This window comes from Saccharopolyspora phatthalungensis, assembly GCF_014203395.1.
In the GTDB taxonomy this organism is placed as follows: Bacteria; Actinomycetota; Actinomycetes; order Mycobacteriales; family Pseudonocardiaceae; genus Saccharopolyspora; species Saccharopolyspora phatthalungensis.
The window spans coordinates 1720475-1777840 of sequence record NZ_JACHIW010000002.1 but is presented as its reverse complement, the minus strand read 5'-3'; the positions used below and the strand labels follow the sequence as shown (position 1 = coordinate 1777840).

Sequence of the window (57366 nt, the reverse complement as noted above, 5' to 3'; positions counted from 1 at the left end):
GTTCTCTCGTGTTCGGGTTGTAGGAATCCGAAAGGTCCGCCTCCGGCCCTTCGTAGTTCAGGGCGCCCCATCCGATCTCCGGGTCGGCGGACACCCGCAGTCGACCGGAGTCGGGGAACGCTGGCCCGGCCTCATCGCGGAACGACAGGCACGGGCGGTCCCACACGTAGACCTCGCAGACCGGCTCCGGTGGCTGCTCCACGATCACGCGGGTCAGTTCCGTGATCTCGTCGGCGGTGCGTGCGTACCGAAAGATGTGGTGAAACACCGCCGTGACCACGGTCCGCTCCTGCTCGATCATCATGGCCTTGCCTCTCCAAGCAGCTCGATGGGTTTCGTTGCGCCCGGCTCCCATACCACCAGAACGGAGCCCTGCGGAAGAATGGCGCGCACCGCGGCGCCGCAACCGCGACGCAAGTCGCAAATCGCCTTGTTCAGCACCACAACGCCGTAAGTCTGTCCGGCGCGGCGCATCATAAGTGCATATTTCACCTCAACGTGCAGTACGACGGTCGGCGCCCCGCGGTGGTCGGTCAGGAACCGTGGGGAATTGTGCAGGATCAACCGCGCCTCTTCTGAGAAGGCCGGGTCACGCCCGCTGGTGATGTGGTGCTCGGTGCCGTCGCGGTCATAGCCGAACCCTGTTGTCTGGTCGCCCTTCTTGCGCTTGGGCAGCCTGGAACGCGCATGCTCGGCCCAGTCGCGATCGTGGGCAGTGTCGGTGGGAATGCGGCCCGCGGTTGAGGGATGCGCCGCGCTGGGCGGGGTGGATTCGACCGCTTGGCGCACTTCCAGACTTCGGCGGTAGGTGCTGATCAGCTCGATCACGCGGGTTGCCGCCTGGTAGGCGTGGATCAACTCGTCCCCAGTGGGGGCGAATCCGGCGAGGACTTCCAGCGCTTCCGAGTCGGCGGTGCCCTCCAGCGCGGACCCCAGGACTTCACCGGCTTCATCGCACGCATCCTGCGCGGTGGCCAGAAGGCCGAGAGCGGCAGGTGATTCGATCAATCACCTGCGCCAATGCCTGATCGAGATCACCGAGCGCCGACACGCCGCCCCCTCATAAAGTTCGCCGCGCCGGATAGCGTGGCGGGTCCCCCGGCGCGGTGGGGCCGGTTGCGGCGAATTCCGCTCGGCCCCACCTCGTTCATCGAGTCGAGCCGTGTCATGCCCCGGCTCGGTGGGGCTTCGATTACAGCTGCGGCCCGACTGACCAATGCGGGGTCCCGGACGAGTCGTAGACGGGCTGCTCACCCTCGCCGCTTGCCGGTTCCGGCTCTGGCTCGGTTTCTGGGTTGTTGGACATGTGCACCTCCTTTCCATTGCTGTGCTGGTCTGTTGACGTGCTGGTCGGCGCGCAAGGGGCGCGCGCCGACCAGCGTCCGGCGCGGTGGGCCGGTTGCGGCGAATGCCGCTCGTCGACCCGGCGCCGGAGATCTGGGGATGGCCGGACCGCCGACTGCGCTTCCGTGGTCCGGGCATCCCGTGCCCGCGTGCCGCTGGGGTCGGCAGCGCAGGGCACATGTTGGTGAGAGCACGCGCCGGGAGTGAGCGAGTCGGCAGCGGCGCTCCCACCGGGGTCTATTCCTCGGTCGGTAATCCCTTCAGCACGCCGATCACCAGCTCGTCGGCCTTAACCTGGTGCCGCATCAGTCGAAGTCCGACGCGGCTTCCCACATCGAGGTGTGTCAGCAGGGAATGGCCTGGCTCGGTGTTCGCACCGGGTTCGTCGCACATCACCGTCGCTACCTCCTGGCGTGCCTGCTCGTAGATCCGATGCAGCTGCTCGGCGTGGGCAAGCACACCCCTTAACGCCGCGTTCACGGCCTGGAGCTTTTCCCGCGCCTCGTTCATCGATTCACCTCTGTACGGTCGAGCCCGGCCAGGATTCGCCGCAGCAGCCCCCGATTCCGGGCCAGCGCTTCACGGTCGCCGGACAGTAGGAAGGATTCGCGGTCAGTGACCGGTAGACCGGATTCGACCAGCGGCAGGATCCGGGTTTTCTCGTTCGCGAGCGCGTCGGCGAGATCGCCGCGCAGCTGGACCGTGCGCGGCTCGCGTTCGCGGAGCCGGTGCCGGCCGCCGCTGGTCTCTGACTCCACCCGCGCGATCAGATAGGAGACCGTCAATGCGCCCTCGCCGCCTCCGGCGTGCCGGGCGGGGGCGTAGTAGAACGTCGTCCACACCGCGAGCCCGCCGAAGACAAGCAGGCCGGTGGAAACGAGCGCCGCCGTCACTGGGCGGGCCGTTTCGAGTCGACCACGCGCGGCGGCACGTAGCTCTCACACTGGTCCCTGATCACGTCGACCAGATCGGACAAAAGCCGTTCGGCGTCCAGGAATTCGTCATCCGTCACTCGTCCCATGAGGACGGCAGTGGATAGGGCTTTTAGCGCGACGGCCGCTTTCGTCAACAGCTCGGCGAGTTTGACTGCGCGCTCGGCCTCTGACTTGCTCATCCCGCACTCGCCGCGGTTGGAGTCGGGGTGTTGGCGAGGCCGTCCGCCTTGTCGTTGCAGGTCCCGCAGGTGGGCCAGAGCCACGACCGACTCGTGTTTTCTGCGGCCAGCTGGTGACCGCACAGGGTGCCCACCACGAAACCGGTCGGGTAGCCCTTGGCAGGTTTCGGGTCAGTGCTGGCATGCCGTTGCCCGTCGGCAGGCACCCAGTGGAACGGATTGGGTTGGTACATCACGCCACCGCCTGTGAGGTCATGACAGGGCCGGTGCCTTTACCGGCGGGCATCGGCCCCGTCTGGCCACTCCGCGTCGACCTGAGGGCCCGTCGGCGAGTGGCCGTTTCGTGGTGGATCGACCTGAGCGACGCAGCGGGTGAGACGGCAGGTACCGAGCCGTCTCGCCGCGCTGCGTGCCCCCGGCGCTGCCGCAGTTCCGCACTGATGGAGCAACGCGGGCGCTGCGGGGCTACCGGAGATTCGTTGAGCCGAGCGTGGATTCGCTCGACCGCTGCTCGCTGCTGCCGGTCGCGCACACGATCGATGACGATCGCGGTTCCGGCAACAACGGCAATGAGGACCAGGAGCACTACGCATAGCAACACGTCGCACCCTCTCCGCAACGGGTTGTGACCCGCAGCTTGGTTCGAGACCCATGATCTTGGTTCACGAACCACTTCGGCAATAGCCCGATGGGGCGATCATCAGACCCAGATATGTGCTTACGATTGGTTCATGGCGCGATCCAAAGCAGGCAGTCCAAAAGCGCGCACGCTCGGCGCCGAACTGCGCAAAGCACGAGAAAGCAAAGGCGTTACGGTTCGAGAACTGGCGCGCCGACTGGGAATCGGGCACGCGTGGGTGGTTCGAACCGAAGCCGGATCACGGCCAGCCACCACCGAGGACGTGACCGCGATCCTGGTGGCACTCGGTATCTCCGGTGGAGAGCGCGAAAGAATAGTCGAGCTCGCGCGCGAAGCGGACGGCCCGGACTGGCTGCGCGGCGGCATCCCTGGCGTGCATCAGGAACTCGTGACGTTGATGGTGTACGAGCGCACCGCGACAGCGATCTCGCACGTGGCTCCGATGCTGTTACCGGGCATGTTGCAGACCGCCGACTATGCGCGAGCGGTCATGACCGGGCTGCCGCCGGGCGAGGTTGAGACGCGAGTCGCGATGCGCGCCACCCGCCGCGACATCCTCACCAGCCGCAAGGCGCCTCGATTCGAAGCGCTGATCGGCGAGTACGCGCTGACCTCTCCGGTGCTCGAAGGCGATCCGATGATCGACCAGCTTCGGCACCTCGCAAGGGTCGCAGAGCAGCCCAACGTCACGATCCGCGTGCTGCCTTCGTTGCCGCGCTGGACTCCAGCGCACGAGGGCCGGTTCATCATGTTCGAGTTCGCCGATGCTGAACCGCTCGTGCACCTTGAGCACTTGGGGTCCGCTGCATTCCACACGTCTCCGGGCGTCGTGGAAACCTACTCGCATGCGCTGGGTACTCTCCGCGAAGCGGCGATGACTCAAGAGGAGTCGCTGGATTTGATCGCTGCCTGTACCGCGAGATACGAGGAGAGCCCCAGATGACAGAACCAACGGGCTGGCGGAAGTCGAGCCGATCCGGCCAAAACACGGACTGTGTCGAGGTTGGTCGGGTCGGTGACGACACCGCCGTCCGCGACACGAAGGACCGGGCGGCCGGTTATTTCACCACGACCGCCGGCCAGTGGTCGGCGTTTGTCGATGCGATCAAGGGCGGCCGTTTCGGCGCCTGACAGCACGACAGCGCCCCGCATGATGCCGGTATCACCATGCGGGGCGCTGCTGTGCGTGCGGGTCGCCCTGCGCGTTGCTCCGCTGCGGAGTCTGCCAGACGAGACCTGAAGTATGGCCGTTTACCGACAGGCAGTGGGCGCTGCTGGCGCCCCTGCTCCCGCCTAGAACTGGTCGGCAGTATGACGCCGCGCCGCCTACTGGTTAGCCTGAGGCGGTGCAGGCAGCCGACCGACCGGTTCCGCAGTATCCCATCGAGTCCGTGGACCGAACGCTTCTGCTGCTCCGCTTCCTGGCCGAGCGCTCGGAGCTCAAGCTCTCCGAGGTACGCGCCCACCTCGGCGTCGGGCAGTCGACTGCGCACCGCCTGCTCGCGATGCTGGTGTACCGAGGGTTCGCGGTGCAGGATCCGGCGTCGCGGACCTACCGCGCCGGACCCGCCCTGTTCGAGATCGGACGTACCGTCGGCGACGGGTTCGACCTGGTGCGCGAGGTCCGGCCGGTGCTGGCCTGGCTGGCGGAGAAGTGCGGGGAGACCGTCCACCTCGGCGTTCTCGACGGCACGCAGGTCCGCTACCTGGATGTCATCGAGAGCCTGTCGCCGCTGCGAGTTACCGGTCGAACCGGTCAATCCCGTCCCGCGCACGCGACGAGCATCGGGAAGGCGATGCTCGCGACGGCCGACGACGACCACGTCCGCAGCCTCTATCTAGGCGGCGAGCTGCCGTCCCAGACGGCCCGCACGATCACCGATCTCGACGCGCTGATCGCCGAACTGAGCCGGACCCGAGCCCGCGGATACGGCCGTAACCGGGGCGAGATGGAGGTGGGGGTCTGCTCGATCGGGATCGGCATCGTGCATCCGGCACGGGGCTTGCTCGGCGGCCTGAGTATCGCCGCGCCCGAGGCGCGCTGGAGCGCGGCCATCGAGAAGGGACATGTCGGGGTGTTGCGCGCCGCCGCCGCGCAGGTTGTCACAGCCGTTCCCTGAAGTTGCCCCTGTCCCTTGAAGTTGCCCCTGTTTCCTGAAGGGGCCGCTGTCCCTTGAAGTGGCCGCTGTCCCGTGAAATCGCAGCCGTACTGTGAAACTCGGCGATTCTTCTGTGAAGAACAATGCTTCTCGACAAGGGACTGTGACGGCGCTTACTCTCTGACCGGCCGACTCCGAGGGAGACTCGTCGCCGACCGCCCGTCGGTGCACCCGAAACGCCAGGCGATCGAAACCGACCGGGGCCGAGCCCACGCCTGCCGAACCCTTGAGTGTCAATGAGGACATTGCATGCCACTGACCCGATCGTCCCGATTACCGGAACCGCTGGCCGGGCTTCTCGCGCACCGCTGGCGGCTGTTGATCGGCGGGGAACTCGTCGAGCCGCACGCCGGTGGCGCCTATCAGACCGTCAGCCCCGCGACGCGAGAGGTGATCGCGACGGTCCCGGACGCGAATCGGGAGGACGTCGATCTGGCGGTGCAGGCAGCCGAACACGCACGGCGCGGCTGGGCCGACACCACACCGTCGGCTCGCGCCGCGCTGGTCCGTGCGCTCGCCGACCGCATCGAGCAGCACACAGAGGAACTGGCGCTGCTCGACGCCGTCGACGGCGGTCTGCCGGTGGCCCTTGCGCGGGCCGATGTCGCGGCGGGTGCGGCGGCACTGCGGATGTTCGCCGGGCTGGCCTTGGAGCTGAAGGGCACCACGATCCCCGCCAGCGCCGACCTGCACCTGACCCTGCGTGAGCCGGTCGGGATCACCACGCGGATCGTCGCCTTCAACCACCCGTTCATGTTCGCCTGCAAGATCGCCGCGCCACTGGTCGCGGGCAACCCCGTCGCGCTCAAGCCGCCGGAGGCGGCCCCGCTGTCGTCGCTGCGTCTCGGCGAGCTGGCGGCCGACATCTTCCCGCCCGGCGTGTTGTCGGTCGTCGTGGGCGATGGCCCCGAGGTTCCCGATGCCCTGGTGCGTCACCCCCTGGTCCGCCGCATCGGCTTCATCGGCAGCGAGCCGGTCGGACGCGCCATCCAGCGCGCGGCCGCCGAGACCGGGGTCAAGGACGTCTCGCTCGAACTCGGTGGCAAGAACGCGATGGTCGTCTTCGACGACGCCGATCTCGACGCCGCGGCCGCCGGAGCGGTGGAGGGCATGAACCTGACCTGGTCCGGGCAGTCGTGCGGCTCGACCTCGCGGCTGCTGGTCCAGCGCGCGATCCTCGACCGGCTGGTCGCCCGCATCGTCGAGTTGGTCGAATCGCGGACGATCGCCGACCCGCTCGACGAGAAGTCCGAGCAGGGGCCGATGATCAACGAGAAGCAGTACCGGCGCGTCCTCGACTACCTCGACATCGGCCTCGCCGAGGGGGCGACCGCGGTTACGGGCGGCACCGCCGCGACGCCGCCGGGTCTGGAAGGCGGGTGGTACGTCGCCCCGACCGTGTTCACCGGGGTCGGGCCGACGTCCAGAGTGGCCACCGAGGAGATCTTCGGGCCGATCCTCGCGGTTCTGCCGTTCGACGACGAGGACGACGCCCTGCGCACGGCGAACTGTGTCGATTACGGCCTCACCGCAAGCATTTGGACCCGCGATATCGGCCGCGCCGTCCGCGTGGCGCGCGGCATCGAGGCCGGCTTCCTGTGGATCAACGGCACCGCACGCCATTTCCCGAATGTTCCGTACGGGGGCGTGAAGGGTTCCGGTGTCGGGCGCGAGGAAAGCATCGAAGAGCTCCTGAGCTACACCGAGATCAAGGCCATCAACATCATGGGCACCTCGTGACCGGGGCCCGCAGGTCAGAGCATCGAGGAGAAGGGCGACTTGCATTGAGTGACGAAGTACGCGAGCTGGTGTCGCTGGCGTCGAGGGTCCTCGGTAACGCCGGCCACGGCGATTACATCTGGGGCCATGCGTCGGCCAGGGACCCGCACGGTCGCGGCGTCTGGATGAAGGCCAGCGGCTTGGGCCTGGAAGAAGTCACCACCTCGCACGTTCAGCTGCTGGGCTGGGACGGCGCCATCCTGGAAGGCTCGGGTAAGGCCCACGTCGAGTACCCGATCCACACGGAGATCATGTCCGCGCGGCCCGACGTGGGCGGCGTCGTGCACACGCATTCCCCGCACGCGGTCGCGCTGGCCGCCGCGGGCCAGGAGCTTCGCCCGGTCAGCCATGCCGCGAACTTCTTCGTCCCGCCGGCGGTGCCCCGCTTCACCGAGACGGCGGGCCTGATCATCACCAGCGAGCTCGGCAAGTCGGTCGCCGAGACGCTGGGCGGCGCATCGGCGGTGTTCCTGGTCAACCACGGAATCGTCACCGTTGGCCCGGATCTCCAGACGGCCACGATCGCCACCATCCTGCTGGAAAGCGCGGCACAGCAACAACTTCTGACCGGGCAGTACGGCGGCATGCCGTCCTGGTCGCTGCCCGAGGAGTCGCTTGCCAAGCGCGCGCACATCTACCACGAGGGCGCGCTGCGCCAGCTGTGGGCGTACCTGGTTCGGCAGTTAGACGAAGCGGCCGTGGCTTCCGAGATTTCCTGAGGTGACTGACTTGAGCACATCCCATGGGCAGACCGTCAACGGCGCCGAGCTCCTTACGCGTTCGCTGGTGCGCCTCGGCGTCGAGCACGTCTTCAACATCCCCGGTCTGGGGCTCTTCCCGCTGGTGGAGGCGTTCTACCGGCACCGCGACGAGATGCGCTACATCACGGCGCTAAACGAGACGAACCTCGCGCTGATCGCCAACGGCTACGCCCGCGCGACCGGCAAGCCTGCCTTCGTGAACGTCTACCACGCCTCCGGCACGGCCCTGGCCATGATGGCCGTGACGACGGCATGGGGCGAGAACGTGCCACTCGTCCTGACCACGACGACATCGAGCAGGGCGCTGATCGGCCGGGACCAGTACGCGGGCGTTCCGCGGGCGGTCACCGAGATGAGCGAGCAGTTCGTGAAGTGGTCGGCGGAGGTCCCGTCGGTCGACCGCATCCCGGAGTTCCTTGAGCGGGCCTTCCAGATCGCCGGCACGGCACCGTACGGGCCGGTGCACCTGGCGTTCCCCATGGACCTGTGGGCGGAGGAGACGACCCTGCCCGCCGAGCAGGCCGAGGCGGCGCGACCGATGGTGTTCGCCGCCGCCGCGGACGCCGAGGGGATCGAACGCGTCGAGTCGCTGCTGGCAGCCAGCGAGCGCCCCATTCTCGTCGCGGGCGGGGAGGTCGTTCGCTACGGCGCCATCGATCAGCTCGTCGCCCTGGCCGAGGCGCTGGGCTGCCCGGTGCTGAGCGAGCCCTACATCGCCGACCTCGGATTCCCGACCACCCACCCGCAATACGTCGGCAAATTAAGCGCGAACCGTGACCTCGTGGACAAGGCCGACGTCGCCTTACTCGTCGGCGTGGAGCTGACCGAGTCCGGCCTCGGCCCGGCCTTCGGCTTTGCCGACGGCACGGTGGTGGTGAACACGACGACCGACGCGAACGCGCTGCGCCGGCAGTTCCGTCCGGACATCGGGCTCGTCGGCCATCCACACCCGACGCTGGCCAGGCTGGCCGCCGCCCTCTCCGCCGACCAGGCGACGGCACAGAAGCGGGACGCACGCCTTGAAGCGACCTCCGCCGCGCGTCGGAGTCACAACGAGACAACCGAAACGTTGCGGCGCGCGCGGTGGGACGAGCAGAACCCGCTCTCGATCGGTCGGATCCTGGACGTGCTGCAACGGTCGATGCCCGCCGACACCGTCGTGGTCAACCACGCGGGCGCCGCGCAGTTGCACCTAGAGCTCATGCTGGACGTCGACGATCCGTCGCGGTACTTCGGCATCTCGGGCAAGGCCAGCGCCCAGGGCTGGGGTGGCCCCGCGGCCATCGGCATCCAGCTGGCCCGGCCGCAACAGCGCGTGGTCGCGGTGCTCGGCGACGGCGGATTCCAGTTCTCCTCCACCTGCCTCTACACCGCGTCCCGGTTCTCGATCCCGGTCATCTACCTGATCCTGAACAACGGCGGATGGCGCGACATCGCGAGCATCGCGCGGCACAGCGGCAACGAAGCGGCGGCGGGCGAGGCCGAATTCGGATGGAGCTTCACCGATCCGCCGATCGACCACGCCGCGTTCGCCCGCAGCCTCGGCATGCACGGTGTCCAAGTCGGCGATGCCGCCGGGCTGGATAAGGCCCTCGCCGCGGCGTTCGCGTCGGACGCACCAACGCTGATCGAGATCGACAACAGCACCGCGGACGTCGAGGACTTCTTCACGCTGTTCACGAAGTAGCTTGAGAAAGGAACTTCCTGTGAAACCACGGCAGCCACGCAACGGCGAGCTCAGCTTCGGCTACTTCTTCCCGACGGGCCAGACCGACCATGTCTGGTCGGACGAGGCCGCCCAAGCGACGCCGCCACTGAACCGCGGCGTGTTCCTCGACATGGCGCGGGCGGCCGAGGACGCCGGCTTCGACTCCCTGTTCATCGCGGACACCTGGTCCGGTCACCAGCGGGCCGCCGAGCGGGCGGGGCATCAGTCGCCGAAATACCACGCCCCGCTGCTCGCGATGGGACTGTTCGCGGTCACGCAGCACATCGGGATCATCACGACCTTCCACACGACGCACCACAAGCCCGCGCACATCGCCCGGATGGGCGCGACCCTCGACGCGTTCAGCGACGGTCGCTGGGGCTGGAACATCGTCACCGGATTCGGCCATCCAGAGGCCCAGCTTTTCGGCGAAGACCAGCTGATCGAGCACGACGAGCGATACGACATGGCGGACGAGTTCGTCGACATCGTCAAGCGGCTGTGGACCGAGGACGAGCCGATCGACGTCGACGGCAAGTATTTCCGGGCTCGTGGCCGCATCAAGGCACCGCGTCCGGCGCAGCGGCCGCATCCGCTCCTCGTCAGCGCCGGCGCGTCACCTGCCGGGATGCGGTTCGCCGCCAAGCACTGCGACCAGTTGGTGGTGGCGGGCAACACGATCGAGAAGGTCGCGCAGGTCGACGAACGCCTCGCGCCGCTGCTGGTCGAGCGGGACCGGGTCGGCGCCGTCGCGGCGACGCCGTTCACGATCACGATCGTCCGCGAAAACGAGGGGGAGGCCGAGGAGGAATACGAGCGCCTGCAGAAGTCGCTCAACGTCGAGGCGGCCATCGAGCTCGCCGCCGATATCCTGGGCGGCATCGAATCCCTCAAAGCCCTTTACGGTGACACGGGTTTCGAAGAGGCGGCGCGGGCGTGGGGCAGCGGCCAGGGGATTCTCAAGCTGCTGGGGACGGCCGACCAGGTGACTGAGCAGCTTATCGAGCTCAAGCAGCGCACGAGTACGTCCAATGTGCTCATCAACTTTCCCCTGTGGAACCCGCAGGAGGTGCGGAGCTTCCGGGTGGTGCTGGAGCAGCTGCGGGATGCCCACCTGTGGTCGAGGCCGGAGGAGCGGGCCTTCTCGTGGTGACGAGAACCGGCAATCCAGAATCAGAAGGGGAGACGACCGTGGCCCACAATCACGGCCAGCCCTCCGAGGGGCTGTCGATCGGGTACTTCTTTCCGGCCGGGCAGACGAACCACGTCTGGTCCGACGAGGCCGCGCGGCGCACGCCGCGGATGAACCGGGAGAACCTACTGGAGCTGGCCCGGACGGCCGAGGAGGTCGGGTTCGACTCGCTGTTCATCGCCGACAACTGGTCCGGTCACCAGCGGGCGGCCGAGCTAGCGGGTCACCAGTCGCCCGCGTTCCACGCCCCGATGCTGGCGATGGGGATCTTCGCGGTGACCGATCGCATCGGCGTGGTGTCGACCTTCCACACCACGCACCATAAGCCGGCGCACGTGGCCCGGATGGGCGCGACGCTGGACGCGTTCAGCTCGGGCCGGTGGGGATGGAACGTCGTCACCGGCTTCAGCGACGCGGAGGCCGCGCTGTTCGGCGAGGAATTCGTCGAACACGACGAGCGCTATGCGATGGCCGCCGAGTTCGTCGATGTCGTGCAGCGGCTGTGGACGGAGGAGGAGCCGATCGAGCACGCGGGTCGCTATTACCGCTGCACCGGTCGTATCAAGGCCCCGCGTCCGGTCCGCCGGCCGCGACCGCACCTGGTCAGCGCCGGCGCGTCGGAAGCGGGCACCGCCTTCGCCGCCACGTGGTGCGACGAACTGGTGACCCTGGCCAAGGACGACGACGCGCTGCGGGACGTGGAAGAGCGGCTGGGGAAGCTCACGGCGAGAAACGGGCGCGACGTTTCGGTCACTCCGTTCGCGATAGCGCTGGTGCGCGACGGCGACGGCGAGGCCGAGCAGGAGTACGCCAAGCTGGTGGAGTCGCTGAACGCCGAGGCGGCATGGGAAATCGCAAGCGACATCCTGGGTTCGATCGAAACCGCCCGCAAGATGTTCGACAAGCTCGGCGAGGACAAGGCGGTACGAGCCCTGGGCAGCGGCGAGGCGATGCTACAGCTGGTCGGCACCCCCGAGCAGGTCGCCGAGAAGTTGATCGGCCTCAACCGCGACGCGGGGACGCGGAACATTCTGATCAATTTTCCACTGTGGAGCCCGGCCGAACTGCGCGGGTTCTCCTCGGTGCTCAACCTGCTCGCCGAGGCCGGGGTGTGGTCGAAGCCCCACCCGGGCACGTCCCCCTGGTGAGATTCACCGTCCGGCCATTTATCGTCCACAAAGGACTTACGACCACTGCCCACAAAGGAGTAGGCATGGACGACATTGTTGCAGTCGAAACGGGACGGCTCCGTGGGGGGACCGGGCCGGACGGGCGGACTCGGCGCTTTCTCGGCATCCCGTATGCGGCCGCCCCCACCGGACAGCTGCGTTGGCGGCCGCCCCACCTGTGCCCGTCGTGGATGGGAGTCCGTGACGCCGTCCGCATGGCGCCGAGCAGCATCCAGGCGCCCCCGCCCGAGAAGTCGCTGTACTTCGGCGGTGACAGTGCCTTCGACGAGGACTGCCTGAACCTCAACGTGTGGACCGGGGCGGCGGGCGAGCGAGGACGCCCCGTCATGGTCTGGTTCCATTACGGCGCCTACCAGTTCGGTTCGGCGGCCAACCCGATCTACGACGGCGAGCAGCTTGCCCGGCGCGGAGTCACGGTGGTGACCGCCAACCACCGGCTCGGCCGCCTCGGGTTCCTCGCGCACCCGGCCCTGACCGCGGAGTCGGGCTACTCGGGCTCGGGAAACTACGGGTTGCTCGACCAGATCGAGGTGCTGCGCTGGGTGCAGCGCAACATCGAGTCGTTCGGCGGCGACCCGGAGAACGTGACGCTGTTCGGCGTGTCGGCCGGCGGTAACACCGTGCACAACCTGATGTCCTCGCCGCTTGCCGCGGGCCTGTTTCACCGGGCCATCGCGCAGAGCGGACCCGGCGTCAGTCGCGCCTTCGACGGTCCCGGGCACCCCGCCGGGCCGCAGACCCTCGCGGCCGGCGAACAGGCCGGCCAGGAACTGACCGAACTACTCGGCATCAACTCGCTGGCCAAGCTGCGCGCGCTGTCGGTGGAGCAGCTGAATTCCGTGATGCTGCCCCGTGCCGCGGGTCCGTGGCGGTTCGACCTGGCGCCCGGCGCCGAGATCAGCCTGCACATCTTCGACGCCGCCTACCCGGTCGTCGATCGATACGTCCTGCCTTCCACTCCACTGGAGGCCTACCAGCGCGGCAACCAGCATGACGTTCCGCTGCTCGTCGGCAATGTCGGCAACGAAGCGTCCGGCCTGCCGTACCTGACTAAGTTGAGCGACTACCGCGAGCATCTGGAAACCACCTTCGGTGCTGCCCTGGCCGGTGCGGCCGAGCGCCTGTACCCAGCCGCAGACGACCGACAGGCGAGGTCGGCGAGTTGGGAGCTGGAGGCGGACCGCATCTTCGTCTGGTCCACCTGGACGGCGGCGCGGTTGCATGCCCGCACCGCCGATTCGTCGGTCCACCACTACAGGTTCCTGCGTCGGCCGCAGGTCCCGGCGGACGTCATCGAGCGGGAATACGCTGGTGCGTTCCATGCGGCCGAGGTCCCATACGTGTTCGGCACCTTGGACACCCGCAAGTGGCCGTGGACCGAAGGAGACCGTGCGCTGGCACAGGCCATGGCGAATGCCTGGGTAGCGTTTGCCCGCTGCGGCGACCCGAACGACGACGGCTCGCCCGGGTGGCCGGTGTTCGAAGAGCACACGCCCAGCTCGATGCTCTGGGATGTCGAGCCGACGGTGGGCGACGTTACCCGGCACGACCGGATGGACCTACTCGACCGTCTGGCCGGAGTGTCCTTCGATACCGCAGGCGATGCCGCGGTCGATCGGGCCGCCGACCACAGCGAAGAAATGGAGAAAACCACCCTCTGACAAGGCTCCGCACCCGGTGCCCGCGCAGCGGAGTTGGCGATTTCGCGCGAAATCGGCGGTCCTACCGCGGGGTTGACGGCGATTTCGCGCGGAATCGGCGTCTCCCTGAAGCGACCTGGATGGATCTCGGCGTCGGGCAGATCGTTGGCGATCACCTTGGGCGCGCAACCCACGGCACTGTCCGGACGCATCCTCCGCTCTCTTGTGCCTATTGCTTCAGTAATAAGTGAAATTGATTCACTAACGACCGGGCCTGGCCGGCATCGCCGGTGCCGACTGCAGATAGTCGACCACGATCAGCCGCAGGTCGTGCCGCTGCTTGAGGCGCCGCGCCTTCGCACGGATCGCCTGCATCGACAGGTTCGGCGAGTCGTCGACGAACAGCGGCGCCTCGCCGACCTCGCTCATCCGCCGCGCCAGTCGGGTCCAGTCGTCATCGGACATCCGGCCACCGCGCATGTCGCTGAGCCGGACCCGCGCCTCGGCCGACAGCAGCCGCTGCATGATCTCGGCTCGCCCCATCTCCAGCGAGAAGATGACGCTGGCGAGCCCGTGTTTCACCGACGCTGACCTGCAAAAACCCATTCCCAGCGTGGACTTCCCGACACCTGGCCGCGCCGCCACGATGGCCATCTGGCCAGGGTGTAGACCGTTGGTGACCGCGTCCAGGTCGAGGAATCCAAGCAGCCCGATCGAGCACCTGCCACACCACTGGCCCCGGTCGAAGTCACGCGTCCCCCGACAGATCCCGCACCGCGCTCTCTCAAGCAGTGACCTGAGAAAGACCAGGCAGTTCGGTGCGCCAGCGGTTAGCCGTGCAGGGTGCGGAAAGCAGCGGTACGGTCGTGATCACCGATGATCGTGCATCGACGCGGAGGTCACCGCAGCGGCGTCTGAGGCCGCGTGGCCGCCTATCTTGTGACGCGGTGAGCCGGACCCCTTGGATTCAGACAACGAGTTGGTCTCTGCGTCCCCAGAAGGCGGCGGATGGCCACGTCCCGTGCAGCGCGAAGCTGATCATGAGCTGTCGTACCTGGTCAAGGGCGATGACGGTTTCTGGTGGGAAAAACTGCGGCACGCAGTCGTCATAGAGCACGGGCGGGACCGTGGCAGCTGTGGGTGCCGTGTTGTACGTGGCGTAGATGGTCTGTTCGCCGGTCGAGAGGGTCCAGTGCAGGTACTCCGCCGCGCCTACGGTCCCGGTGACGCCAACCCTCATGAACTCGATCAGATCAGGTGCCGAGGTGTCCTCGGGGGAGTCGACTAGGTGACGGAAGCGGTCGATCGTCGCGAACGCGTCGCCCTCCCGATCGATCTCCAGGATCAGCACACTGCTTCGGGCTGTGGGGCGTTGATCGAGCTGCTGGTCGATCAACGTGATCCTGGCGTCCGGGCTCATCGCGGTCGGTCGTGGCGAGGAGACTCCCTCTCCACCGATGCGGAACGCCCCGATCGTCGCAGTCATCATGCGCTCCCTCGGACCGTGGTAGGGCCACCGTCAGGCCACCACAGGACCATTGTGCTCCCAGCGGGCAGGATCATCGCGGATGCTCGCAGACAACCAACCCCGGAAGCGTAGGTGCAGGGGCGATTGTTCAGGACCAAGACCGCGAATGTCTCTCCCGCGTCTCGCATAGTAGCGGCAGCCTTGGCCTCGACGTGCCCGGCGACCTGCTTGCTGGGCAACGAAATATAGCCCTTCGCGGCCTCGTATGCGGATCCGCTGTCGCCGCTGGTGATTCGTGTTTCCGTGCCTTCGCTGTCGTAGAGCAGACCAGTTGTCGGGTCGCCATCGTCGCGGACGGGAAGGCTCGCGATCCGATCGGCGGCCCACTCGGCATCCTCGGCGGCACCTCCCAGGGTGCTGGGACAGCTCCCGGAAGCAGCATGCGCGCTGGTCTGATCGTCGCCGCAGCCGAACCTCGCGTCACTGGCACCGTTCAGCCACCAAATGAAGATGATGATCGCGCCGACGACGAGCAGAGCTTTCCGCACCAAGCCTCCTGGGTAGGTGCGCCAGCCCACGTGACCCTGGCCGCAGCTGCGGATCGCGTCCAGGAAGTGCGCCGGGCACGGTGTGGCTTAACGCGACGGAAGCTATCGGCGTTACTGACAGTTCGGTACCGCCTACACGGCGATATCACCACTGATACCAGCCCCGGCGCAAACCGCCACCATTGCGGCGGCTCCGCGCGGAGAAACGCCGAACTCCGCAAGCTCGTGCAGATCTACGAAGAGGCCATCGCGGCAACTCACCCTCACCAACAGCGACCTGCGCGAGAAGCTGAACACCGCGGCCGACGTCACGCCGCTCCCGGCTCGCGACCGGTGACGAGCCTCGCCACATCGCTGTGACCTGACGGTTTCCCGTTTCCAATTGATCTGTAAACTCAGAAACCGTTGTGCCCCAACGTCCCTCCGGGCACGGTGTGAGCATGACCCCTTTGTTGATCAACGTAGCGAACAACCCGGTGCGCATCGCTCCCGGTCTGACTCTCGACAGCGGCCTCTACGACGCTGCTGCTGCGGGAGTCGCCGAGCACCCCGGTGGCCGCCGAATGCGATGCCGCGGTCCGTGACCTGATCGCAGCGACCGGATGGACAGCCATGCCGCGACCGGCGTCCGCAACACCTCGCCCACCTCGAACGCCCCACCGCGGCGGCGGATCCGCCACGTCGGCACGGGATAGGCCGGGGGCGGGCACTGCCCATCACGATGCCGCACACCCCGCTCCAGCACCCCCTCCCCCGCGGCAACGATCTCTCCGCACTCCCGGCAGCAACGTGGAGTTCGAAGACTTCGTGCCGGACTTCGGCCACTGGTACGGCACCAGCGGCCGGCTGACTGCGTGCTTCGTCGGGATCCGCGCCGATGAGTCGATCAACCGGTACCGAACGATCGCCAACCGTAAAAAATGACGCACGAGGGCCACCAGTGGACCACCTGGCTTGGCGGTGTGCTCTACAACGCCTATCCGCTGTATGACTGGCGGACCGAGGACATCTTCCTGGGCGTCGCCGAGCGGGGGCGGCGCACTCTCGTCGAGAGCTTCTACCTCACCTCAGCTGGGACGCCGACGGTCGCCAACCGGCTGCTGAGTTCCGCGGTACGTCACTTTGGGCACGACCGGGACCTTCATGCCATCGTCCGCCGCGACCGCGACCGCCTGGCCCCCTACGGACACGCCGGATTCGTCGCTGTGGGCGAGACAACGGGCTTCATCAAGCTGCTGCGAGCCGCCGACCTGCGCGACGCTCAGCATTGAGGCAAACGCACACCTCAAGACATAATCGAACGCGTGACCGATAGCGAGGATGGCGGGTGGGCCGGAACGCGCGATGACCGTAATCCTCCGACCCCCGTCAATCCTCCGACCCCCGTCATCGTCGATCTCCGACGCGTGTTCCCACCAAATCGTAGCGTGAGCAGCCGCGCCGACTCTTGATTGATTCCAGAAAATGCACCAGACTGCGGCGCGTGCCAACGACTACCGCGGACTTCGAGCGCATGTTGCGCGAGGCTGCACTGCGGGTGACCCGTCCCCGGGTAGCGGTGCTGTCCGCGGTACATGACCATCCGCACGCCGACACGGACTCGATCATCGGTGTCGTACGCCGAGATCTCCCCAAGGTGTCCCACCAGGCTGTCTACGACGTGCTGCGCGCGCTGACCGCCGCGGGTTTGCTGCGTCGCATCCAGCCGATGGGCTCCGTGGCCCGCTACGAGGCGCGGGTCGGGGATAACCACCACCATGTCGCGTGCCGGTCGTGCGGTGTCGTTGTCGATGTCGATTGCGCCGTGGGCGCCGCGCCCTGCTTGACTGCCGCCGATGCCCACGGCTTCACGATCGACGAGGCCGAGGTCATCTACTGGGGGCTGTGCCCAGCCTGTTCCCCCGACACAGTTCCTGACGATAATCACTGATCCCGAAAGGATTCCCGTGACTGACAGCCCTGACGCCGTTGCTGGTGAGATCAAGGAGAGCGGAGGCCAGTGCCCGGTCGCGCACGGACGTGCCCCGCACCCGACCCAGGGCGGGGGGAACCGCCAGTGGTGGCCGAACCACCTCAACCTGAAGATCCTCGCGAAGAACACCCCGGTGACCAATCCGCTGGGTCAGGAGTTCAACTACGCCGAGGCGTTCAAAACCCTCGACCTGCCCGCCGTGAAGCGGGACATCGAGGAGGTGCTGACGACCTCGCAGGACTGGTGGCCGGCCGACTTCGGTCACTACGGCCCGCTCATGATCCGGATGGCGTGGCACAGCGCGGGCACCTACCGCATCAGCGACGGCCGCGGCGGCGCCAGCGCCGGTCAGCAGCGCTTCGCGCCCCTGAACAGCTGGCCGGACAACGTCAACCTCGACAAGGCCCGTCGTCTGCTGTGGCCGGTCAAGAAGAAGTACGGCCAGCGGATTTCGTGGGCCGACCTGCTGATCCTGGCCGGTAACGTCGCGCTGGAGTCGATGGGCTTCGAAACCTTCGGCTTCGCCGGCGGTCGCGAGGACGTCTGGGAACCCGACGAGGACGTTTACTGGGGCCCCGAGGCCACGTGGCTCGGTGACGAGCGCTACACCGGTGACCGGGAGCTTGAGAATCCCCTGGCGGCGGTCCAGATGGGCCTGATCTACGTCAACCCGGAGGGCCCGAACGGCAACCCGGACCCGATCGCAGCGGCCCGCGACATCCGCGAGACGTTCCGCCGCATGGCGATGAACGACGAGGAGACGGTCGCGCTGATCGCCGGCGGGCACACCTTCGGCAAGACCCACGGTGCGGCGCCGGACAGTCACCTCGGGGCCGACCCCGAGGCGGCCCCGCTCGAAGAGCAGGGCCTGGGCTGGAAGAACGCCTTCGGCACCGGCAAGGGCGCGGACACCATCACCAGTGGCCTTGAGGTCACGTGGACCAGCACGCCGACCCAGTGGGGCAACGGCTTCTTCGAGAACCTGTTCGGCTACGAGTGGGAGCTGACCCAGAGCCCGGCGGGCGCGCACCAGTGGAAGCCGAAAGACGGTGCGGGAGAAGGCACAATTCCGCACGCCCACGACTCGTCGAAGCGGATCGCGCCGACGATGCTCACCACGGACCTCTCGCTGCGGTTCGACCCGATCTACGGGCCGATCTCGCGTCGCTTCTACGAGAACCCCGACGAGTTCGCGGACGCCTTCGCCCGGGCGTGGTACAAGCTGACCCACCGTGACCTGGGGCCGAAGTCGCTCTACCTCGGCCCGGAGGTGCCGGAAGAAACCCTGCTGTGGCAGGACCCGCTCCCGGTGGTCGACCACGAGCTGGTCGGTGCCGAGGACATCGCCGCACTGAAGGCCAAGATCCTCGACTCGGGTCTGAGCGTCTCGCAGCTGGTTTCCAGCGCGTGGGCGTCGGCCTCGACGTTCCGTGGCAGCGACAAGCGCGGTGGCGCCAACGGCGCGCGCATCCGCCTGGAGCCGCAGAAGGGGTGGGAGGTCAACAACCCCGATGAGCTGGCGACAGTGCTGAGCACCCTGGAGGGCATCCAGGAGTCGTTCAACGCCGCCCAGACCGGGGGCAAGAAGGTCTCGTTGGCCGACCTGATCGTGCTCGGTGGGTGTGCCGCAGTCGAGCAGGCCGCCAAGGCCGCCGGCTACGACGTCGAGGTGCCGTTCACGCCGGGCCGCGTCGACGTGTCGCAGGAACAGACCGATGCGGAGTCTTTTGCCGCGCTTGAGCCCGCCGCGGACGGGTTCCGCAACTACGTGGGCAAGGGCAACCGGCTGCCGGCCGAGTACCTCCTGCTCGACAAGGCGAACCTGCTCACGCTGAGCGCGCCGGAAACGACCGTCCTCGTCGGTGGTCTCCGCGTCCTCGGCGCGAATCACGACTCCTCGAACCTCGGCGTCTTCACCGACACCCCGGGATCGCTGACCAACGACTTCTTCGTGAACCTGCTCGACCTGGGCACCACGTGGAAGCCGGCGTCGGAGGACGCGCAGACCTTCGAGGGGCGTGACGCCTCGGGCGAGGTCAAGTGGACCGGTAGCCGTGTCGACCTCGTCTTCGGCTCGAACTCCGAGCTGCGCGCGCTCGCGGAGGTCTACGCCAGCGATGACGCGCGGGAGAAGTTCGTGCACGACTTCGTCGCGGCGTGGGACAAGGTGATGAACCTCGACCGGTTCGACCTCGCCTGATCCCGACCTGCAGGTCTGCCCGCGCCGGCCGTAGTCAGACCGAAGGCACAAGCGAGACCCCGTCCTCACGCGAGGGCGGGGTCTCGTCGTTGGTTCGCCCGGCATGGGCAGTTGTTTGGTTGTGCCAGCAGGGGAAAGTCGCTTCGCGGCCCGCGCGGCTGATCGCCGATAGCCGGCGCCGCGACGCTCGCAGGCGCTGATCAGTGGGGCCAAAGCGCCGACTGAGCCCCCTGTGCGTTCCGCAGATTGCGCGCCCGCTCAACTCCCTTCGCCCGCGAGAAGTCCGCACCGGCGATCGACTTCACGCCGGCGAAGTCCGCCGACGACAGGTCGGTACCCGCGAACGTGGCACCGCCGAGATCCGCGCCCCGAAACACCGTCTTGGCATTGATCACCACGCCGTCAAGATCGGCCCCGGTCAGGTCGGCGTTGGTGAAATCCGCGTCTTCCAGAACCGACGACTGCAACTGCACGGCATGCAGATTGGCATCGACGAACCGCGCCCATTTGAATCCGCACGACCAGAAATCGCTGCCCCTGAGGTCTGCCCGGTCCCACTCGGACTTCCTGCCTGTACACGCCTGCCCTTGGGTCTTACGCATCACCACGTCGTGGAACCGCACCGCCTCAACAACCAGACCCGGGAGGTTGAAGGCGCGTTGACCGGGCCCGCCCGGGTCGCGTGCGATGGTGCGGGACCGAATCACGTCCACCGCGGCCTGCGTGCCCGTGTTCGCCACGTATATCTGGCGCTCGTCGGTGTAGCCCTCGGGCCGCCGGGCGACTGGCCTGTCGTTGACGATGTAGGCTTCGGCCAGATCGAGCACACGACCTTGGTCGCCGGGCGAGACTTGTGCGACACGTGCCAACATCCGGAATCCCGCTGCCTGAGCGGTGTCCTCGGGACGGCTGACCAGTTCTGACGCGATGGTCAACTGTTCGGTGACCGCCTTGGCCTGTTCCAGATCGAAGCTGCGTTGCTGCAAATACAATCCACCGAACGCGGCCACTGTCACCGCGAGGTTCAGGACGACCGTCAGGCCGATACCCAGCAGCCAGCGACGCGTCGAATGCCGCTCGGGCGCGGCAGCGTCATCGTCGCCATTCATCGGCAGCAGCTCAGGAGCACTCGGAGTATCTGCCATGATCCGAGCATGCCCCGATGATCAACGCCCCACGGCTGGTTTCCGGTCAGTTAACCCGATCGGAAGACACCCGTCGTACCGTCGGCCGGACGCGATGCGGAAAGCATCGCAGATCAAGGACAATCCAGCGGTCCTGATCAACATGGCGTCGACGAGCCGGCCTACCAGCCATTGGAACTGCCGGATTCCTCCACACTGGACACAATGGACTTCCCGATTCGCACCAAGATTCTCGATGGTAGGCGACACACCCCTGCACTACAGCCAGGGCGACGGTCCGCAGTCCGGAAACGACTGGGGCGACGAGAACATCGAGCCCCCGCCGAACTCCTGGATCTCGTGCAGTACGGTTGCGGAAGCGCTTACGGAGTTCTTGTGAACGGTGAAGCGCCCAACCTCAGTGCAGTGGCAGCCCGATCCAGACTCCGGCATGGAATGAACGGCCCGCGCGGTGCGGTGGGTTGCGCGCGGTGCGTGGGTTGCGCGCCCGAGGTGATGTATCCCAACCAAGGTCCCGGACGCTAGCGTGTCGGAGTCACATCGGCTGGTGAATGCTGTCTGAGGACCGGGTGCGCTATTCCGACGGGGGTGCCTGAGGCTGTCCGGTTGAAAGCGGCGGAGTTGTTCGCCCAGGACGCGCCACTGCCGGAGATCGCCAAACGATGACGGATGTCGCACAGCGCCGCGCCCGCGTGGCGTACAGCTAAAACGAGCCTTCTTCGCCTCCCAGTCCCACCCCCGCCTACGATCAGCCAAGGCAAACGCCACGCACCGGCCATCCTCTGCCTGGCCTGCGGTTCGTCACGATGATCAAATATGTGCGAGGGCTGTGCAGGCGTATGGCGCGGGGACTTTGTCCTCTAGGAAGCACAAGTCCCGCCGAACAGCATCGGGGCTGAAGATGGTGTAATCGTGCACCTGAAACGATCACCCGTGTGGCGCGCACGGTGGTGGGGTTTATGTCGATCGTGCGGAACGAGGAGTTCACCGGTGTCCGCAGCGAGAATCCGTTGCGGGATCCTGCGGATCTGCGTCTGCCTCGGGTGGCGGGACCGTCCGGCGTGGTGGTTTTCGGGGTCACCGGCGATCTTTCCCGGAAAAAGGTCCTGCCCGCGGTTTACGACCTGGCCAACAGGGGGCTGCTGCCGCCCGGGTTTTCCCTGGTCGGGTTCGCGCGCCGGGAGTGGACCGACGAGGAGTTCGCCGCGATGGTGCGCGAGAGCGTGCAAAGGCACGCGCGGACTCCGCTTCGGGAGGCGGTGTGGCAGCAGTTGGCTCGCGGATTCCGGTTCGTCCAGGGCGCGTTCGACGACGACGAGGCCTTCGAGCGGCTGGCGGCGACGCTGGGCGAGCTGGACCGACTCCGGGCCGTCGGTGGCAACTTCGCCTTCTACCTCGCGGTGCCACCGAAATCTTTCCCGCAGGTAGTGCAGCAGTTGCGCAAGCACGGGCTGGCCGATACGCGCGGGGGCGGCTGGCGGCGCGCGGTGATCGAGAAACCCTTCGGCCACGACCTGGGCAGCGCTCGGGAGCTCAACCGGCTGGTGCGGGACGTCTTCCGGGACGATGAGATCTTCCGCATCGATCACTACCTGGGCAAGGAGACGGTGCAGAACATCATGGCGGTGCGGTTTTCCAACGTGCTGTTCGAGCCGGTGTGGAACCGTTCCTACGTCGATCAGGTGCAGATCACGATGGCCGAGGACATCGGCGTGGGCGGGCGTGCCGGGTACTACGACGGGGTCGGTGCTGCCCGGGATGTGTTGCAGAACCACCTGCTGCAGTTGCTCGCACTGACCGCGATGGAAGAACCGGCCTCCTTCGGCGCCGACGCTTTGGAGGCCGAGAAGCTCAAGGTATTGCAGGCGGTGTCCCTGCCCCGGGATCTGGCGGCGCACACCGTGCTGGGGCAGTATGACCGCGGTTGGCAAGGCGGGCGGCCGGTGCCCGGCTACCGCGAAGAGCCTGGCGTCGATCCCGGCTCGCGCACCGACACCTACGCCGCCGTCAGACTCGAGATCAGCAACCGCCGGTGGGCAGGCGTGCCCTTCTACCTGCGCACTGGCAAACGTCTCGCCCGCCGGGTCACCGAGATCGCGACCGTGTTCCAGCCCGCTCCGTACCTGCCGTTCGCGCCCACCGCCACCCGTTCGCTCGGCCAGAACGCTCTGATCATGCGGGTCCAGCCGGACGAGGGCGTCACCGTTCGGTTCGGCTCGAAGGTGCCGGGCAGCGCGATGCAGATCCGCGACGTCACGATGGACTTCAGCTACGGCCAGTCGTTCACCGAGTCCAGCCCCGAAGCCTACGAACGGTTGCTGCTCGACGTCCTGCGCGGTGACCCGCCGCTGTTTCCGCGGGAACGGGAAGTCGAGTCGTCCTGGGCGATCCTCGACCCCATCGAAGACCACTGGCAACGGCGGGCGGCGCCGGCGCCGTATCCGGCCGGGGGCTGGGGACCGCGTGAAGCCGACGAGATGCTTGCACGAGACGGACGGAGCTGGCGTCAACCATGATTCGCGACCTGCCCGACACGAACGCGACCGAGATCAGCGCCGCCCTGCGCACCGCACGCCGGGCGCTGGGTATACCGGCGGTGGGCATGGTGCTCACCCTGATCATCGTCACCGACGAAGCCGGCCTGGAGGGTGCCCTGGCGGCGGCCAGCAAAACCGCGCGGGAACACCCCTCCCGCATTCTCGCCGTCATCGAAGGCCCGCCGGACGCCCAGACGACGTCCGGCGAAGCCGCGCGGCTGGACACCGAGATTCGGATCTGCTCGGAGGTAGGGGCGGGCGAGACCGTGGTGCTGTGGTTGTCCGGTGAGGTGGTCGCACATGCCGACTCCGTCGTCCTGCCCCTCTTGGTGCCCGAGGCTCCGGTTGTGGTGTGGTGGCCGGGGGCTGGGCCCGCCAATCCCGCCGCGCATCCCCTCGGCGCACTGGCGAACCGTCGCGTCACCGATGTTGCCGCGGCAGCCTCGCCGCTGAAGCACCTGACCAGGCGATCGCAGACCTACACCCCGGGCGACACCGACCTCGCCTGGACCCGCACCACCCCGTGGCGCAGCATCCTCACCGCGGCCCTCGACCGGCATCCGGCACCCGTCCAGCGGGCCGTTGTCGAGAGCGAACCCGAGGATGGCAGCGGCATCCTGCTGGCGGCCTGGCTCGCCGAACGCCTGCAGGTGCCGGTCGAACACGCCGCCGCGACGGGTTCCCCGCTCGCGGTGCGGCTCCACAGCGGCGATGGCGACATCACGCTCGCCCGCACCAGCCCCAGCACGGCCGGGTTGTCCACGCCCGATCATCCAGACCAGTGTGCGGCCATGCCGCAGGCCGACACGGCGGAACTGATCAGCGAGGAGCTTCGCCGCCTCGAACCCGACGACGTCTACGGCACCGCCCTCAAGCACAGCTCGGCGGTGGCGGCCTCGCCGGCGCGAACCTCCGCATAACACGGGGAATCACCATGATCTCCACCATCACCGACCCGGACACGCTGGCCGTCAACACGATCCGCGGTTTGTGCATGGACGCCGTCCAGCGGGCGCAGTCCGGCCATCCCGGCACTCCGATGGGCATCGCGCCGGTCGCCTACGTGCTGTGGCAGCGCTTCCTCCGGTTCGACCCGGCCGACCCGATCTGGCCCAACCGGGACCGGTTTGTGCTGTCCGAAGGGCACGCCTCGGCGCTGCTGTGGTCGCTGCTGCACCTGAGCGGGGTGCGGGCGGTCGACCCCGACTACGAGGTGCTCGGCCGGCTGGCCGTCACCCGGGATGACCTGCAGATGTTCCGGCAGCTCGACTCGCACTGCCCCGGGCATCCCGAGTACCGGCTGACCAGCGGAGTGGAGGCCACCACCGGGCCGCTGGGGCAGGGCGTGGCCGCCTCGGTGGGCATGGCCATCGCCGGGCAGTGGCTGGCCGCCCGCTACAACCGGAAAGACGTCCCGCTGTTCGACTTCAACGTTTACGCCTTGGCCGGGGACGGCGACATGATGGAGGGCATCTCCGCCGAGGCGGCGTCCCTGGCCGGTCATCTGCGGCTGGCCAACCTGTGCTGGATCTACGACTCCAACCGGGTCACGATCGAGGGCCACACCGACATCACGTTCACCGAGGAAGTCGCCGCCCGGTTCGTCGCCCACGGCTGGAACGTGACCACCGTCGCCGACGCCAACGACCTCGACCAGGCCACCAGGGCACTGCACACGTTCCGCGCCGAGCAGCAACGACCCACGCTGATCCTGGTGCACAGCCACATCGGCTACGGCTCGCCCGTGGAAGACTCGCCGCGCGCACACGGCGCGCCGTTCGGCCCGGACGGGGTGCGAGCCACCAAACACGCGCTGGGACTGCCCGAGGACTCCGACTTCGTGATCCCGCCGGAGGTCTACGACCAGTTCGCGCAAGGAATCGGGGCGCGGGGGGCCGAAGCCCGGCGGGCGTGGGAGGGCATGCTCACCGAATACCGGTCCGCACTGCCGGAACTCGCCGACGAGATCGACCGGATGCAGCGCCGCGAGTTGCCGACGGGGTGGCAGGACGCGCTGCCGACATTCCCCCCGGACCCGGTCGGGATCGCCACGCGCGACTCCTCCGCCCAGGTCCTGGGCGCCGTGGCCCAGCGCGTGCCCTGGCTGCTCGGCGGATCCGCCGATCTCGCCCCGAGCACCAAGACCACCCTGGCCTTCGCGCACGACTTCCAGCCCGGCGACCGGGTGGGCCGCAACCTGCACCTCGGCGTCCGCGAACACGCCGCGGCGGCGATCGCCAACGGACTGTCGCTGACCAAGCTCCGCCCGTACTGGTCGACGTTCTTGACCTTCTCCGACTACGCCCGCGGCGCCATCAGGCTGTCCGCGCTGATGGAGTTGCCGGTGGTGCACATCTTCACCCACGACTCGATCGGCGTCGGCGAGGACGGTCCCACCCACCAGCCGGTCGAGCACCTTGCCTCGCTGCGCGCCATACCCGGCCTGCTGGTGTTCCGCCCGGCCGACGCGAACGAGGTGGTGGAGACCTGGCGGGTCGTCACCGCGCTGCGCCATGAGCCGGCCGCGCTGGTGCTCTCCCGCCAGCCACTGCCCACAGTGGACCGTACCGGGCTGGGCGGTGCAGACGGGGTCGCGCGGGGTGCATATGTGCTCGCCGACGCCCCGTCCGGGCGACCGGAGGTGCTACTGCTGGCCACCGGGTCTGAGGTGGCCATCGCGCTGGCCGCGCGCGACGAGCTGACCGGCGAGGGCATCGCCGCGCGGGTGGTGAGCATGCCGTGCTGGGAGCTGTTCGACCGGCAGCCACGCGTGTACCGGGACCAGGTGCTGCCGCCGGAGGTGCGCGCCCGGGTGGCCGTCGAGCAGGCCGCCACCCTCGGCTGGGACCGCTACGTCGGCGACGCTGGAGCGGTGGTCGGCATGCACACCTTCGGCGCCTCCGCCCCCCTGAAGCAGTTGCTGTCGAAGTTCGGGTTCACCCCCGAACGCGTCTCCCGGGTCGCCCGCGACCTGGTGGCCGAGGGGAGGACGATCCGGTGAGAGCGACCGAATTGCTCCACGAGCGCGGGCAGAGCCTGTGGCTGGACAACATCACCCGCGATCTGCTGGACGCCGGCCAGATCCAGCGCTACATCGACGAGTATTCGGTCACCGGACTGACCTCCAACCCGTCGATTTTCGACAAGGCCATCGAGTCCGGCTACTACGACGAGGCCATCCGCGCCGCCTCCGCTCGCGGCCTGCAAGGCGAGGAGCTTTTCTTCGACCTGGCCCTGGAGGATCTGCGCCGCGCCGCCGACCTGTTCCTGCCGGTCTACGAGCGCACCGACGGTGTGGACGGCTGGGTGTCGCTGGAGGTGTCCCCGCTGCTGGCCCGCGAGACGGCCCCGACGATCGCGGCGGCCAAGGACCTGCACGCCCGGGCGGGCCGGAAGAACCTGCTGATCAAGATCCCGGGCACTCCCGAGGGGCTGCCGGCCATCACCGAGTGCATCGCCTCGGGCGTCCCGATCAACGTCACCCTGCTGTTCTCCGCCGAGCACTACCGGGCGGCGGCCGACGCCTACCTCACCGGCGTCGAGCGCCGGATCGAGCACGGCCTCGACCCCGCGGTGGGCTCGGTCGCGTCGGTGTTCATGTCCCGCTGGGACGCGGCCATCGCCGACCGGGTCCCGGACCCGCTGCGCGACCGGCTCGGCCTCGCCGTCGGACTGGACACCTACCGGGCCTATCGCCGGCTGACCGACTCCGACCGGGTGCAACGCATCGAGAACTTCGGCGGCCGGATCCAGCGTTTGCTGTGGGCAAGCACCCGCACCAAGGATCCCGCCGCCTCGGACACGCTGTACGTCCACGGGCTGGCCGCCCCGTTCACGATCAACACCATGCCGGACGCCACGCTCGATGCGTTCTACGACCACGGAGAAGTCGGCGAACCCATGCCGGCCGATGGCGACGGGGCCGATGCGCTGCTCGCCGAGTTCATCGACGCCGGGATCGACCTCGACGCACTGGCCGCGAAACTGCAAACCGACGGCGCCGCCGCGTTCGTGCGCTCCTGGAACGACCTTCTGGAGTGCATCTCCGCGCAGCGCGCCGCTTGTCTGAATGCCGCGACCTAACCACCGCCGAGGATGCTCCAGCACCAGCCACAAGGAGACAGTCATGGCTACCGACAGACCCGCGCAAATGGGCATGATCGGTCTTGGCCGGATGGGCGCCAACCTGGTCCGCCGCCTGATCCGCGACGGACACCAGTGCGTCGTCTACGACGTCAACAAAGACGCCGTCCGGGATCTGGAGCGCGAAGGCGCGGTCGGGGCCGGGTCGCTGGTGGACTTCGTGGCGAAGCTGACCCGGCCCAGGGCGGTGTGGCTGATGCTGCCGGCCGGCGTCGTAGGGTCCACAGTGAATGAGCTGGCTGAGCTGCTCGACCAGGATGACGTGGTGATCGACGGTGGTAACTCCTACTATCGCGACGACATTCCGCGCGCCACGCAACTCGCCCGGCGTGGCCTGCGCTACGTGGACTGCGGCACCTCCGGCGGGGTGTGGGGTCTGGAGCGCGGCTACTGCCTGATGATCGGCGGCGAGGACGAGGTGGTCCGTCGCCTGGATCCGATCTTCGCCAGCATCGCCCCCGGCACCGACAGCGCCGCCCCCACGCCCGGCCGCACCCGGGACGGCACCGCCCCGCACGGATACCTCCACTGTGGACCCAATGGCGCCGGTCACTTCGTCAAGATGGTCCACAACGGAATCGAATACGGGATGATGGCCGCCATCGCCGAAGGATTGAGCATCATCAAAAGCGCCAACGTCGGCAAACAGGAACGCACCGTCGACGCCGAAACAGCGCCACTGCGCGACCCGGACGCCTACGGCTACGACATCGACGTCACCGAGGTGGCCGAGGTGTGGCGACGCGGCTCGGTGGTCGGGTCCTGGCTGATCGACCTCTGTGCGGACGCACTGGCCCGCTCCCCGGAGCTGACCGACTTCACCGGCCGCGTGTCCGATTCCGGCGAGGGACGCTGGACCGTGCACGCCGCGATCGACGAAAGCGTCCCGGCCCCGGTCATCACCGCGGCTCTGCACGAACGTTTCGAATCCCGCGGACTCGGCTACTTCGGCGACCAACTGTTGTCCGCGATGCGCAGCGAATTCGGCGGCCACCAGGAAACGAAAGGCTAGCGAGCATGCGGCAGCCGGAAGGACAGGGCGCCACGCCGGCGCGTGTGGCGCCGGCGGGGATCACGGCGTGCCTGTTCGACCTAGACGGCGTGCTGACCAGCACCGCTGCCGAGCACTGGGCCGCCTGGAAGCAGACCTTCGACGCGTTCCTGCGGCAGCAGACCGGCGAGGAATTCCGGCCGTTCACCAAGACCGACTACCTTGAGTACGTGGACGGCCGTCCGCGGGCGGACGGGGTGCGCCAGTTCCTGGCTTCCCGCGGCATCACCCTGCCCGAGGGCGATAGCGACGATCAGCCGACCGCGGACACCGTGCACGGTGTGGGCAACCGCAAGAACAAGCTATTGCTCGCGATCATCAGGCTGCGCGGGGTGCAGCCGTATCCGGGGTCGGTGCGTTACCTGGAGGCGGTGGCCAACGCCGGCCTGGCCATCGGCGTGGTCACCTCTTCCGAGAACGGCGCCTCGGTCCTGGAGGCGGCGAGTCTGAGCCGGTTCGTGCAGGCGCGAATCGACGGGCTGGTGATCGCCCGGGAGAGGCTGCGCGGCAAGCCGGCGCCGGATGCCTTCCTGGCCGGAGCGCGGGCGCTCGGCGTCGCGCCGACCGAGGCGGCGGTGTTCGAGGACGCGCTCGCGGGCGTGCAGGCTGGCCGGGCCGGCGACTTCGGCTGGGTGGTCGGCGTGGACCGCACCCACCAAGCGGACGAATTGCGGGCCCACGGCGCGGATCTTGTGGTGTCGGACCTAGCCGAGCTCCTGGACCTCAGCCTGTGACGGAGCGTGAAGGGCCGACGGTGTTGAAGCCGTGCCGACTCGTCAGGCACCCGGCCACGGGGTTGTGGTAGCTGCGGTGACAGTGGCGGGTCACCGGACCGAGCATCCTGGGCAACGGTTACGCCGACTGCTCTCATCCGCCCGAGAAGCACACGATGGTCTTCAGCCTCGAACAGTTCGTCCGTGGACAAGGGTGGCAGTCCATAACCAGCAACAGTGACAACGAAGTCCCGAAGCCCAGGCAGGTCTACGAGGTCAAAGCGGTCTGCCATCCTGGAGCGTGGCGGGTGAAGGCGCGTGTCTTCGGTACGTCCCAAGGAATCCCGTTCGACTATTCGCAGGCCAGCATGGAGCGCCGGGTGGCCCAGGACGAATGCGACAGGAGGCCCCAATGAAGAGGCGGCTGACTGTGATCCGCTCGCTGCGGAAGCAGTTCAATCGGTGGACCAGTGGGAGCTACGCGTCCTACGAGCCCGGTCCCGAAACCAGGCGCCAGGTGGCACGACGACGGCTGCGCTGGCTCAAGATTCACACGGTGACGGCCGCTCAGACCCGTCGTCTCCACCCTGATGACCCCGGTCTTGGCGAGACTCTGCATCGCGAGTGGGGCAGGTGGGTGATCCGGCCGGTACGAGGCTGGCGCTCATGGACCTGGATCACCCCGCCCCTGCACGCCAACCGCTCCATTGCTGCCGCCGATCGCGACGCCGCCGTGGACTGGATGATGGAAGTCCTAGAGCAGGCTTAGGCTGCGCAATTTGGGGGCGATTTCAATGGAATTCGACATGCTCGTTGAAAACGCCTCCGATCGGTGCCCGGATGTTGTTCGCGTGGCCGATCCGCGCAGGGGTGGAAGACTTGGGAGAAGAAACGCGAAGGCAAGGCCCCTCAGGTCCGGAGGGTGGGATGTCCGAATCGGTCGGCGGCACTGACCGCGTGAGCGTCGCGAAAGCGGAGTATGGGCGCCTGCGCGCCGGCCACCTCAGCGCGGTGAGCGCGGCGCTTGAGGATCACGTCGCGCGTCTGGATTGGCCGCGAGAACGGATTGAGCGCTACCGCGACCAGCGGCTGCGGGCTCTTCTGGCATACGCGCGCGAGCGTTCGCCATTTCATGCGGCTCGAACACGCGGCCTTGATCCTTCCTCAGCCACGGTCGCGGACCTGGTGCGGCTTCCGGTGATGACCAAGCAGGAAGCGCAGGAGGAGTGGGACGCCATCGTGACGGTTCCTGGCCTCGACCGGGAAAAGGCCGAGCACACTCTGGCAGGGCAGGCTTGGTTTTCCTACACACCGGAGGGTCAGCAGATCTTCAGCTCCGGCGGCTCAACCGGCGTGCGGGGCGTGTACGCGTGGGATTGGGAACTGTTCGTGACGCTGGCCTGTCTTGCCTGGCGGATGCAGGCGCGAGAAGAGCGCCGCGGGCCGCCGCTGCGGCACCCGGCCCGGCTTGCGGTGCTGGAAGCCGGTGTGCCACCACACGCCAGCACACCGCTGTTCGATGTGCCGAGCGCAGCCGGGATGGAGACGGTCGTGATCCCGGCCAGCGCGCCGTTCGACGAGGTCCTCGCGGCGGTCGCGGCCGCCCGGCCCACCCATCTCGTCGGGTACGCGACGGTGATCGGGCGGCTTGCCCGCGCCGCCCTGGCCGGAATGCTGGAGATCCACCCCGTTCGGGTCAGCACGAACTCCGAGCCCCTCTTCGAGGAGGATCAACGGGCGATCCGCGAGGCCTGGCACGTTCCGGTCCACAACCTCTGGGGATCGACCGAGATCGGTGTGCAGGCGGTCGGTTGCGGACGTGGTGTGGGACTGCACGTATGTGAGGACGAAGTTGTGCTGGAACGGGTCGACGAGGCCGGTACGTCGGTCGCCCCGGACGAGCCCGCCGCACGGACGCTCGCCACCGGACTCGCCAATCGGACCTTCCCGTTCATCCGCTACGACCTCGGGGACGAGATCACGCCCCTGCCCGGCAGATGCGAATGCGGAAGTTCGTTCGCACGGCTGGCCGACATCGCCGGACGGCGCGACGACGACTTCCGGTACCCGGCGTGCACGATTCCGGCGAGCGTGTTCCGTCACGTCCTCGGCACGGATCCGCGCGTCTCCGAATACCAGGTCCGGCAGACCCGGGCCGGCGCCGAAATCCTCGTCGTCGGTGCGCCCGACGCCGCCGCCCTGACCTCGTCGGTCACCGCCGAACTGCGCCGTCACGGGCTGCCCGAGCCGGAGGTCCGGATCCGGCCGGTCGACCGGCTCCCGCGTCATGAGGCGACTGGAAAGCTACGGCGGTTTATCGCCCTGCGATAAGCGCCACCCGGCCAACATCGCCAGCCGGCAGTGGCATTGCCAGAAGGCGGCGGTGCTCGCACCGAAATCGCTCGTCCGGGGCCACTGCTATTCGCGCAGCAGCGGCAGGAGCTGATCGCCTTGGCGTTCGATCTCCGGCAGGTAGGGGGTATCGGAGAGCACAAAGTGGGTGATGCCGAGGCTCTGGTACTTGCGCAGCGACTTCGCCACGTCCTCGGCCGAGCCGACCAGCCAGGTGGTGCCCGCGCCGCCGCCGCCGAATTTGCCGGGGGTGGTGTAGAGGTTGTCGTCGAGCACCTCTCCCCGCGCGGCCAGGTCGAGCAGCCGCCGCTGACCGGCGGCGTTCTGCCGGTTCGGGTCGCGCGAGACGATGCCCTTGCCCTTCGCCATCTCCGCGACCTTGGCCTCGGCGTCGGTCCATGCCTGTTCGGTGCTGTCCCGCACCAGTGTGGTGACCCGCAGCCCGTACTCCAGTGGCGGGTGCTCGCGCCCTAGCTTCTCGCTGAGTTGTTTGAGCCGGTCGATCCGCTCGCCGATGCCGTCGAGTGGCTCGCCCCAGAAGAGCTGGACATCGGCCTCGGTAGCGGCCACTTCCTCGGCGGCCCGGGAGGCGCCACCGAAGTAGAGTCGGGGGTGGTTGCGTTCGCCTCGGACGACCGTTCGTGGCGTCACGGTGGAGTCGGTGACGCTGAAGTGCTCGCCGCTATAGGTGACGTTCTCCTCCGTCCACAGCTTGCGCACGATCTGGATGAACTCCTTGGTGCGGGCGTAGCGGTCGGCTTGGTTGCCTTCGCTGTCGCCGTAGGCCGACAGGTTGTCCTTGCCCGACACGATGTTGATCAGTACCCGTCCCTGGGTGAGGTGATCCAGGGTCGCGGCGGCGGAGGCGAAGTTGGCCGGATGCCAGTAGCCGGGCCGGACCGCGATCAGCGGCTGGAACGTTGTCGTCTGCGCGGCCAGTGCGGTGGCGACGGTAAAGGTGTCGGGCCGTCCCCAGCCGGTGCCGATGAGCGCGCCGCCCCAACCGTGTTCCTCAAGGGCCTTGGCTTGGCCGGTTAGGGTCGCCAGGCTGTTGTGGTTCTCGACCACGTCGTCGCCGCGGTGACCGGGCTGGACCTGGTTCGGGATGTACCACAGGAGCTCAAGACTCATGGCTGCGTCCCCTGTTCTGTTCGGTGGCCGGTTGCGTGAAGTGCTTGAAATGCCTGAGATGGCGGGCAGAACTGTGGTGTCGCACCGCCGCTGATGGAGTGCGGGCTTCTGCGGCAACCGCGCCTTGATGGTTCGCCCAACGGCAGCCCGAGGCGACCGCGCAGAGTGGGGTGGCCGTAGTCCGGCTGGAACAGGCCGCGTTCCTGCAGGATCGGCACCACCAGGTTGGCGAAGTTCTCCAGGTCGACGGCGGTATCGGCCGGCATGACGGTGAAGCCATCCGCCGTGCCCGCCTCGAACCACGACTGCAGGTCGTCGGCGACCTGCCGGGCTGAGCCCACGAGCAGACGGTGACCCGCACCGCCGGCGCCCCGCTGGACCAGCTCGCGGGGAGTGCGGGGGCCCTCCGCGATCAGGGCACGCGTGGACGCGCTGAAGCCTGCGGAAAAGGCCCCGCCGGGCAGGGTGTCGGGGAGATCTTTGGCGCTGATCGGGTCGTCCGGACCGAACTTGCCGTCCGGTAGGCCGAGGTTCTGAATGAGCACGGCGGTCAGTCGCTCGATCGGCAGGGTCGCGTAGAGCTCCTGCTCCCGACGCCGGGCTTCCTCCTCGGTCGCCGACACGAGCACCACCACGCCGAGGGAGATCTTCACATCGTCGGGGTGGCGCCCGGCCGCGGCCGCGCGCCGGCGGATGTCCTTGCGGAACGCGATGGCCTTGGACTGGGTTTGCGCCACGGTGAACACGACATCGGCGAAGCGGCCGGCCAGCGCGAGTCCGCCTTCGGAGCCGCCGGCCTGGACGACGACCGGCCGACCCTGCGGGCCGGTCCTGACCGGGAGAGGTCCGGCCACGGAGAAGTACTCGCCCGCGTGGTCGGTCCGGTGGATGCGTGCGGGGTCGGCGAACCGACCGCTCTTCTTGTCGGCGATGATCGCGTCCGGCTCCCACCCGTCCCACAGCCGCGTAACCACTTCGAGGAACTCGTGCGCCCGGCGGTAACGGGCCTGCTTTTCGGGGTGTTCGGTCAGGCCGAAGTTCGCGGCCGCCGCGGGTGTGCCGGTGGTGACTATGTTGACCGCCGAACGACCCTTGGTGACGTGGTCGAGGGCCTGGAACCGGCGGGCCAGGTTGTACGGCGAGTTGTAGGTCGTCGAGCTGGTGATGACGACCCCGAGGTTCGTGGTGATCGCCGCCAGGTTGCCCAGGAGTATGAGGGGATCGAGACCCGTGCCCGGCGCTTCCTCGATCTCACCACCCAATGCTGGGCCGTCTCCCAGGAAGACCGCGTCGATCTTCGCGTTTTCGGCGATCCACGCCAACCGCTGGAAGTAGTCGATGTCCAGATAGGACAGTGGGTCGGCGTGCGGCAGCCGCCAGGCGTGCCGGAAATGGCCGGGTGTCATCAGCGACAGGTTGAGATGGAACCGTTTCATGCCGTCCCTCTCGACGTGATGGCTCGAACTGGTCGCTCGGCGTGGTGATGGGCTCGCACGATTTGGCGGTCAGCTGGTTGCGGCGACGAGAGCGGCGCCGGACGCCAGCCGAGCCGGGGGGCCAGCTCCTGTGCGCTGGCGGTGAGCAGCCGGAGGTGTTCGTCGAACTCGGGCACCCCGGGGACGAAGCTCACCAGCAGGTCGGTGACCTGCCGCAACGCGGGATCGGCGGCTAGCTCGGTCGCCAGCACCTCCGGCGGACCGAGCAAAGCGCGGTCGGCCGCCAGGTACTGCTCGACGCCGAGGCCCGCGACGTCGCGCTGGGCGGACAGCCAACTCTGCCAACGACGAACGCCGGGCGTGACCAGCCGGACCGCCGCCGCCTGGTCGGGATGGGGATAGACGGCTCGGGAAACCTGCACCCGGGGTGGCCGGTCGGGCTCGCCCCACGCCGTGCGGTAGGCCGCGATCCATTCCGCCTGCTGCTTCTGGGCCTCGCGCACCGTCGTGCCGCGCCAGCCGGTGGCGCGGGAGAGCTGCAGCCCGTCGCCGACGCGGCCGACGGCAGCCGCGGCGGCACCGGCCCGTTCCGGGGCGCTGGTGGTGGCCTGCCAAATCCGTTGCCGCACACCGGCCGCGGGCGGGTGGAGCACCTCGCCGAGGCTGTTGAGCGCCGCACCCTCCAGCACCTCGTGGAGCCGGGCCACCGACTCATCGAAGAGCCGTTGCTTGTCGGCCAGATCCTTCCCGAATGCCTCCCAGGCGCCGGCGAAGGGACCCGACCCGACCCCCAGCTCGAGTCGGCCACCGCTGAGCTCGTCGAGCGTCGCGGCGTCTTCGGCGACCTTGAGGGGGTCCTCCAACGGAAGCACGAGCACCCCGGTGCCCAATGCGATCCGCCTGGTGTGCTCGGCGATCGCGGCGAGCACGACCAGCGGCGCGCAGATGTGCTCGTTGCCTTGCCGGAAATGCCGTTGGATGACCCATCCCGAGTCGTAGCCCAGTTCCTCCGCGACCACGAACAGGTCGATCGCCTGCCGGTAGGCCCGGCCCGGCGGCAGGTCACCGTCGAGGTGCAGGAGGAAGCCCAGGCGGAACGGCCGGCCGTCCTCGACGCCGGCCCCGATTTCCCCAACGAGGTTGGTCATCTCAGAGCCTCAGTCCGGTCCCGTGCACGCCGTGCTCGTCGACCAGCGCCAGCTCCTCCTCCGTCAGCGGCGGGAATTCGAGCGCCTGGATGTTGTGGTCCAGCTGCCAAACCGAGCTGGCTCCGATGAGCGCCGAGGTCACCTGCGGCTGCCGCAGCACCCACTGCAGTGCCAGCTGCGCCAGCGACTGGCCGCGCTGCTCGGCGACCCGGTTGAGGGCGGTCGCCCGCTGCCGGTAGGTGTCGTCGATGACGTCGGGCGAGAGGAACGTGCTGTTCTGGGCACGCGCATCCGCCGGAATGCCCTTGAGGTACTTATCCGTCAGCAGACCCTGCGCCAACGGCGAGTAGACGATCAGGCCGAACCCGTCCTCGGCGGCCAGCTTGAGCAGACCGTTGTTCTCGGGTCGGCGGTCGAAGATCGAGTAACGCGGCTGGTGGATCAACAGCGGGACCCCTGCCCGGCGCAGCAGGTCGGCCGCCTCGTGTGCCCGCTCGGGCGGATAGTTGGAGAGACCGACGTAGAGCGCCTTGCCCTGCTCTACCGCGCTGATGAGCGCGCCGACGGTCTCCTCCAGCGGTGTGGACGGGTCGGGGCTGTGGCTGTAGAAGATGTCGACGTAGTCGGTGCCCAGATCGCGCAGGCTGTGCTCCAGGGAGACGAGTAGCGACTTGCGCGAGCCGCCCTTGTGGTAGGGGCCGGGTCCGATCGGATTACCGGCCTTGGTGGACAGGATCAGTTCGTCCCGGTATGGGGCCAGGTCCTTGCCGAGCACCTTCCCGAAGAACTGCTGTGCGGCGCGGTGCGGCGGGCCGTACCGGTCGGCGTTGTCGAAGTGGGTGATGCCCAGATCGAAGGCGTGCAGGACAATTTCGCGCTGAGTCTCGTATGGGTAGTCGGTGCCGAACTTCTGCCACAGTCCGAAGGAGAACGCGGGCAGGTCGAGACCGGAGTCGCCCGCGCGCCGGTACTCGATCTTGTCGTAGCGGTCTTCGGCCGCCGCGTAAGTCTTCTCGAAAGTGCCGTAGCTCATGGGTGGATTCCGTTCCTGGTGTGGGTCAGTGGTTGCTCGTGCGGTTGCGGCGGAGTGCCGCCGGTTGCAGGGACGGGGTATCGCGGCCGGTGTCTCGCTCGACGAAGTGCGTGCCCGGGTCGACGATTTCGTCGATTCGGTCGAGGATGTCCTCGCCGAGCTCGACGGTGGCGGCCTTGCGGTATGCCTCCAGATGCTCCAGCGTGCGCGGGCCGATGATCACGCTGCTGACCGCCGGGTGGCTGAGCGCGAACGCCACGGCCAGATCGACCAGCGTCAGGCCGTTGTCCTCCGCGAGCCGGGCCAGCGCGTCGGCGGCGGCCAGTTTGCGTTGGTTGCGCTTGAGTCCGATGTCGAATCGGCCGGGAACGAGGTCGGCGCGCGCCGACTCCGGTTGCTCGCCGCCGACGCGGTACTTCCCGGACAACCAGCCCGCGGCCAGTGGGCCGTAGCTGATCACGCCGACGCCGTACTTCTGCACGACGGGAAAGACCTCACGCTCGGCACTGCGAACGAGCAGGGAGTACGGCAGTTGCTCGGTGTGCGCGGCGATCAGTCCGTGCCGCTCGGCCAGCCAGTGCGCCTCGACCAGCTGGTGCGCCGCGAAGACCGACGTGCCGTAGTAGCGGATCTTGCCCTGGTGGATCAGGTCGTTGAGGGTCTGCAGCGTTTCCAGCAGGTCGGTGCGTGGATCGGGCCGGTGTGCCTGATAAAGGTCGATGTGGTCGGTGCCGAGCCGACGTAGGCTGTCCTCCACCGCGCGGAGGATCCACCGACGCGAATTGCCCGCGTGCCGGGGGTTGTCACCGATCTGGCCGTGGAACTTGGTGGCCAGGAAGACGTCGTCGCGGCGGCCCTTGATCGCTTTGCCGATGATCTCCTCGGACCTGCCCTGCGCGTAGACGTCGGCGGTGTCAATGGAGGTGATGCCGGCATCCAGGGCGGCCTGGATGATCCTGATGCTCTCGCCTTCCTCCTGCCACCGGCCGAAATTCATGGCGCCGAGCGTGAGCGGGGTGACCAGGACGCCGGTACGGCCGAGTGCGCGGCTGAGCTCGATGGTCATCAGGGTTCCTTTCGGTCGGTTCGTCGGGTGGGCGTCGACGGACTTGCATCCTCAGAAGAGGCCGGTCGTCGGCGGCTCCTCACCGGTCAGGTGATACGCACCCGCTACCGCGGCCTTCCACTGCCTGGGGTTGTGGTTGGCGACCGTGCGGGCGTTGCGCCAATGCCGGTCGAAACCGAGATCACGGTTGGTGATTGAGCCTCCTCCAACGTCGAAGAGCAGCTCGGCGGCGCGCAGCGCGGACTCGATGGCGATCACGCCGGTCTGCGCCACGGTGACCGCGGCCGCTGCGCCGGCGGCACGCGCCGCCGGACCGGTCAGACCACGCACGCCCTCCAGCGTTTCGGCGGCCAACACCACCGCCGCCCGGGCGGCCTGAGCCCGGGCGGCGATCTCGCCCACGGTCTCGCGCACATACGGGTCTTCGACGCTCTTGCCGGCTGTGCTGTGCTTGATCGGTCGGGCCTTCTTGCGGGCGAACCAGATCGCGTCGTCGAGCACCGCGGCGGAGATGCCTGCCTCGACCGCCGCCAGGTAGAGCTGGGCGAACGATCCCAGCCACGGGCTGTCCAGTTGGGCGTTGTCACGGGCCACGATCTCGTCCTCGCCGACCCGCACGTTCACCAGCCGCGTGGTGCCGCTCGCGGTCAGCCGCTGGCCGACCGCGTCGAAGTCGTCGAGCCGCTGCACGCCTTCGCGATCGACCGGCACCGTGAAGCCCAGCACGGTCCCGTCCTCGTCGCTGGCCGAGCCCGAGAACCACGAGGCGTAGAGCCCACCCGTCGAGTAGTACTTCTCGCCGTTGATGACGTACCCGTCGCCGGCACGCCGGATCGTGGTGTTGACCGACCCACTGGCACCGCCCGTGCGCTCGTTGGCGGTGCCGGCGAAGAGGTCGCCGTTGCGCAACCGCCGCAGGATCACCGCCCGGTTGGGCAGGTCGCGCAGGCTAGCCACCCGGTTGGCGATGAGGAAGCTGCCGCGCAGCGCTTGGGCCACGTTGGAGTCGGCCCGGGCGATGGCCAGGACCAGGTCGGTCACGTCCCGCAGCGAACCGCCTGCCCCGCCGTCTTCCTTGGCAATGCCGACCAGCGTGATCCGTTGCTCGGCGAGCGCCCGGACGTCGTCGAACGCGTAGTCGCGGGCGAGTTCTCGTTGACTCGCACTGACGTTGAGGCGCCGCAGGATCGGGGACACGGCGGCGCGGATGCCTTCGACGGTGTAGTCGACGCCGGCGGGACACACCGCGGTCGCGGACTCGGCCGTCAAGGTGTCTTGGGTGTCGATCAGTTCGGCGTTCACGTCAGCACCGCCGCGACCTCGCGCAGGCCCAACGCGGCCCGCAAGGTGGGCGGGGGCGGCGCGGTGGCGTCTGCGATCTGTGGCACCAATTCCCGCAGCACAGTCACCACCGCCGCGGTGCCACCCGCGGGTACCAGCTCGAAACCGTCCAGCCGGTGCTCGTCGGCCCAGGCGCGGAGCTCGTCACCGATGGCCGCCGGATCGTCCAGGGCGACCTCGACACGGCCGAGAAGCGCGACGTCCTCCCGGGAACGGCCGGCTTGCCGCAACGCTTCCGCGAGCGCGGCGTCGGCACCGGCGGCACCCGCCCGGTCAACCACGACGACGTCCGCGGACTCCGCCACCGCCGCCGGGTCGAGGGCACTTAGGTCGGCAATGACAACCGGGCGTCCCTGCACCGAGGACGGACCGTCCAGCGGACCCGCGACACGATAGAAGGCAGCTTCGTGGTTGATCGGCTTGATGAGTGCGTCCTCGACGACGAGGCCGGCCTCCTGGTCGCCGATCAGCGCCGCACGCGGGAAGGACTCCCACAGCCGGGTCAGCACTCGGGCGTACTCCCGCCAGCGCTGGGTAGGGTCGGTCGCGCTGGGGTCCGGAACGGTTGCTTCGCTCACCTCGTCGCCCCGGCCCGCCCGCAGGGCGACGCCGGTCCGGCCGCCGGTGGCCCGGTCCAGGGAGAGCACCCGGCGCGCGGTGTTGTAGGGCGCGTTGTGGGTCGTCTGGATCTCGACGACAAAGCCGACGCCGCCCTGGAGTCCGCCGAGGTAGGCGCCCACGACGGTCGGATCGAGTGAGCGGGGCGCCGCCCCGCCGTCGACGAGTCGGATCGCCGCGACCCCGACCTGTTCGGCCAACGCCGCGATGGCGCCCGCGTCCGCGAGTGACACCAGCGACTCGGCGCCGAACTGCCGGCTGCGAGGCTCGCCGACCGCAAGGGCGAGCTGGATGATCTTGCTCACCGGGCCGCCTCCAGGGCGCGGCGCTGGTACTCGGCGGCCGGCACTGCGGGAAGGCCAAGTCCGAGGTGCTCACGCAGCGTCGTCCCGTCGTACTCCCCGCGGAACAGGCCACGTCGCTGCAACTCGGGAATCACGTGGTCGGCGAAGTCGTCGAAGCCCGACGGCAGCACGTCGGGCATGACGTTGAATCCGTCCGCCGCGTCGGCACGGAACCACCTCTCGATGTCATCGGCGATCTGCTCCGGCGTCCCCACGACAATCCGATGACCGCCGCCGCCGGAGAGCTTCTTCAGCAGCCGACCGAGCGTCGGCCTCTCCTTGTCGATGATTTCCTTGACGACGCGGTAGAAAGTCTGCGAACCACCGGCCTCGTCGGGGTCGACGAGCAGTTCGGTCGGGATCGGTTCGTCGTCGCGTAGGCCGTCGAGGGAGATCCCGAGCTGGCCGGCCAGCCTGTCGCGGGCATAGGCACCGGGGAGGATGTCGTCCAGCAGCTGTCGGCGGGCCTTTGCCGCCGCCTCGGTGCTGCCCACGACGGTCGAAAGTCCGGGGAGAATCACGATTTCCTCGGGACTCCGCCCGAACTCGGCCGCGCGGTTGCGGATCTCGGTGCGGAACGCCCGGGCGTGGTCGAGGTCCTGATCGGCGGAGAAAATCACCTCACCGACCCGGGAGGCCAGCCGCCGCCCGTCGCCGGAACCACCGGCCTGGACGACGACCGGCCGGCCCTGTGGAGAGACGAGTTCGGTGCGCTCCGCCCAGTCGGCGATGACCCACTCGGTGAACTCGGCGGCGCGACGGTAGCGCAGCGCGTGCTCGGGCTCGCCGCTGCGGCCGAAGTTGCGCGCCGCCACCGGCCCCGCAGTGGTCACCACGTTCCAGCCGAAACGGCCACCGCTGACGTAGTCGAGATCGCCGAGGCGGCGCGCCAGTTCGACCGGGTCGTTGTAGGACGACGACAATGTCCCGATCAGGCCGATCCGCTCGGTCTGGGCGGCGATCCGCGCCAATACCGTGGTGGGCTCCAGATTGTTGCCGGTGCGGTGCTTGATGCTCGGGTCGAGCAACGGGCCGTCGGCCAGGAAGACCGCGTCGAGCTTGGCTTCCTCGGCCTTCTTCGCGATCGACGTGTAGTGCTCGATCCGGTAGCTGGCGGTGCCGTCGGTGTTCGGGAACCGCCACGAGCCACCGAAGACGCCCGCGTTGAGGATGTTGACGTTGATGTGTAGTTGACGTGACACGTTTGCTCTCCTTTAGCGCGCGTCGGCCGGGGCTAGCCGGGCTCCCGGGATCGCCTCCAGCAGCTCCCGGGTGTACTCGTGCCGCGGCGAGCGGAACACTTGCTCGACCGAGCCGGTCTCCACCACGGCACCGTCCTTCATCACCGTGACGTCGTGCGCGATGAGGCGTACGACGCCGAGGTCGTGGGTCACGAACACGTAGCTGAGCCCGAACTCGGCCTGCAGGTCGACCAGCAGCTGCAGAATCTGGGCCTGTGCCGACACATCGAGCGCGCTCACGGCCTCGTCGAGGACCAGGATCTCCGGGGTGAGCGCGAGCGCCCGCGCGATCGCGACGCGTTGCCGCTGACCTCCGGAGAGCTGGCTGGGGAGCCGGTGCAGGTAGCTCTCGTCCAGTGCGACCGCCTTCAGCAACTCGACCACCCGGGCCGTCTGTTCCTGCTTACTTGTCGCCAGCTTGAAGGCACGCAGCGGCTCCGCGATGATCTTGCCCACGGTGAACCGTGGGTCGAGCGAGGTGAACGGGTTCTGGAAAACGAACTGCAGATCCCGCCGGATTTCCCGTAGCTGGCCGCGGCTTAGGCCGGTCAGCACGCGATCGCCGATGCGTACCGTGCCGCCGTCCGCGGAGGTGAAGGCGGCCAGAATGCTCGCCAGCGTCGATTTGCCCGCACCGGACTCACCCACGATCGCGTGCGTGGTGCCCTTGCGTACCACCAGGTCGGCGGCGTCCAGCGCACGCAGCTCACGCCGCTGGCCCCGGCCGCGCAGGTGGTAGGTCTTGGTGAGCGCGCGCGCCTCCAGCACCCCCAGCGCGGTGGCCGGAACCGACCGGGCGCCGGATGCGGGCTTGAGCCGGCCGATGTGGCGCGCGGGGGCCGCGTCGAGCAGCCGGCGGGTGTAGTCGTTGGTCGCGTGCTCCAGAACGTGATGTACCGGGCCTTCTTCCACGATTTCGCCGTCCCGCATGACCAGGATCCGGTCGGAGCGGTCCAGCGCGACGCCGAGGTCGTGGGTGACCAGGAGGATGCCGATGCCGAGTTCCTCGCGCAGCAGCACCAGGTGGTCGAGGATGACTTTCTGGACGGTGACGTCGAGCGCGCTGGTGGGTTCGTCGGCCACGATGATCTTCGGCTTTCCCGCCAGCGCAATCGCGATGAGAGCGCGCTGTTTCATGCCGCCACTGAGCTCGTGCGGGTACTGCCGGAACACCCGCTCGGCGTCCTTGAGACCTGCGGTGCGCAGGCTCTCCAGCGCGGCCTCCTGGTGCGCCGCCGCATCGCTTGCCGCACGCTCGTTGAACCGGACCGCCTCGATCACCTGCTGCCCGATCTTCTTGGCCGGGTTGAGCGAGGTGTTGGGGTCCTGCGGGATGAAGCCCACGTGGTTGCCCCGTACCAGAGCCATCCGCTGGTCGTTCCAGCCGGTGACGTCGACGCCGGAAAAGGCGATGGAGCCGGCCCTGATCCGCGCGGAGCCCGGAAGCAGGCCCAGAGCGCCGTGAACCACGGTGGTCTTGCCCGAGCCGGACTCGCCCACCAACGACACGAACTCGCCCGGCGCCACGCGCAGGCTGACATCGCGGACCGCCCCGGTCCACCCGCGGTGTCCGGTGCGGTAGTCGATCGCCAGGTCGGTGATCCGCAGCAGCGCCTCGTCGTTTTCCACGGCAGCGGCGATCTTTCCGGTGACGGTGGCAGTGTCGTTCATCAGCCGTGGTCCTTCCGCAACGAGGTGCTGATCCGGTGGGTGGCGATCACGACGATCGCCAGCGCCGCACCTGGCAGGAGCGATATCCACGGGTAGACCGCCACGAAGTCACGGCCCTCCGCGACCAGGAGGCCCCATTCCGGCGTGGGCGGCGGCGCGCCGTAGCCGAGGAAGCCGAGACCGGCTACGGCCAGGATCGCGCTGCCGATTTCCAGTGCCGCCAGTGCGAGCACCGAGCTCAGCGAATTCGGCACGATGTGCCGGGCCAGCACGCCGAGCCGGCGGACCCCGAGACCGTACGCCGCGCGCACGTAGTCCCGGGAGACGACGGTGAGCACCTCGGCTCGCATGACCCGCGCGAACGAGGCGATGGACGAGATGCCGACCGCGAGGGCGATGTTGTTGGTGGAGTAGCCCAGTACGGAAACGATGACCATGGCGAGCAGCAGATTCGGGATCGCGAGGAACACATCGACCACCCGCATGATCGCGGTGTCGACTACGCCTCCGGCGAATCCCGCGCCCAGCCCCACGACGGTGCCGACGCCGAACCCGATGAGTACGGCGAACAGCGTGGCGGTCAGCGTGGTTCCCGCGCCAAAGACGCTGCGGGCGAAGAGGTCTCGGCCCAGCCGGTCGGTGCCGAACCAGTGTTGCGGGCTCGGTGGCGCGAAGCTGGCGTTGGGGTCGCCAAGGTAGGGGCTGTGGGCGGTGAAGACACTGGGGAAAAGCGCCCAGCCGACCGCGATCAGCAGGATCGCCCAGGCGACCAGCAGACCCGGCTTGCGGGCGATCTCGCCAGCGAGCTTGACCGTGCCGCGGGCGATTTCCACGGTTCGGCTGTCGGTGGGCGCGGTCAGGGCGTCGAGCTTGACGGTCATCAGGTCCTCCTCATGCCGCGCGGGCGGTGGAGACGGAGAGCGTGGCACGCAGGCGTGGATCCAGTAACGGGTAGATCAGATCCACGATCAGGTTGATCAGTGCGAAGGTGGCAGCCACGAACACGACGATCCCCTGCATCAGCGGGAGGTCCAGGGTGTTGATCGCGGTCTGCGTCATACGCCCGAGACCCTGGCGGGCGAAGACGGTCTCGGTGATGACCGACCCCGCGATGAGGTTGCCGAAGGTGACGGCGGCAATGGTCAACGCAGGCAGACTGGCGTTGCGGAAGACGTCACCGATGATGATGCGGCTGCGCGTGGCCCCCTTCGCCCAGCTCGTCGTGACGTAGCCGGAGCGGAACTCGGTGGCGAAACTGCGCACGAGCAGTTGCGCGATGGGGCCGGAAACCGGAATCGCCAGCGTGATCAGCGGCAGCACCAAGCCCCGCCAGCCCTGGTCTCCGAAGGAGGGGAACCAGGCGAGCCGGAATGAGAAGACCTGCAAGAGCAGGATCCCGGAAAGGAAGACCGGGACCGAGACCGAGGCCGTCGGCAGCGACTCGACCAGGTTGCGCAGCCACCGGTGCTGGGTCGAGGTCGCGATGAGCGCGATGCCGAAGGCGATGACCAGCGCAAGCAGCAGCGCCCCGACGGCAAGGATGAGGGTGTGCGGGAGGACGTCGACGACCACCGCGCTGACTGAGCGGCCCGACTGCACGGAGTTCCCGAAGTCGCCCCGCAGCGCGTGCCCCAACCGGCCGAGGTACTGCAGGATGACCGGCTCGTTGAAGCCATAGCCGTCCGCGACCTGCTTGCGCACCTCCGGAGGCACGGAGTTGACCTCAGCCGGGTCGAAGAGCAGATCGACCGGGTTGGCCGGGAGCACGAACAGGAGGATGAATGTCAGGGTGAACGCGGCCCAGACCACGAACACGGCCCGGCCGACCTTCAGGGCGACGTAGCGCAGCACGACTTTTCCTTTCGCCGCAGGGCGTTGCCCGCCCGGGAATCCCCGCATCCCGGGCGGACGGTCACTTTCCGTCGCTCTTCCATGCGTCCACGAAGTGGTTGCGGGATTGGGCGTCGAAGATGATCCCGTGCACGTAGGGCGCCTGGGCGATCACCTGCGACGGGTTGTAGACCGGGTTCACCAGCGCGTACTTGTCGAGCAGGATGTCCTGTGCCTCTTTGGCGTACTGCGAGCGCGCGGCCGGGTCGAGCGTGAGCTCAAGCTTGCCTAGGGCCTGCGTGACCGCGGCTACGTCGACCCCGGTGGAGTCCTTCGTGAGATACGCGCCGTTGCCGATCGACGGGCCGTACTGCAGGTTGAGGACTGCCGGGTCGTTACGCGAGCGGTTGGCGGCAGTGATGTTCCAGTCGGTCTTCGCTTTGGCTTGTTGGGCGGTGTAGTCCGGGATCGGTACGACGGTGAGCTGCAGATCGATGCCGATTTTCCGCAGGTCCTGCTGGATCGACTCGTAAGCGGGCTTGTTCACCACCAGGTTGTTGATGCCCAGCAGTTTCACGGTCAGCTTTTTGCCATCCTTGGCCCGGATGCCGTCGGGGCCCGCCACCCACCCGGCCTCATCGAGGATTCGGTTGGCTTGATCCGGGTCGTACTTCAGCACCGAGCCGCTGTAGTCGACGTACCCGGGCACCGACGGCTCGAGGATCGAGGTCGCGATCGAGTAGGAGTCGGTCAGGATGGTCTTCTGGACCGTCTGCCGGTTCCAGCCGAGCTGGATCGCCTTGCGGACCGCGATGTCGTTGGTCGGAAACAGCGAGCTGTTGAAGTCGAACCGGATTGCCGTACCGGAAACACCCCGGTGAATAATCTCGAAACCCTGTGCGGTCAAAGGCTTTTCATCGGTCGTACCCACGTCAAGGGTCGCGTCGACCGTGCCGGACACCAGCGAACCGGTGCGGACACTGGACTCCGGGATCGTGTTGAACACAATCCTGTCGAGATAGGCCTCACCCTCGTGGCGCAGCGCGGGCGGAGCCCACTTGTAGCCCTTGCGCTTGTCCAGGACGGTCTTGATCTGCGGCTCCCACGACTCGTACACGAACGGACCGGTGCCGATTACCTTCTTCGGGTCCGTCCGCTGCTCGGCGCTGAGCTTCAGCGTCGACAGCGACAGGAAACCCGGCTGCGCGTTGGCGGTGAAGGAGGAGGCCTGCAGGAAGCTCGCGAGCGGCTTGTCGAAGCGGACCACTGCGGTGTAGTCGTCCACGACCTTGGTCTCGATGTAGCCGGCCAGCAGGCTGGCGCCGTTGGGCAGGATGCCCAGTTTCGTGTCGCCATGCACATACTGGTCGAAGTTGGCCTTGACGACATCGGCGTTGAACGGCGACCCGTCGCTGAACGTCACGTCGTGACGCAGGTGGAACGTGAACTCGGTCAGATCCTTGTTGTATTGCCAGGACTCCGCCAGCCACGGCGTGATCTCGCCGGTTTTGGGGTCCTGCCAGGTCAACTTGTCGGTGATGTTGTTGCCGATCAGCGACTCGGCATAGTTGGAGCCCCACTGTGGGTCGGGACTGCGCTGGTAGTCGATCAGCGCGAATTGCAGCGTGCCACCCCGGACAGGCTCACCGGCGCCCGCGCCGGCGCCCGCACCGCCGCCCCGGGTTATGGCCAAGCCGATCCCTGCGACCAAAAGGACGGCGAAGGCGGCTGCCAGCCATCGCCACTTCTTGCGCGCGGGCACCGCGCTCTCGATGGAACTACGAAGGTCGGACATGGACTTCTCCCGTGCTCGAAGGGCAGCGAACGGCGACGCGAGGTAGCTACATCTGTCGTGGCCGGCAGACACACTTCTGCCGACCACGTTCGGATACCTCTGCCTTGGGATGGAAAAGGGCACACGGCACCCTCGATGGATGCACAGCGGCCCAGTCCTAATGGACTAAGTGGCCTCGCTGCCGGTGCGGGCACTCAGGCGCGAACGGTGCGGCGGCCAATCAGCGCTGACACAGCGCGCTAGCGGAGAACGCGAGGTCGACCTCGCGCCTGGACCATAAGAGTGACTCACGCACGATCTGAACTATAGGCCGCACAACAGCGTTCGCCAACGAAATCCCACGGGTCAAGATTTCGCGGCCGTGCCACCGAACCAGCCGTAACGCACGCTCAACCGAATCGTCACGATCGAGGACCTGCGGGAGCGATCGCGTCGAGGCGCCGCCTCCGAAGTGGACGCTGGTGACGGACGAATCGGGGATCGGCGGGCGATTTCAATGGAAATCAACCCGCCGGCAGCGTGGCGAAGCTGCGCACCGGGAAGGTCGCCAGCCCTCGGACCGCAGGGGGGACCGCGGTGAAGGTCGCCCCGGACGCGGGCAGCTGGTCGAGGTTGGTCAGGTGCTCGACGATGGGGATTTCGGCGGCAAGGAGCAGGGTGTGGGCGGTCCGGTGCTCGCCACTGGAAAGCTTTGCGGGATCGGGGAATCGGCCCGTCGCAAGGAAGCACACCGCGCATGCACCGCTACTGCGCCGCAGCGGTACGAATGCCTCCTGGCGGCTGTCTGCGGCCGTGGTAGCCGCAAAGCCCAGGGCGGCGGTCAGCTGGCTGCCGCTTCGGGACGCGTGCAGCGCGTTTCGCCCGCCGGGTCCCGTTGGGTGGGGATGAGGTCCCGGAGGTGTTCGCGATGCTGGGCGGGCAGTGCCTTGCCACCTGGTCGCGGTCTTCGGTCGATGTCCACGGTGGGCGGTGGGATGAAGACGGGTCTGCCGTCGTGCATCGCGATCTCCCACCGCTGGCTGTGCACGGTCCGGTGGTGGTGGCCGCATAGCATTGTCATGTTGGCCAGTTCGGTGGGGCCACCGTCGATCCAGCTTACGACGTGGTGGGCGTCGGGGGTTCCCGGCGGCCGGTCGCAGCCGGGAAAGGAACAGACACCGTCGCGCTGAAGCAGCGCGGCGCGAAGATGCGCCGGTGCGGTTCGCCTGGCCCGGCCGACCTCCAGCGGAAGCCCCTCGCCGTCGAGAACCATCGGCAGTACCTCGCTGTCGCAGGCGATGCGCCTGGCGTTCTCGGCGGTGATCGCACGCCCGGTGTTGAGCGTGCCGGGCATGCCCTGCTCATCGAGCAAGCCCAGCCCGCGTTTGAGGTCTTCGAAGTCGATGGTGATCGTCAGGTGCGGCCGTTGCCCACCGGCACGCGGCACCCCGTCGGAATCGATGGCCAGATCGAGCAACGCGGCGAAGCCGTCGGCATTGCGCTGCCCGGCACTGCGAGGATCCTTCTCCCCGTCGACCTCCGGACACGGGGCGGCCAGCGGCTCGATGAGCGCAACGAATTTCGCCCCGGTCTCGCGGTCCAGCCGGGCCTTGATGACCGTCATCCCGTCCCGAGAGGTCCCGTAATGCAGCTCCCGAGCCTCGTGCTGGTCCTCCTCGTCCTGGTAGGCCCCGTCCTGATCCAGCAGGTACCTGATTCGTTCGGCGATTGTCTCCAGCTCACGCGGCGGCACCTGGCGGGCGTAGCCGGCCAGGGTCGCTTCGACCTCACCCACCCAGTGACAACGGGCGTACTCGGGCAGCCGGCGAATGCCCGCCACGATCACCCGCGCATGCTCGACACTGATCGCCCCTTGCGACAAGGCGGCGGCGGTCTGGGGAAGCTCGGCGGGCATCGTCTCGCCATACAGCGAGGCCCGGTCCTCGACGTTGCGGGCGACCGTCACCCGGGTTGTGGCGTCCCGGTGGTCGATGTTGAGCAGTTCCCGCAACCACACCTGCATCGACCTCGCGCCACGCTCGGCATGCAGCCCCCGCCGGTCGGCCTCGGCGATGATCTGCAACTGCTCCATCATCACCATCCGCATGGCCTGCTCACAGCGCTGGATCCGGGCGATGAGCTCGGCATCCGAGCATGACACCACAGACGAGGGCGAAGACATCATCTCCGCGCTCGCGTCCCGGGTGTCCGTCAACGGTGCCATACCCTCATTCTCCCAGATTCGAACACCCATTCGCACGCTTTTCGGCATCGCTTGATCAGGTGAAAACCCCCACCGAAACCCCGAAAACCCCCACCCCACAACAAAAACCCTCCACGACACGCCGAAGGCGCCCTCCGGCACGACCGATCAAACCCTCACGGAACAACCCCAAGCCGACCGGGCACCAGTCCCAGCCACGACGGAATCCGCCACCCCGGCAACGCGACCCGCCGGTTGCGTCAGCCCACTCCGGGGCCATCCCCGCGATATAAAGCCGAACCGGGGCTGTGGGCCGGATGTCAAGCCTGAAACCTCGAAGAGGCGGCCGCCAGGCCGGGCTTGACCTCCGGAACACAGCCCCCACACTCCACCGATCGCGGGGATGGCCCATCCAACACCGAACCTCCCCCAGCCCCAACCCCCTCGAAAGGCGAGCGAATCATGCCAAGGCGCCCGGGAACCAGGTCAACCCGGAACCTCCCACGGCCCCAACCCCCTCAAAAGCCGCGCGAACCATGCCAAGGCGCCCCCAAACGATGCCAACACCGAACCTCCCACAGCCCCAACCCCCTCGAAAGCCGCGCGAATCATGTCAAGCCGCCCCCAAACCATGCCAACCCGAAAACCTCCCACAGCCCCAACCCCCTCAAAAGGCGCGCAAACCATGCCAAGGCGCCCCCAAACCATGCCAACCCGAAAACCTCCCACAGCCCCAACCCCCTCGAAAGCCGCGCGAATCATGTCAAGCCGGCCTGCAACTGCTCGGCACCGCCAAAAAACACGCCGCAACCAGGCAGATTCGCCTGGTCTTGGTGGCAAACGACAACGTCGCGGTGCAACGGGCGCTGCGAGCTGCCGGCGTCGCTGCCGAACCAACTGGATCCGCCGGCGGTGGCAACTCCCGGTAGCCGTGAACCATCTCGCGGTGGCGGCGTTCAGCCTCGCGCGGCGGCGACCTCGCAGGTAATGCGGGTAAGTTCCCGGACGTACTCGTCGTCGGAGCGGGTCAAAGGCACGACGACGGTCAGCACCCCGAGCAGGGTCGCCTGCCGGTACACCGGCGCGGAGACGGCCCAAGACTCGTTGGTCGACTCGCGAGCGCTGTACGCGTAGCCCTGGTCCCTGATCTGAACGCATTCGGCCCGGAGTTCGTCCAGCGTCCGGTGTTCGCCGCTGGAGGCGGGAAACCGGTTCACGCCGGCTGGCAACCCCAGCGGCTGGTCCTCCGCATGGCCGAAGGCGATCAGGGCCTTACCGGCGGCGCCGAGGTGGATCGGGCCGCGTTCCCCCGGCTGGCAGACCCGCCGCACGAGCCGGGTGGATTCCGCCGACTCGATGCAGAGCCGGTCGTGACCGGCGCGGACGAAGAACGCGCTCGTCTCGTCCACCAGGTCGTGCAGGGCCTGCACGGTGTCCACGGCGATCGACCGGATACCGGCCCACTGATCCGTCGCGGAGATCATCGCGGTGAGCTCGGGCCCCGGGATGTACGTGCCGTCGTCGTCCTGGTTGATGTAGCCGGTGGCCTTGAGCGTGCCGAGCAGGCGGGAGGCCGTGCTCAGGCTCACCCCGGAGTGTCCGGCCAGCGCCGTGAGCGTCTTCGGCCCGCGGGCGACCGCGGACAGCAGCGACAGCGCCCGGGTCACCGAGCGGACGCCCTGACCGTCCGCCGAATGCTGCTTACCGTCCATTGTGGATACCCGGCTTCCGATAGTGCCGCGCGCTTCGCGAACCTCGACCGTTTCGACAGATGGGAACCCTTGACTGCGGTTTGAGCACCTGCTCATACTACTGCCACACGGAAGCAGCACAACCATCTGGCGGAAATCGAGCCGTAATAATCCGGCTTTCCGCGACATGAACGGCGTCTCCATCGAGGCGGATCCGGACTTCCCACTTCCCCCGACGCTTGCCCGTCCCCGGAGGAACCCCTTGCCAGTCGTCAACCTCTCGCTCGAAGACCAGGCCCAGATCCACCGGCTGCTGGCCTCGGTCGCCTATGTTCTGGACGCACACGACTACGACCGGCTCGGCGAGGTGTTCGCCCCCGACATCCGTTTCGACAACCCCGGCCGGCTGACCGCCGAGGGCCTACCCGCGCTCATCGATGCGTTCAAGGGCATCGCCCAGCCGGCGCTGAGCCACCACATCACCAACGTGGTCGTCAGCCCCGAGGGGCCGGACACGGCGGCCTGCGTTTCCAAGGCACTCACACTGCGCTCGACCGGCGTCGTCACCGCTGCCGAGTACCGCGATGTCGTTCACCGCACGGACGACGGGTGGCGGATCTCCGCCCGCATTATCAGACCACTCGGCTAGCCCGCGGAAAGGTTGCTCACGTGCGCAGCTACGACGCCATCGTGATCGGGACCGGGCACAGTGGTCTGGTCGCGGCCTTCTATCTCGCCCGTGCCGGCTGGTCGGTGCTGATGCTGGAACGGCGTGATCTCGTCGGCGGCACGTGCGTCACCGAGGAGATCTTCGCCGGCTACCGCGGCAGCAGTGTGGCCAACGCGAGCCACAGCCTGGACCCGCGCATCCTGCGGGACATGGACCTCACCCGGTTCGGGCTCCGGTTCCGCCGTCCCGAACTGGGTTCGCTGACGATGTTCGCTGACGGGCGCGCCCTCGCACCGTGGCCGGACCGCGCGAAGCGGCGCTCGGAGATCGCGAAGTTCGCGCGTAGCGAGCGCGATCTCGACGGCTTCTACGGCGTGCTGGCCTTCTTTCGCGCGGTCGCCCAGCGGATGGACGTGTCGTTCTACGATCCGCCGCCCAGCCTCCCCGAGGTGGCCGCCCGATTCCGCACGCCGGCCCAGCAGCGCGCGTTCGAACAGGTGATGTTCGGCTCGGTCGCCGACATTCTGGAGGAACACCTCGATTCCCCGGAACTTCAGGCGTTTTTCGCCGGCACCGCGGTGGCGACCAACCTCGTCGGCCCGCGCACGCCCGGCAGCGCCTACCTGCTCCTGCAGCGTCCGCTGTGGGAGGAGTCGTTGCGCCGGGCGGGCTCCCACGAGGAAAACGACCTCATGATGCGCAACGCCGCACCGCTGGGCGGGATCGGCGCGATCACCGGCGCGATGGCAGAGGCCTGCCGCGCGCTCGGCGTGGAGATCCGTACCGGTGCCGAGGTCGCCAGGATCGTGTGCGAGCGCGGGCGGGCGGCCGGGGTCGCGCTCGCCGACGGCACCGAGTTCCGGGCCCGGCGGGTGCTGTCCAACGCCAGCCCCAAGCTCACGCTGACCCGATTGCTCGGGCCCGCCGACCTGGGTGATGACCTCTATCGGCAGGCCGAAGCGATTCCGATGAAGGGCTCCTCGGCGAAGGTGCATCTGGCGCTCGACGGCACCGCGCGATTCGCCGCCGCGACCTCCGACGAAGAGAACCTTTTGTTCCTGGGCACCAACTTCCGCGTGGCGCCGAGCATCGAGGTGCTACAGCAGGCCTACCACGAGGCGGTGGCCGGGCGGTGGCCGGAGCGCCCGACGATCACCGGGATGATCGACTCAGCCCACGATCCGTCGCTGACCCCGCCCGGCTGCCACTTCGTGAGCATCAGCGTCCGCGGCGTGCCCTACCACCTCGCGCACGGCACGTGGGACGAGCAGAAAGACGACCTCGGCAAGGCCGTCATCGCGACGCTGGAAGACCACATCCCGAACCTCTCGCAGGTGCTGGCCGACTACCACGTCTATTCGCCGGCCGACCTGGAGCGCGAGTTCGCGCTGCCCGAGGGCAACGGCGCGCACGGCGACATCGTGCCGGGCCGCATCTTCGACGCGCGCCCGATGCCGGGGTGCGCCGGCCAGCGCACCCCGGTCCCCGGGCTCTACCTGTGCGGTGTCGGCACCTGGCCCGGGAACTTCATGAGCGGTGTCACCGGCTACAACGCCGCGACGCAAATGCTGGCCGACGCCCGTTCCCCGGACCCGGCGGCCTGAATCCGCCACCACACACGGAAAAGAGGACCCGAGATGCACATCGGACGCGGCATCCCGCAGGGCAGGGAAACCGGGCTGCGATCGTCGACGACGACCGGCCAGGTCTGGTCGGACATCGTGCTCAACGAAGGCGGCACCCGCGCGCTCACCATGTATTTCGCGCCGGGTTCCCGGACGCACTGGCACCGCCACGAGGGCGGGCAGCTGCTTTACACCATCGCCGGCGAGGGCTGGATCCAGGAACGCGACGGGGAGTCCGCGACCCTCGGTCCCGGCGACGTGTGCTGGGCCGAACCCGGCGTCGAACACTGGCACGGTGCCGCGCCGGGAAGCCACCTGATCCAGCTCGCTGTCCACTTCGGACATATCGACTGGGGCTCGCAGGTCGGCGACGACGAATACCGCCTGCCATGAGCCGGGCCGTGGACGAAACGACCGTGCATCCCGGCCGCGCCGCCGTCGAACGCCTCATCGGCGACAGCCCCGCCCCGCTGATCGAAGGCCGGTCCCGGCCCGGCAGCGAGTGGTTCGACGTGCTGGCGCCCGCGACCGGTGACCGCCTCGCCCAGGTCTCCGAGGCGACCGCCGACGCCGCCTCGGCCGCGGTCGCCGCCGCCTCGGGCGCACTGCCCGGCTGGGCGTCGATGCCAGCCTGGGAACGGTTCGAGGTACTGCGGCGCGGTGTGGAGGCGCTGCGCGATGTCGTGGACGACCTGGCCGAGCTCATCTCCGCCGAGACCGGCAAACCGCTGACCGAAGCGCGCGGGGAGGCGGCGAACACGGTCCGCTTCTTCGAATGGTTCAGCCACGAAACCCTGCGGTTGCCGGGGGAGTACTGGCCGGAGGCCACCAGGGACCGAGACGCGGCGGTGCTGCGCGAACCGGTCGGCGTCGTCGCGGCGATCACCCCGTGGAACTTCCCGGCGTTCATGGTGGCCTGCAAGGTCGGTGCCGCGCTCGCCGCCGGCTGCACAGTCGTGCTCAAGCCGGCGGAGCAGACCCCGCTGACCGCGCTGGCGATCGCCGGCGTGTTCCACCGCGCCGGGCTGCCGGCCGGCGTCTGGAATGTCGTGCCCGCCGGACGGCCCGAGCGGGTTGGCGAGGTCCTGCTGACCGCTGCCGAGGTCGCGTGCGTCAGCTTCACGGGCTCGCGCGCGGTCGGGGAGTTGATGATGCGGACCGCGGCCGGCTCGGTCAAGCGCGTTCTGCTTGAGCTCGGCGGGAATTCGGCCGCAGTGGTGCTGGCCGATGCCGATCTCGAACTCAGCGCCGCGCAACTGGTGCGGGCTCGGTTCCTCAACGCGGGACAGGCATGCATGGCGGCCAACCGGGTTTACGCGGTCGAATCCGTCTACGACGAACTGGTCGCGCGGCTGGGGGAGCACACGCGAGCCCTGCGCGTGGGCGACCCGCGAAACGGCGAGACGAACCTCGGGCCGCTGATCGACCTCGCCGCCGTCGACCGTCTCGAAGGCCAGCTGGCCGCTGCGGTCGCGCAGGGCGCGGAGGTGCTCACCGGCGGACGGCGGCTGCGCGAGAACACCGCCAGCGCGTTCCTCGAACCCGCACTGGTCGCCGCCTCCGGTGACGCGCAACCCGCGGTGTTCGACGAGGAACTGTTCGGCCCGGCGCTGGCGGTGGTCCGCTGCCGCGACGAGGACGAGGCCGTGCGGCTGGCGAACGCGACCGAATACGGCCTCGCCGGTTACGTCTTCACCCGCGACCACCGGCGGGCGATCGCGGTCTCCCGCCGCCTGGTCGTCGGATCCGTTGCCGTGAACTGCGCGCTGATCAGCGAACCGCAGCTGCCCTTCGGCGGGGCGAAGGCGAGCGGAATCGGCCGCGAGCGCGGCCGTGCCGGGGTCGAGGAGTTCCTTGAGTTCAAGACCGTCCAGATCGGCGCCGGCTGACCCGCGCCGCGAGGCCGAAGACAGCCCAGCCCGCGCAGCCGAAGACAGCCCAGCCCGCGCAGCCGAAGACAGCCCAGCCCGCGCAGCCGAAGACAGCCCAGCCCGCGCAGCCGAAGACAGCCCAGCCCGCGCAGCCGAAGACAGCCCAGCCCGCGCAGCCGAAGACAGTAGAGGAGAGCCGCCTTGCCCGAAACCGACATGTGCGTCGTCAACGTCCAGGTGATCACCATGGACGAGCAGAACTCGATCGCGGAGGCATTCCGCTTCACCGACGGGGTCGTCGTCGCCGTCGGCGACCGGGAGAGCGTGCTGCGCGGGCCGGGGAATCCCGAGATCCTCGACGCTGGCGGGGCCACCGTGCTGCCCGGCCTCATCGACGCCCACTCGCACCTGGAGCTGCTGGCCTACGCGTGGGAGATCGCGGCCGACTGCCGGTCCGGCCGGGTGGGTTCGGTCGCGGGCATCGTGGAAGTGTTGCGGGATAAGGCGAACACCACCCCGGACGGCGAGTGGGTGCTCGGACAGGGCGAGCACTACCAGCACCTCAAGCTCACCGAGGGCCGCTACCCCGACCGGCACGACCTGGACCAGGTCAGCGACGCGCACCCGGTCATGTACCGCGCCAGCTACCACCTCAACGTCTTCAACTCCTTCGCCCTGCGCTTGCTCGGCGTCGACGGCGACACCCCCGACGCCCCGGGCGGCCGGATCGAGCGGGACGCCGCCGGGGTCGCGACCGGGCGGACCTACGACATGTTCGCCGCGCTGGGCGGGCCGCAGCCGCCCCTTGACGTTCTCCGGGAAGGGATCGAACGGGCGCAGCAGCGCTACCTCAGCGTCGGTGTCACCGCGCTAGGAGACATCATGCTGCACGCGGAGGGACTTGACGCGCTGCTCCACCTCGCCGGTCAGGGCGACCTGCTGCTGCGCACGAGTTCGTACCCGAAGCTGCCCACCGTCGTCTCCGCTGGTGATGTGACCTCTGCGGGTTTGCGCGAGAGGTTCGCCGCGGTCGACCCGGCGCGGCTGCGGTTCAGCGGCGTCAAGATCTTCCTCGACGGTGGGCTGACCGCGGGCGCGGCCGCGCTCCTCGACGACTACCCCGGCCAGCCGGGCTACCGCGGCGAACTGGCCTACACCGACGACGAGGTGCGCGAGATCGTTCGCCTCGTCGACGAAGCCGGTCTGCAGATCGCGATGCACGCGATCGGCGACCGCGCACTCGATCAGGCCATCGACGCCGTCGAGGCGCTGTCCGAGGCCCGGCAGGGAGTGCTCCGGCACCGGATCGAGCATGCCGGGAACATGTTCATGACGGCGGAGAGGATCAAGCGGCTCGTGCAGGCCAGGATCGTCCCGGTGCCGCAGCCGGCGTTTCTGCTCACCACCGCGCCCGGATACATCAAGCACCTCGGGCGCGAACGCATCGGCACGGTGATGCCGTTCCGCACGCTGATCGATGCGGGCCTGCCCATTCCCGGCAACTCCGACGCCATCGGCATCACCGCCGAGCAGCATCACCCGTTCCTCGCGATGCAGGCCGCGGTCGTGCGCCGCAGCCAGGACGGCGCGCTGCTCGACCCGCAGGAGGCGGTCACCGTGCAGGAGGCGATCGCGATGTACACGCGGTGGGCGGCCTATTCGCTGGGCCGCGAGACCGAGATCGGCTCGATCGAGCCCGGCAAGCTCGCCGACTTCGTGATCACCGGAGTCGACCCGCTGACCGCGCCGGACCTGGGTGCCGTCACCGTCGAGTCCACCTGGATCGGCGGCCGGAAGGTCTACTCGCGATGACCGCGCCGCCGCAGATCCATGTCGCCGTGAAGCCCGGCCTCGGCCGTTCCCTGCGCGGAAACTGGCTGTGGCTGTGCCTGCCGGCCGGGCTGTTGATCGTCGTGGTCTACCTGCTGCCGCTTGGCGTGCTGCTGGTCGAGAGCTTCACGACGCCGAGCGTGGGCCTGGACAATTACCGCGCCGTCTTCGAGAACTTCGGGTACGTCCGGACGATCCTGCGCACCCTCGGGATCTCGGCGATGGCCACCGTGCTGAGCCTGCTGCTCGGCTACCCGCTGGCCCACGTGATGGTGACCGCGAGCCCGCGCTGGCAGAAGTTCCTGCTGCTATGCGTGATCACGCCGTACGTCACCAGCGTTTTGGTGCGCAGCTTCGCGTGGCAGGTGATCCTCGGTCGGCAGGGGTTGCTGAACAAGCTGAGCGAGGCGCTTGGGCTGGGCACGCACGACCTGCTGTTCAGTCCGTTCGCGGTCGCGGTTGGGCTGACGCATTACGTGCTCCCGCTGATGATCCTGCCGCTGACCAGCGTGATGCGGCAGGTGCCGCGGAACCTGGTGCCGGCGGCCGAAAGCCTCGGCGCCGGTCCGGCCACTGCCTGGGTCCGGATCTACCTGCCGCAGACCAAACCGGGCATCGAAGCGGGCGTCGTGCTCTGTTTCGTCTACGGCGTCGGTGCTTTCGTCATCCCCGCGATCCTGGGCGGCAATTCGGGCGCGATGCTCGGCGTGACGATCCAGGGCGCGATCGCGCAGCGGGCCGACTACGGGTTCGCCGCGGCCGCGGCCACCCTGCTCGTGATCTGCGTCCTGCTCGTCGTGGCGTTCTACAAGTGGCGTTTCGGTGGCAGCCTGGAAACCCTTGCGGCGCCACGGAACACGGCCCGCTCTGGTGCCGCCATCCCGGGCCGGACGTCGTCCGGGCGGCTAGTCCGGCTGCTGGCCGTGCTGGTGCGGCCTCTCGACACGAGCGGCCTGTCGCGTGCCGGCTGGATCCTCAAGGCGTACAGCCTCGTCGTCGGCTTGCTGCTCCTGCTGCCGCAGTTCATCGCGATCCCCGTGTCGCTGTCGTCGTCGCGCGCGATGGTCGTGCCGCCACCGGGCTGGTCGCTGCAGTGGTACCGGAACCTGGCCGACCCGAGCTGGTGGGCACCGATCGTCACCTCGCTCCAAGTCGCCGCCGTCGTCGCGGTGCTCGCGACGACGCTG

54 protein-coding genes and 1 pseudogene (2 of these 55 only partly in view) are annotated in these 57366 nt (G+C 68.3%); 30 read left to right on the top strand and 25 right to left on the bottom strand.

The annotated features are described in order from the left end of the window. A protein-coding gene (locus BJ970_RS34000) for an Imm1 family immunity protein (RefSeq protein WP_184731848.1) crosses the window boundary here: on the bottom strand, nt 1-304 show its 5' portion. It extends 152 nt beyond the left edge of the window; the window shows 304 of its 456 coding nt (coding positions 1-304); it begins with the start codon at nt 302-304; its stop codon lies off the left edge, out of view. Next, complete coding sequence (locus tag BJ970_RS33995) at nt 301-828, bottom strand: DddA-like double-stranded DNA deaminase toxin (protein ID WP_221468380.1); 528 nt, start codon at nt 826-828, stop codon at nt 301-303. The genes BJ970_RS34000 and BJ970_RS33995 overlap by 4 nt, the downstream gene beginning before the upstream one ends. A gap of 21 nt (nt 829-849) precedes the next feature. On the opposite strand from BJ970_RS33995, the gene BJ970_RS37405 reads away from it, so the two are divergent. Next, nucleotides 850-999 carry a hypothetical protein gene (locus BJ970_RS37405; protein WP_221468379.1) on the top strand — a complete coding sequence of 50 codons (150 nt, stop codon included), beginning with the start codon at nt 850-852 and terminating at the stop codon, nt 997-999. Between the two features lie 582 nt (nt 1000-1581). Here BJ970_RS37405 and BJ970_RS33990 read toward each other — a convergent pair. Genes BJ970_RS33990 through BJ970_RS33975 form a run of 4 tightly spaced genes read right to left on the bottom strand, consistent with a single transcriptional unit; the run spans nt 1582 to nt 2691 of the window. Continuing rightward, a complete protein-coding gene (locus BJ970_RS33990; protein ID WP_184731846.1) occupies nt 1582-1854 on the bottom strand; it encodes a hypothetical protein in 273 nt (90 codons plus the stop codon). After that, on the bottom strand, nt 1851-2237 hold the full coding sequence (locus BJ970_RS33985) for a hypothetical protein (protein ID WP_184731844.1): 387 nt from the start codon (nt 2235-2237) through the stop codon (nt 1851-1853). Before BJ970_RS33985 ends, BJ970_RS33990 begins: the two co-directional genes overlap by 4 nt. After that, on the bottom strand, nt 2234-2458 hold the full coding sequence (locus BJ970_RS33980) for a hypothetical protein (protein WP_184731842.1): 225 nt from the start codon (nt 2456-2458) through the stop codon (nt 2234-2236). The genes BJ970_RS33985 and BJ970_RS33980 overlap by 4 nt, the downstream gene beginning before the upstream one ends. After that, nucleotides 2455-2691, bottom strand: coding sequence for an HC3 family zinc finger protein (locus tag BJ970_RS33975; protein WP_184731840.1), 237 nt, complete (start codon nt 2689-2691; stop codon nt 2455-2457). Before BJ970_RS33975 ends, BJ970_RS33980 begins: the two co-directional genes overlap by 4 nt. Before the next feature lie 498 nt (nt 2692-3189). Between BJ970_RS33975 and BJ970_RS33970 the strand changes: the two genes are divergently transcribed. The 9 genes from BJ970_RS33970 to BJ970_RS33930 all read left to right on the top strand — a co-directional run bounded on the left by BJ970_RS33970 (nt 3190) and on the right by BJ970_RS33930 (nt 13548). Beyond that, nucleotides 3190-4041, top strand: a complete 852-nt coding sequence (locus BJ970_RS33970) for a helix-turn-helix domain-containing protein (RefSeq protein WP_184731838.1) — start codon at nt 3190-3192, stop codon at nt 4039-4041. After that, nucleotides 4038-4229, top strand: coding sequence for a DUF397 domain-containing protein (locus BJ970_RS33965; protein WP_184731836.1), 192 nt, complete (start codon nt 4038-4040; stop codon nt 4227-4229). Before BJ970_RS33970 ends, BJ970_RS33965 begins: the two co-directional genes overlap by 4 nt. 260 nt (nt 4230-4489) lie before the next feature. Beyond that, nucleotides 4490-5218: an IclR family transcriptional regulator gene (locus tag BJ970_RS33960; protein WP_184731834.1), complete on the top strand. Its 729-nt coding sequence runs from the start codon at nt 4490-4492 to the stop codon at nt 5216-5218. A 288-nt stretch (nt 5219-5506) separates the two neighbouring features. Beyond that, a complete protein-coding gene (locus BJ970_RS33955; RefSeq protein WP_184731832.1) occupies nt 5507-6997 on the top strand; it encodes an aldehyde dehydrogenase family protein in 1491 nt (496 codons plus the stop codon). A 44-nt stretch (nt 6998-7041) separates the two neighbouring features. Continuing rightward, entirely contained in the window at nt 7042-7755 is a 714-nt protein-coding gene (locus tag BJ970_RS33950; RefSeq protein ID WP_184731830.1) for a class II aldolase/adducin family protein, read from the top strand. A gap of 10 nt (nt 7756-7765) precedes the next feature. After that, on the top strand, nt 7766-9484 hold the full coding sequence (locus BJ970_RS33945; protein ID WP_184731828.1) for a thiamine pyrophosphate-binding protein: 1719 nt from the start codon (nt 7766-7768) through the stop codon (nt 9482-9484). A gap of 19 nt (nt 9485-9503) precedes the next feature. Beyond that, nucleotides 9504-10658 carry an LLM class flavin-dependent oxidoreductase gene (locus BJ970_RS33940; protein WP_184731826.1) on the top strand — a complete coding sequence of 385 codons (1155 nt, stop codon included), beginning with the start codon at nt 9504-9506 and terminating at the stop codon, nt 10656-10658. Nucleotides 10659-10696: 38 nt separating this feature from the next. Beyond that, nucleotides 10697-11845, top strand: a complete 1149-nt coding sequence (locus tag BJ970_RS33935) for an LLM class flavin-dependent oxidoreductase (RefSeq protein WP_221468378.1) — start codon at nt 10697-10699, stop codon at nt 11843-11845. 65 nt (nt 11846-11910) lie between these two features. Then, nucleotides 11911-13548 (top strand): carboxylesterase/lipase family protein, encoded by a 1638-nt coding sequence (locus BJ970_RS33930; RefSeq protein ID WP_184731824.1) that lies wholly within the window; start codon nt 11911-11913, stop codon nt 13546-13548. A gap of 276 nt (nt 13549-13824) precedes the next feature. Here the strand turns inward: BJ970_RS33930 and BJ970_RS33925 are convergent. The 3 genes and pseudogenes from BJ970_RS33925 to BJ970_RS33915 all read right to left on the bottom strand — a co-directional run. Continuing rightward, nucleotides 13825-14229, bottom strand: a pseudogene (locus tag BJ970_RS33925) (DnaB-like helicase C-terminal domain-containing protein); the annotation flags it as partial. Between the two features lie 265 nt (nt 14230-14494). Continuing rightward, nucleotides 14495-15013, bottom strand: a complete 519-nt coding sequence (locus tag BJ970_RS33920) for an Imm1 family immunity protein (RefSeq protein WP_184731822.1) — start codon at nt 15011-15013, stop codon at nt 14495-14497. Beyond that, on the bottom strand, nt 15013-15543 hold the full coding sequence (locus BJ970_RS33915) for a DddA-like double-stranded DNA deaminase toxin (protein ID WP_184731820.1): 531 nt from the start codon (nt 15541-15543) through the stop codon (nt 15013-15015). The genes BJ970_RS33920 and BJ970_RS33915 overlap by 1 nt, the downstream gene beginning before the upstream one ends. Nucleotides 15544-15983: 440 nt before the next feature. Between BJ970_RS33915 and BJ970_RS33910 the strand changes: the two genes are divergently transcribed. From BJ970_RS33910 to katG, 5 genes are all read left to right on the top strand, one after another. Then, entirely contained in the window at nt 15984-16127 is a 144-nt protein-coding gene (locus tag BJ970_RS33910) for a hypothetical protein (protein WP_184731818.1), read from the top strand. A 205-nt stretch (nt 16128-16332) separates the two neighbouring features. Further along, complete coding sequence (locus tag BJ970_RS39265; protein ID WP_281399671.1) at nt 16333-16467, top strand: adenine nucleotide alpha hydrolase family protein; 135 nt, start codon at nt 16333-16335, stop codon at nt 16465-16467. Continuing rightward, nucleotides 16464-16814, top strand: coding sequence for a hypothetical protein (locus BJ970_RS33905; protein ID WP_184731815.1), 351 nt, complete (start codon nt 16464-16466; stop codon nt 16812-16814). The genes BJ970_RS39265 and BJ970_RS33905 overlap by 4 nt, the downstream gene beginning before the upstream one ends. A 242-nt stretch (nt 16815-17056) precedes the next feature. Beyond that, nucleotides 17057-17473, top strand: coding sequence for a Fur family transcriptional regulator (locus BJ970_RS33900; RefSeq protein WP_184732584.1), 417 nt, complete (start codon nt 17057-17059; stop codon nt 17471-17473). 16 nt (nt 17474-17489) lie between these two features. Further along, a complete protein-coding gene (gene katG, locus BJ970_RS33895) occupies nt 17490-19715 on the top strand; it encodes a catalase/peroxidase HPI (RefSeq protein WP_184731813.1) in 2226 nt (741 codons plus the stop codon). 200 nt (nt 19716-19915) lie between these two features. Here the strand turns inward: katG and BJ970_RS33890 are convergent, their stop codons facing one another. Further along, nucleotides 19916-20860: a pentapeptide repeat-containing protein gene (locus tag BJ970_RS33890; protein ID WP_184731811.1), complete on the bottom strand. Its 945-nt coding sequence runs from the start codon at nt 20858-20860 to the stop codon at nt 19916-19918. Nucleotides 20861-21819: 959 nt separating this feature from the next. On the opposite strand from BJ970_RS33890, the gene zwf reads away from it, so the two are divergent. The 9 genes from zwf to BJ970_RS33845 all read left to right on the top strand — a co-directional run bounded on the left by zwf (nt 21820) and on the right by BJ970_RS33845 (nt 31635). Then, on the top strand, nt 21820-23376 hold the full coding sequence (gene zwf / locus BJ970_RS33885) for a glucose-6-phosphate dehydrogenase (protein ID WP_184732582.1): 1557 nt from the start codon (nt 21820-21822) through the stop codon (nt 23374-23376). Further along, complete coding sequence (locus BJ970_RS33880; protein WP_184731809.1) at nt 23373-24317, top strand: glucose-6-phosphate dehydrogenase assembly protein OpcA; 945 nt, start codon at nt 23373-23375, stop codon at nt 24315-24317. The genes zwf and BJ970_RS33880 overlap by 4 nt, the downstream gene beginning before the upstream one ends. Before the next feature lie 14 nt (nt 24318-24331). Beyond that, nucleotides 24332-26398, top strand: coding sequence for a transketolase (gene tkt, locus BJ970_RS33875; RefSeq protein ID WP_184731807.1), 2067 nt, complete (start codon nt 24332-24334; stop codon nt 26396-26398). Continuing rightward, the gene (gene tal, locus BJ970_RS33870; protein WP_184731805.1) at nt 26395-27480 is read left to right on the top strand and encodes a transaldolase; all 1086 of its coding nucleotides are present in this window, start codon (nt 26395-26397) and stop codon (nt 27478-27480) included. Before tkt ends, tal begins: the two co-directional genes overlap by 4 nt. A 43-nt stretch (nt 27481-27523) precedes the next feature. Then, on the top strand, nt 27524-28552 hold the full coding sequence (gene gnd, locus BJ970_RS33865; protein ID WP_184731803.1) for a phosphogluconate dehydrogenase (NAD(+)-dependent, decarboxylating): 1029 nt from the start codon (nt 27524-27526) through the stop codon (nt 28550-28552). Nucleotides 28553-28557: 5 nt separating this feature from the next. After that, the gene (locus BJ970_RS33860; RefSeq protein WP_184731801.1) at nt 28558-29325 is read left to right on the top strand and encodes an HAD family hydrolase; all 768 of its coding nucleotides are present in this window, start codon (nt 28558-28560) and stop codon (nt 29323-29325) included. A 155-nt stretch (nt 29326-29480) separates the two neighbouring features. Then, nucleotides 29481-29720 carry a hypothetical protein gene (locus tag BJ970_RS33855; protein WP_184731799.1) on the top strand — a complete coding sequence of 80 codons (240 nt, stop codon included), beginning with the start codon at nt 29481-29483 and terminating at the stop codon, nt 29718-29720. Then, nucleotides 29717-30073, top strand: coding sequence for a hypothetical protein (locus BJ970_RS33850; protein ID WP_184731797.1), 357 nt, complete (start codon nt 29717-29719; stop codon nt 30071-30073). Before BJ970_RS33855 ends, BJ970_RS33850 begins: the two co-directional genes overlap by 4 nt. 158 nt (nt 30074-30231) lie before the next feature. Beyond that, nucleotides 30232-31635, top strand: coding sequence for a phenylacetate--CoA ligase family protein (locus BJ970_RS33845; protein WP_184731795.1), 1404 nt, complete (start codon nt 30232-30234; stop codon nt 31633-31635). An 87-nt stretch (nt 31636-31722) separates the two neighbouring features. On the opposite strand, the gene BJ970_RS33840 is transcribed toward BJ970_RS33845, so the two are convergent. The 15 genes from BJ970_RS33840 to BJ970_RS33770 form a co-directional block, all read right to left on the bottom strand. Continuing rightward, nucleotides 31723-32787 (bottom strand): LLM class flavin-dependent oxidoreductase, encoded by a 1065-nt coding sequence (locus BJ970_RS33840; RefSeq protein ID WP_184731793.1) that lies wholly within the window; start codon nt 32785-32787, stop codon nt 31723-31725. Continuing rightward, complete coding sequence (locus BJ970_RS33835; protein ID WP_184731791.1) at nt 32784-34223, bottom strand: NtaA/DmoA family FMN-dependent monooxygenase; 1440 nt, start codon at nt 34221-34223, stop codon at nt 32784-32786. The genes BJ970_RS33840 and BJ970_RS33835 overlap by 4 nt, the downstream gene beginning before the upstream one ends. Further along, on the bottom strand, nt 34220-35371 hold the full coding sequence (locus BJ970_RS33830; RefSeq protein WP_184731789.1) for an LLM class flavin-dependent oxidoreductase: 1152 nt from the start codon (nt 35369-35371) through the stop codon (nt 34220-34222). Before BJ970_RS33830 ends, BJ970_RS33835 begins: the two co-directional genes overlap by 4 nt. A gap of 1 nt (nt 35372) precedes the next feature. Further along, entirely contained in the window at nt 35373-36404 is a 1032-nt protein-coding gene (locus BJ970_RS33825; RefSeq protein WP_184731787.1) for an aldo/keto reductase, read from the bottom strand. Between the two features lie 25 nt (nt 36405-36429). Continuing rightward, nucleotides 36430-37470 (bottom strand): aldo/keto reductase, encoded by a 1041-nt coding sequence (locus BJ970_RS33820; protein WP_184731785.1) that lies wholly within the window; start codon nt 37468-37470, stop codon nt 36430-36432. Between the two features lie 51 nt (nt 37471-37521). Beyond that, on the bottom strand, nt 37522-38772 hold the full coding sequence (locus BJ970_RS33815) for an acyl-CoA dehydrogenase family protein (RefSeq protein WP_312864597.1): 1251 nt from the start codon (nt 38770-38772) through the stop codon (nt 37522-37524). Further along, nucleotides 38769-39734: an LLM class flavin-dependent oxidoreductase gene (locus BJ970_RS33810; RefSeq protein ID WP_184731783.1), complete on the bottom strand. Its 966-nt coding sequence runs from the start codon at nt 39732-39734 to the stop codon at nt 38769-38771. The genes BJ970_RS33815 and BJ970_RS33810 overlap by 4 nt, the downstream gene beginning before the upstream one ends. Then, a complete protein-coding gene (locus BJ970_RS33805; RefSeq protein ID WP_184731781.1) occupies nt 39731-40975 on the bottom strand; it encodes an LLM class flavin-dependent oxidoreductase in 1245 nt (414 codons plus the stop codon). Before BJ970_RS33805 ends, BJ970_RS33810 begins: the two co-directional genes overlap by 4 nt. A 12-nt stretch (nt 40976-40987) precedes the next feature. Further along, nucleotides 40988-42685, bottom strand: coding sequence for a dipeptide ABC transporter ATP-binding protein (locus BJ970_RS33800; RefSeq protein ID WP_184731778.1), 1698 nt, complete (start codon nt 42683-42685; stop codon nt 40988-40990). After that, nucleotides 42685-43566 (bottom strand): ABC transporter permease, encoded by an 882-nt coding sequence (locus tag BJ970_RS33795; RefSeq protein WP_184731777.1) that lies wholly within the window; start codon nt 43564-43566, stop codon nt 42685-42687. Before BJ970_RS33795 ends, BJ970_RS33800 begins: the two co-directional genes overlap by 1 nt. A gap of 10 nt (nt 43567-43576) precedes the next feature. Further along, nucleotides 43577-44536 (bottom strand): ABC transporter permease, encoded by a 960-nt coding sequence (locus BJ970_RS33790; RefSeq protein WP_184731775.1) that lies wholly within the window; start codon nt 44534-44536, stop codon nt 43577-43579. A 61-nt stretch (nt 44537-44597) separates the two neighbouring features. Continuing rightward, nucleotides 44598-46310: an ABC transporter substrate-binding protein gene (locus BJ970_RS33785; RefSeq protein ID WP_184731773.1), complete on the bottom strand. Its 1713-nt coding sequence runs from the start codon at nt 46308-46310 to the stop codon at nt 44598-44600. A 503-nt stretch (nt 46311-46813) separates the two neighbouring features. Beyond that, nucleotides 46814-47041, bottom strand: coding sequence for a cyclase family protein (locus tag BJ970_RS33780; protein WP_221468375.1), 228 nt, complete (start codon nt 47039-47041; stop codon nt 46814-46816). Between the two features lie 89 nt (nt 47042-47130). Beyond that, complete coding sequence (locus BJ970_RS33775; protein ID WP_184731771.1) at nt 47131-48513, bottom strand: HNH endonuclease signature motif containing protein; 1383 nt, start codon at nt 48511-48513, stop codon at nt 47131-47133. Between the two features lie 935 nt (nt 48514-49448). Continuing rightward, complete coding sequence (locus BJ970_RS33770) at nt 49449-50204, bottom strand: IclR family transcriptional regulator (RefSeq protein ID WP_184731769.1); 756 nt, start codon at nt 50202-50204, stop codon at nt 49449-49451. Between the two features lie 241 nt (nt 50205-50445). On the opposite strand from BJ970_RS33770, the gene BJ970_RS38540 reads away from it, so the two are divergent. The 6 genes from BJ970_RS38540 to BJ970_RS33735 form a co-directional block, all read left to right on the top strand. Further along, nucleotides 50446-50832, top strand: coding sequence for a nuclear transport factor 2 family protein (locus tag BJ970_RS38540; protein WP_184731767.1), 387 nt, complete (start codon nt 50446-50448; stop codon nt 50830-50832). Nucleotides 50833-50852: 20 nt separating this feature from the next. Beyond that, nucleotides 50853-52457 (top strand): phytoene desaturase family protein, encoded by a 1605-nt coding sequence (locus BJ970_RS33760; RefSeq protein ID WP_184731765.1) that lies wholly within the window; start codon nt 50853-50855, stop codon nt 52455-52457. Between the two features lie 33 nt (nt 52458-52490). Continuing rightward, on the top strand, nt 52491-52871 hold the full coding sequence (locus BJ970_RS33755) for a cupin domain-containing protein (protein ID WP_184731763.1): 381 nt from the start codon (nt 52491-52493) through the stop codon (nt 52869-52871). A gap of 8 nt (nt 52872-52879) precedes the next feature. Continuing rightward, complete coding sequence (locus BJ970_RS33750; RefSeq protein WP_184731761.1) at nt 52880-54367, top strand: aldehyde dehydrogenase family protein; 1488 nt, start codon at nt 52880-52882, stop codon at nt 54365-54367. 183 nt (nt 54368-54550) lie between these two features. Further along, the gene (locus BJ970_RS33740) at nt 54551-56161 is read left to right on the top strand and encodes an amidohydrolase (protein ID WP_184731759.1); all 1611 of its coding nucleotides are present in this window, start codon (nt 54551-54553) and stop codon (nt 56159-56161) included. Beyond that, nucleotides 56158-57366, top strand: partial view of an ABC transporter permease subunit gene (locus BJ970_RS33735; protein WP_184731757.1) — the 5' portion only. The gene runs 570 nt beyond the window's last position; the window shows 1209 of its 1779 coding nt (coding positions 1-1209); the start codon lies at nt 56158-56160; its stop codon lies beyond the right edge, outside the window. Before BJ970_RS33740 ends, BJ970_RS33735 begins: the two co-directional genes overlap by 4 nt.

Coding starts and splice junctions, on each gene's coding strand:
- BJ970_RS33855 (WP_184731799.1), top strand. CDS start 29,481: ATGGTCTTCAGCCTCGAACAGTTCGTCCGTGGACAAGGGTGGCAGTCC.
- BJ970_RS33800 (WP_184731778.1), bottom strand. CDS start 42,685: ATGAACGACACTGCCACCGTCACCGGAAAGATCGCCGCTGCCGTGGAA.
- BJ970_RS33920 (WP_184731822.1), bottom strand. CDS start 15,013: ATGACTGCGACGATCGGGGCGTTCCGCATCGGTGGAGAGGGAGTCTCC.
- BJ970_RS33755 (WP_184731763.1), top strand. CDS start 52,491: ATGCACATCGGACGCGGCATCCCGCAGGGCAGGGAAACCGGGCTGCGA.
- BJ970_RS33990 (WP_184731846.1), bottom strand. CDS start 1,854: ATGAACGAGGCGCGGGAAAAGCTCCAGGCCGTGAACGCGGCGTTAAGG.
- BJ970_RS33970 (WP_184731838.1), top strand. CDS start 3,190: ATGGCGCGATCCAAAGCAGGCAGTCCAAAAGCGCGCACGCTCGGCGCC.
- BJ970_RS33975 (WP_184731840.1), bottom strand. CDS start 2,691: ATGTACCAACCCAATCCGTTCCACTGGGTGCCTGCCGACGGGCAACGG.
- BJ970_RS33775 (WP_184731771.1), bottom strand. CDS start 48,513: ATGGCACCGTTGACGGACACCCGGGACGCGAGCGCGGAGATGATGTCT.
- tkt (WP_184731807.1), top strand. CDS start 24,332: ATGATCTCCACCATCACCGACCCGGACACGCTGGCCGTCAACACGATC.
- BJ970_RS33880 (WP_184731809.1), top strand. CDS start 23,373: ATGATTCGCGACCTGCCCGACACGAACGCGACCGAGATCAGCGCCGCC.
- BJ970_RS33830 (WP_184731789.1), bottom strand. CDS start 35,371: ATGACCAACCTCGTTGGGGAAATCGGGGCCGGCGTCGAGGACGGCCGG.
- BJ970_RS33825 (WP_184731787.1), bottom strand. CDS start 36,404: ATGAGCTACGGCACTTTCGAGAAGACTTACGCGGCGGCCGAAGACCGC.
- BJ970_RS33850 (WP_184731797.1), top strand. CDS start 29,717: ATGAAGAGGCGGCTGACTGTGATCCGCTCGCTGCGGAAGCAGTTCAAT.
- BJ970_RS33930 (WP_184731824.1), top strand. CDS start 11,911: ATGGACGACATTGTTGCAGTCGAAACGGGACGGCTCCGTGGGGGGACC.
- zwf (WP_184732582.1), top strand. CDS start 21,820: ATGTCGATCGTGCGGAACGAGGAGTTCACCGGTGTCCGCAGCGAGAAT.
- gnd (WP_184731803.1), top strand. CDS start 27,524: ATGGCTACCGACAGACCCGCGCAAATGGGCATGATCGGTCTTGGCCGG.
- BJ970_RS33890 (WP_184731811.1), bottom strand. CDS start 20,860: ATGGCAGATACTCCGAGTGCTCCTGAGCTGCTGCCGATGAATGGCGAC.
- BJ970_RS33980 (WP_184731842.1), bottom strand. CDS start 2,458: ATGAGCAAGTCAGAGGCCGAGCGCGCAGTCAAACTCGCCGAGCTGTTG.
- BJ970_RS33835 (WP_184731791.1), bottom strand. CDS start 34,223: ATGAAACGGTTCCATCTCAACCTGTCGCTGATGACACCCGGCCATTTC.
- BJ970_RS33910 (WP_184731818.1), top strand. CDS start 15,984: ATGACCCCTTTGTTGATCAACGTAGCGAACAACCCGGTGCGCATCGCT.
- BJ970_RS33795 (WP_184731777.1), bottom strand. CDS start 43,566: ATGACCGTCAAGCTCGACGCCCTGACCGCGCCCACCGACAGCCGAACC.
- BJ970_RS33840 (WP_184731793.1), bottom strand. CDS start 32,787: ATGAGTCTTGAGCTCCTGTGGTACATCCCGAACCAGGTCCAGCCCGGT.
- BJ970_RS33845 (WP_184731795.1), top strand. CDS start 30,232: ATGTCCGAATCGGTCGGCGGCACTGACCGCGTGAGCGTCGCGAAAGCG.
- BJ970_RS33965 (WP_184731836.1), top strand. CDS start 4,038: ATGACAGAACCAACGGGCTGGCGGAAGTCGAGCCGATCCGGCCAAAAC.
- BJ970_RS33820 (WP_184731785.1), bottom strand. CDS start 37,470: ATGACCATCGAGCTCAGCCGCGCACTCGGCCGTACCGGCGTCCTGGTC.
- BJ970_RS33785 (WP_184731773.1), bottom strand. CDS start 46,310: ATGTCCGACCTTCGTAGTTCCATCGAGAGCGCGGTGCCCGCGCGCAAG.
- BJ970_RS33900 (WP_184732584.1), top strand. CDS start 17,057: ATGTTGCGCGAGGCTGCACTGCGGGTGACCCGTCCCCGGGTAGCGGTG.
- BJ970_RS33955 (WP_184731832.1), top strand. CDS start 5,507: ATGCCACTGACCCGATCGTCCCGATTACCGGAACCGCTGGCCGGGCTT.
- BJ970_RS33770 (WP_184731769.1), bottom strand. CDS start 50,204: ATGGACGGTAAGCAGCATTCGGCGGACGGTCAGGGCGTCCGCTCGGTG.
- BJ970_RS33905 (WP_184731815.1), top strand. CDS start 16,464: ATGACGCACGAGGGCCACCAGTGGACCACCTGGCTTGGCGGTGTGCTC.
- BJ970_RS33860 (WP_184731801.1), top strand. CDS start 28,558: ATGCGGCAGCCGGAAGGACAGGGCGCCACGCCGGCGCGTGTGGCGCCG.